Origin of the sequence: Nocardiopsis sp. ATB16-24 (genome assembly GCF_030271535.1) — a bacterium.
GTDB lineage: Bacteria > Actinomycetota > Actinomycetes > Streptosporangiales > Streptosporangiaceae > Nocardiopsis.
The window spans coordinates 55787-107275 of the sequence record NZ_JASCXJ010000020.1 but is presented as its reverse complement, the minus strand read 5'-3'; the positions used below and the strand labels follow the sequence as shown (position 1 = coordinate 107275).

Sequence of the window (51489 nt, the reverse complement as noted above, 5' to 3'; positions counted from 1 at the left end):
CCGGGGTTGCGTAACCCGGTTTAGAAGATCATCGGTAAGCCGTGTGCGGGAAAACCGCACGCACGGATTGAAAGGGGGATGAGGAAACGGGCCCGGGAACGGGTACCGCGCCTCTGACTACCAATGATCGATGTTCGGCGGCTACAGCTCCTCCAGGCACTCGACCGTCACCGCACGGTCGCGGCGACCGCGGAGGCGCTCCACGTCACCCCGTCCGCGGTCTCCCAGCAGCTGTCGGCTCTGGTCAAGGAGGCGGGGGTGCCGCTCGTGGAGCGCAACGGCCGTCGTTTCCTGCTCACCGGCGCCGCGCGCGTGCTGCTCAAGCGGGCTCCCGTGATCTTCGCGGAGATGGAACGGGCCGCCGCCGACCTCGCCGAGTACGCCGAGGGCGACCGTGGTGTCATCCGGGTCGGCTCCTTCGCCACCGGTATCAGCGACCTCATCGCCCCGGCCCTGGCACGCCTGCGCGTCAGCCACCCCGGCTGGTCCTTCGAGGTCGTCCAGGCCGAGCCCGAGGAGAGCCCGGAGATGCTCCGCTCGGGCGACCTGGACGTGGCCCTGACCATGTCCACCGGGCACCTGCCTCCCAAGGGCGACCCCGACTTTCGCACCGACTCGGTGATGGTCGAACTGTTCGACGTGATCCTGCCCTACCAGCACCCGCTGGCCGCGCGGAGCAGCCTCCATCTGGCCGAGGACCTCTCCGACCAGGACTGGATCCTCTCCGCGCCCGGCACGGCCTGGCACGAGTGCGTGTCCGGCGCGGCGCACCAGGCGGGCTTCCAGCCGCGCGTGGCGCACACGGTGGACGACTTCAGCGCCGTGTTCGCCCTGGTCCAGGCGGGTCTGGGGATCGCCCTGATGCCGCGCCTGGCCTGGACGGGGCTGAACACCGCCCAGGTGGTGGTGCGCGGGGTGCGCGAGAGCGCGCGGCGGCACATCATCGCCCTCTCCCGCGCCGGCGCCACACCCGAGCCGTTGCTCACCGCCGTCCGAGAGGCGGCCAGGAAGGTCCCGGTCCCGTCCGTGGGCCCCTTCGCCATCGCCGGCTGACGGGCGGGTCGGTCAACCGGCCTCCGGCAGGGGCGGCACCTCGTCCAACACGTCCTGAGCGGACCGGTGCAGGTACCGGGCCACGACCTGGATCGGCCGCCACGCCCAACCTCCGGTACGCCCCGCCAGGTACACCCGCCGGACCCCGCCCAGCTCTCCCAAGGGCGCGTGCGCGACCCCGCGCCTGGTCACCGCCGACAGGCGGGGCACCACGCCCACCCCCATGCCGTCGGCGGCCAACTGCTCGACCAGCTCCAGGTTGTCGATGCGGTGGACGATGCGCGGGGTGAAGCCCGCGTCGGCGCACATGCGCCGCACGAGCGCCTCCTCGTCCCCCCGGTAGGGGCTGGCCGTCCACGCGGCGTCGGCCAGCTCCCGCAGCCTTCTCCGGGTCAGGGTACGGCTGTCGGCGCTCTGGGAGGGCTGGGCGAGCAGCAGCCCCTCGCTCCCGATGGGGTGCACCTTCAGAGTCCCCGGAAAAGTCCGGGGGAGAAGGCTGTACTGGTACACCACTCCGAGATCGGCCCCTCCGTCCTGGAGCAGGTCAAGGGCGTCCTCGGACTCGTACTCGGTCAGGTGGACCCCGATACCCGGATGATCGCGCCGCAGACGACGCAGGGCGGGCAGGACCAGGGGCGCGGCCGTGGTGTACATCACCAGGTCGACGCGGCCCACGGGCTCGCCCTCGCCGCTGAACTCCGCCCGTGCCGCCTCGACCCGGGCCAGGATCTCCACCGCGTGCTCGGCCAGTCGGCGCCCGGCCGGAGTCAGGCGTACCCGCCGTCCGTCGGGCACGAGCAGTGGCGCGCCGGCCTCGCGCTCCAGGACCGCGAAGTGTTTGGAGACCGCTGAGGTGCTCATGCCCGTGACCTCGGACACGGCCGCCATCGTGCCCAGGCGTTCCAGTTCGACCAGCAGCCGCAGTCGGGTGAAATCCATCCACCAAAACTACATGGTCCATCAACCAAAGCTCCGTGGACAGAAACTAAATGGAGAGATCCAATGGTCGGGTGATCCGCTTTCCCTCTCCCTCGCTGCGCCGTGCCCGTTTCGGGGTGCCGGCTCCCCTCATGCTGCTCATCGGCATGTTCACCCTGCACACCGGCAGCGCCCTGGCCGTCACCGCCTTCGCCCAGGCCGCACCGGCCACCGTCACCTGGCTCCGGTTGAGCTGGGCGGCGGTGCTGTTGCTGGCGCTGGGCGGACGTTCCCTGTGGCGGTCCGTGCGCGCCGCGACGCGGCGTGAGCTGGGGGCGGTGGTGATCCTGGGCACAGCCAGTGCCGGGATGATGCTGTTCTATTCCGAGGCCACGGCGCGGATCGAGCTCGGTACGGCCACCTCCATCGAGTTCCTCGGCACCCTGGTGGTGGCGGTGGCGGCCATGCGGCGCCGGCGCGAACTCGTGTGGATCATCGCCGCCGTGGCCGGTGTGCTCTGCCTGACCCGGCCCTGGCAGGGCGAACTCGACCTGACGGGGATCGCCTTCGCCCTGGCCGGGGCGGTCTGCGTCGTGGGCTACATCGTGTTGACCCAGAAGGTGGGGGCCGGTTTCGGCGCCGTGCACGGCCTGGCCCTGACCATGACCGTCGGCGCCCTGATCAGTGCTCCCTTGGGCGCCCCCGCCGTGTTCGCGGCCCCCGACCCGGACCTGATCCTGTTCACCCTGCTCATCGCGCTGCTCTTTCCGATGGTGCCGTTCCTGCTGGAGATGGTGGCGTTGCAGCGGATGAGCCGTACCGCCTACAGCACCTTCTCCAGCCTGGAACCGGCGGTCGCCCTGGTCATGGGTCTGGTCGTCATCGGGCAGGCGCCCGCCGCCGTGCAGGTGGTGGGCATGGCGCTGGTGGTGGTGGCGGGCGTGGGAGCGGCGCGGGGCGATCGCAGCGACCGGCCGGCCGTGCCACGGAGTCCCGTACGGCCCCAGGAGGTCGAAGGACCTTCCTCTCCCGGGGTCGCAAGGGCCTCGGCGGACCAGGCCGCCTGAACCGCTCCGGACCCGAAGACGCGCGCACGTCGGACGCACACGCGTGCTCGGGGAGGGGGAGGAGGGTCAGGCGCCGTCGGGGGTCCGGAGCGTCTCACCCGAGGCGATCTCGCCAAGCGCCCGCACGTGTTCGGCGAAGGCCGTCCGCCCCTCCTTGGTCAACGCCAGGGAGGTACGCGCGCGCCGTCCCACCGTGATCTTGTGGACGCGCACGTAACCGGCCTTCTCCAGCACCGTGACCTGCTTGGACAGGGCGGAGTCGGTGATCTCCACGGTGTCGCGCACGAAGCGGAACTCGGCGCTCTCCACCGCGGCGAGCGCCGCGACGATGGAGAACCGGACCGGGGCGTGGATCACCTCGTCCAGTCTGTCGCGCGGATGGTTCATGCCGAGTTCCTGCTGCGACGCAGGGACAGGTAGCCCGTCACCAGCAACGGCAGCGCGGTCACCACCGCACCCGGGACCCACCAGGACGGGTCCTGGGGAAAGTGCCTCGTGCCGAGGAGGAGCACCAGGCCGTAGGCCAGGCCCCAGACGCCCATCCCCACCCCGTGCAGTCGGCCGAAGCCCCGGGGGACGACCGCACGGGTGACCGCCCAGGTGATGAGCACCGCCAGGAACACCCAGAACAGCCCCATCGCCAAGCCCATGGCCCACGGTGTCGGATACAGCCCGATCGTCAGGGTCAGGAGGCAGCTGGCCGCCCCGAAGGCGAGCCCGAAGCCCATGTACCACCCGCCGCCGGAGCGTGCCCGGGACTCCACCTTCCGAGCCAGGGCCAGCGCTTCCCGTGCCTCGTTCTGCCGCATGTCGCTCTCCGTTCGTTCAAACGATTGCAAGAGTGGCACTTACTTTCCAATTTGGCAAGTGAGTGTCGAGCGTGCATGAGGAGAGGGTGAAGGGAGGAGCCACGCCCACGCCGTCCTGCCACCGACGGTCTCGACGTGCGCCGAGATGCACTACCTTGGTGCGAATCATGGCCGCGAAAACTGATCTCGAACTCCTGCGCGCCTACGAGCCCATCCTCATGTGCACCAAGGGAGAGCTGTTCTTCCCCACCAACGTGGACTCCTACGTGCGCAATTGCAGTCTGTGGATCGAGGAACCGGGCGGACGTGAAAGCGTCCTCGTCCCCGCAGGAGAACTCACCCTGGACCGCCTCGCCCGCGCGGAGGAGGAATGGCCCGGGCGCCACAAGCATCTGCGCTTCGTCCAGGAGGAGACCCTCCTGGAGGAGGCACGGCGCTACAAGGGCATGGCCCGCACCGTCATCCCCAAGAGCGGGCGCCTGGCCGCCGTCGGCGTCCTGGGCAGGGTCCTGGACATCCTCATGAAGCTGTCCCTGCTCATCCGCGGCGCGGTCCCCGGCGGTGTCACCTTCGCGGCGGTGACCCGCTACCGTGAGCGTGTCGACAACGGCGGGGCCACCTACTACGGCCGGGTCGTCCGCGAGGGCGGCTACGTCATCCTCCAGTACTGGTTCTTCTACGCCATGAACGACTGGCGGACCATCTACGGAGGGGTCAACGACCACGAGGCCGACTGGGAACGCGTCACCGTCTACCTCGTGGAGGACCCCGACGGCACCACCCGACCGGCCTGGATCGGCGCCTCCTCGCACGAGTACCACGGCGACGACCTGCGCCGCAGCTGGAACGACCCCGACCTGCGGCGAGAGGGCACCCACCCCGTCGTCTACGTCGGCGCGGGTTCCCACTCCCACCAGATGCTGCCCGGCGACTACCTCATCCAGGTCGACCCCGCGTTCCTGCGACGCCCCCTCCGCGCCTGGAGACGGCTCACCCACCGCATCTTCCGCGCCGACAGCGCCCTGAACCGGCACGGCATCGGCGTCCCCTTCGTCGACTACGCGCGCGGTGACGGCATCCGCCTGGGTCCGGGCGGCGACCGCGAATGGCACGCCGTCCTCATCGACGAAGAGACCCCGTGGATCAAGGGCTTCCGCGGTCTGTGGGGGCGCGACACCGGTGACTTCTTCGACGGCGAGCGCGCCCCCAGCGGCCCCCGCTACGAACGCGACGGCACCATCCGACGCTCCTGGACCGACCCGCTGGCCTGGGTGGGTCTCCAGAAGGTCGCCCCCACCGAGGCCGCGGCACGAGCCGAACTGCGTGCCCACGTCACGACCCTCGAAGAGCGCCTACACGCCCTGGACGCCGACATCCTGAGCCGTCGGGACCACCTGCGCCGCCTCGACTCGGCCCGCATGGTCCTCAACCGCGAGGCCCACTCCCGACCGCGCGCCCGCGAGTACGAGGAACGCATCGCCGTCCTGGAGATGGAACTGGCCGAGGTCTACGAAGAACGGACGCTGGCCGCCGACGAGCACGAGACCCACACCCGGGCCCTGGCCGACGACACGCCCCTGGTGCCCTCGCCCACCGAACACCTGAAGGCACCGCACCTGCCTTACTCCTCCGGAGCACAGCGTTCCACCCGCTTCCTGCACCTGTGGGTGGCGCTGAGCACCCCTCTGTTGCTGCTCTCGCTCGCCCTTCCGCTGTTCCTGCTGGACGGCCAGGAGACCTTCTACGCGATGATCGGCGTGGTCCTCGCCTTCGCCGCCGTCGACTCCATCGCCCGCCGCAGATTCGTCCAATACCTCGTCGGGCTGGCGGTCCTGGCCGTGGTGCTCGGCCTGCTGGTGGGGGTCGTGACCGCCTTCATCGTCAACTGGCGCATCGCCATCACCGTGCCCATCGCCGTGGTCGTGGTGCTGCTGCTCGTGGTGAACATCCGCGACCTGCTGCGTCGCTGACCGGCTTCCACCACGACCGTCCCGACGGGCACGATGGGGGCATGAACGAAGCGCTGTTCACCGGTCCGCCCGTGGAGGTGGCCCCCGGCGCCGTCCACCTGCCGGGGCGACTGGACGAGCCGACCCAGGTGGACCTGGTCCGACGCTGCCGTGACTGGGCCCGCGGGCCCGCCGGAATGCGCAGGCACACCATGCCGAGAGGCGGGACGATGAGCGTTCGCATGGTGAGCCTGGGGTGGCACTGGCGGCCCTACTCCTACTCACGGACCCTGCCCGACGGCACACCCGTGCGACCCTTCCCCGTACTGCTCGGCGACCTGGCCGCACGCGCGGTACGGGACGCCTATGGCACCCCGCCCTCCGATGACGCCGACCCCTACGACGTGGCACTGGTCAACTTCTACGACACCCGGGCGCGCATGGGCATGCACCAGGACCGCGACGAGCTCTCCGGTGAGCCCGTGGTCTCGCTCAGCCTCGGCGACACCTGCGTGTTCCGCTTCGGAAACACCCGCACCCGCACCCGCCCCTACACCGACGTCGAGTTGCGCAGCGGCGACCTGTTCGTCTTCGGAGGCCCCTCCCGCATGGCCTACCACGGTGTTCCCCGCATCCGACCAGGAACGGCGCCGCGGGCCCTGGGGTTGGAGGGGCGGCTCAACATCACCATCCGCGCCTCCGGGCTGGGGAACTGACCCGCTACCGGACTCGCGACCTCGGCGTGTCAGCGCGCACGTGTCCACCCACCGCGCGAGGATCGGCCATGCCCCACCAGAGCGGGCCCCGCCGCTCGGACGGCGGCGGAAGCCGAGCCCCGGAGGACAGATCACATGCCCGACTCCTCGCCCGAACGCCTCATGGCACTGGGCCACCGCCAAGCCGAGCCCTCCGAACAGGGCCGGCCCGGACGGGTGCGCTGCGTCCTGTACCGCGATGGACGTCGGGAGGGGGAGGTCGCCACCGTCGCCGAGGCCCGGCGCGCGGTCGAGGAGGCCCCGGGTTCCCTGACCTGGATCAGCATGTCCATGCCCGACCACGAACAGATCTTCGAGGCCGCCCGCGTCTTCGACCTGCCCGAACTGGCGGTGGAGGACGCCATCGTCGCCCACCAACGCCCCAAGGCCGAGGCCTACGGGGGAGTGCTCTTCCTGGTCCTGCGGCCCGCCCGTTACGACGAGGAACGCGAGAGCGTGGACGTGGGGGAGGTCCACGTCTTCGTCGGGCACGACTTCGTGATCACCATCGGCCACACCGACCAGGTCGACTTCGAGGACGTGCGCGCACTGGTGGAAGCCGACCCCGACACCCTGGCCCACGGCGTCCTCTCCGTGGTGTACACGATCCTGGACCGGGTCGTGGACGCCTACGCCCCCGTGATCGCGGGGATACAACAGGACATCGACGAAGTGGAGGGCCAGGTCTTCGCGAGGGACCCCAAGGCCTCCCCACGCATCTACCGCCTGGCCCGAGAGGTCATCGCCCTGGCGCGCGCCGTCGACCCGTTGGAGGTGGTGCTGGAGGCCCTCATGGAACCGCTGACCAAGGACACCGGGCCCCCCGGCCAGACCGGAGCGGGCTCGCCGGCCGTCTCCGCGGCCCGGCCCTTCCACATCCCCGAACACCAGCGCACCGCTCTGCACCACCGACTGCGTGACGTGGCGGACCACGCCGCCGCCGTGCACGAGCGACTCGACGGTTCCCGACAGCTGTTGCAGAACATCATGGCGCTCAACAGCGCACTCGTCGACCAGGCCCAGAACGAGGCGATGAAGAAGGTCTCCTCCTGGGGCGGCATCCTGATCGTGCCCACCCTCATCGTCTCCGTGTACGCGGTGGACATCGAACCCCAACCCGGGTTCCACTGGGTGTTCAGCTGGACGGTGGTCCTGGCCACACTGGTGCTGTCGTCACTGTGCCTCTACCTTCTGTTCCGGTACAAAGGCTGGCTCTGAAGACCCCCACCGGAGGTGACGATGGCAGAAGGATCCGCCGAGCGCGAAGTACTGCGGCTCATGACCGGCCCCTGGGTGTCCCGGGCGGTGGCCACCGCGATCGAACTGGGCCTGCTCGACCGTCTGGCCGAGGGCTCCGCCGACACCGACACCCTGGCCGCCGACCTGGAGCTGCGCCCCGACCGCCTGGAACGCCTGCTGCGTCTGTTGGCGTCGGTCGGCGTGGTCGAACGGGACGGGGGCGCCTATCGACCCACCGACGTCGGGGACGTCCTACGGCGCGGACACCCCTCGGGCATGGCCGAACTGGCACTGCTCTACGACAGCGACATGTTCACCGCCGCGTGGACACGTCTGGCCGACACGGTGCGCACCGGTGTCACCGCCTTCGAGGCCGCCCACGGCACCGACGTGTTCACCCATCTGACGAGGAACCCCGAGGACGCCGCGCTCTACACGGCGGGCATCGCCGCGGGAGGACGGTTCTGCGCCGTGATCCCCCACGTGCACGACTTCACCGGAGCCCACAGGATCGTCGACCTCGGTGGAGGTGACGGGTCGCTCCTCGCCGCCGTCCTGGAGAGCGCACCCCAGGCCCACGGGATACTGGTGGAACGCCCGCCCGCGCTGGCCGCGGCCGAGCTCCGCCTCGGTCCGCTCCTCGCCACCGGGCGGTGCGAGCTGGTGGAGGGGGACTTCCTCCGAGGCGTCCCCCACGGGGCCGACGTCTACCTGCTCAGCAGGGTCCTGCACAACTGGTCCGACCAGGACGCGCGCACGGTGCTGCGCCACTGCCGTGAGGCGATGCCCCCCGACGGGCGGGTGCTCATCGCCGAACGCGTCCTGCCCGACGAGGACCCGCCCTGGCTCTCGACCTTCCTCGACGCGCACATGATGGTGATGACCACCGGCGCGGAGCGCACCGAGGACGAGTACGAGAAGCTGCTGCGGTCGGCGGGCCTTTCCACCCGCCACATCCTCGACCTGCCCCTGGAGATGCGGCTTCTCGTGGCCGGCCCGTGCACGTGAGGTCTCGACCCGGGCGGGCCCGAAGGAGACGGGACCCCAGGGGAGCGGTCCACGCTTCGGCTAAGAGGCGAGGAGACGGCGGATCTCCCGCATCTCGCGGCGGGCGGTGACGGGGTGCTCCTCGGCGGCACGCAGCCTCTCGCCCCACTCCTGCGCGGCCTGGGCCGCCTCCCGGGCCAGGCGCCGGCTCCGCTCCTCCAGGTCGGCCCTGGCCGCGGCCCGTTCACGCCGGTCGAACAGCAAGGCCACCCCCGCACCCGCGACGGCGGCCAGGCACAGGAACCAGGCGAAGCCGTTGGCCGAGGCCAGCGCCACCACCAGCAGCACTCCCGAGGCGATCAGCAGACCCCACATGTAGCTTCTCGCCGGACCCTGGAGGACGGCGCCGCGCGTGCGCAACCGCTCCTCGGCCTGTTGCAGGTCCTCGGTCCGGAGGCCGTCGGAGGTGACCGTGACCCGCACCCCTTGCAGGGTGACCGCGGTGGAGTCCTCCACCGGAACGGACGCCTCCTCCACCAGCCTCTCGGCGCTCTCCAGCACGGCGGACCGTAGCAGGACCAGGGCGAAGGTGCGGCGGTGCGTCGGGGCATCCTGGCCGGTCAGGTCCTCGCCGAGCAGTGCGCCGACACTGCCCACGGTGTCGTCCCACCGCGGCTGCGCCCCGCCCTCGCCGCCGTTCTCGATGATCGCGCGCAAGGCGACCGCACGCTCGATGAGCGGCGCCTCCTCCGCGCTGCCCTCCTCCACGAGCATGCGCAGGGCCCGGCTCAGGAACTCCGCGCTGGCCCGGTCGGGGGCCAGCACCTCCTGGGAGGCGTCCTCGCCGCCCAAGGCGGCGATGAGGGAGACGCTCTCCCGCAGCCCGGTGATGCGCCGAGCGGCGGCGGCGCGCTGGGCGATCCCCTGGGGATCGGCGCTCCTGGACCGCGTCGGGCGGGAGGAGGCGGGGACCGCGTGCGTGAACAGGCCGTCCACCATCGGCGCTCGCACCCCCTGTCGGTCCCAGTGCCGGAGGGTGGCCAGCAGGAGGTGCTCGCGTGCGTCCTCGCCGAAGGAGCCGTCGGCCGTCAACAACCACAGGGCGCGCCGGCCGCGGCTCACCTCCTCGGAAGGGGCCGGAAGGTGGGGGAGCAGGGCGGCCGTCGCGCTCTCGCCCATGGCCCGGGCGTACTCCGCGCGGGTCAGCGCGGTGGCCAGCGCCGCGAAGTGGCGCGCGCGGTCGGAGTCGCGCCGTGCGGCCTCGTCGAAGCGGGCACGGGCGGTGCCCACGTCGTCGGACAGCAGCGCGTGCAGGCCGCGTGCGGCCGGGACGAGCCAGTAGTCGGGGACGTCGCGCAGTTCGAGGTCGGGCAGGGGGACGCCGTCGAGCATCTGCAAGGTGCGACGGCGGGCGATGGCGGCGTCGTCGAACATCGCCAGGGTGGCACGGATGTCGCTGAGTTCGATGAAGGCGTCCAGGGATGCCGAGACACGGTCCAGCCGCTGTTCGAGGGTGCCGCGCAGGCGCGACAGTTCCGAGCGCATCCTGCCGCGCTCGTAGGAGATCTGGTGCCGGGCCGAGTCCAGGCTCTCCTCGAGCTCCCGGATCCTCCGGTTCTGCGAGTAGTCGGTCCAGCTGCTCATGGGTTCCCTTCTCACACCGCGCGGGGGAAGGCGCCGCGCACTGCGCAGTGTGACGGCGAAAGCGCCTCTCCGGTTCCCGGCCCCGGCACCCTCACCGTGAGAGGAGGGGTGTCGAAAGGACGGGACCCGGACACCGACCAGGGCGCTCGTTCCCTCAGGGGCTCTGGTGTCGCGGGTCACGCCCGCCTATGATTGGGAGCGCTCCCACGAAAGGATGGACATGGAAGAGCCGACCCTGCCCGCCGGTTTCCTCTTCGGCACCGCCACCGCCGCCTACCAGGTGGAAGGAGGCGTGCGCGAGGGCGGACGCGGTCCCTCCATCTGGGACACCTACTGCCGCACCCCCGGGCGCGTCGCACGGGGCGAGACCGGTGACGTCGCCTGCGACCACTACCACCGCTACGGTGAGGACGTCGCGCTGCTCGCCGATCTGGGCGTGGACCTGTACCGCTTCTCCGTGGCCTGGCCCCGCGTCCAGCCCACGGGCAAGGGGCGTCCCAACCCCGAAGGGCTGGCCTTCTACGACCGTCTCGTGGACACCGTCCTCGCCGCCGGAATCGAACCCGTCCTGACCCTCTACCACTGGGACCTGCCTCAGGCGTTGGAGGACGTGGGCGGCTGGCGCGTGCGCGACACCGCCCACCGCTTCGCCGAGTACTCTCGTGTCGTCGCCGACCGCCTGGGCGACCGGGTGGGCAGGTGGATCACCCTCAACGAACCCTTCTGCACGTCCTTCGTCGGCCACGCCGTGGGCAGGCACGCCCCCGGCACCCGGGAGGGAACCCCCGCGTTGGCCGCCGCACACCACCTGTTGCTGGCGCACGGCATGGCCACCGGTGAACTGCGCGCGGCCGACGCGGGAGAGGTCGGCATCACCCTCAACCCCGACCACCTGCTGCCCGCCACCGACTCCGAGGCCGACCGCGCCGCCGTGGAACGGGCCCGCACACTGCACAACCGCGTGTGGTTCGACCCCCTGTTCACCGGCGCCTACCCCGACAACGAGGACGAGGTCTGGGGCGAACTCGCCGACGGCTCCTACCGTGTCGAGGGGGACCTGGAGATCATCGGCCGCCCCCTGGACTTCCTGGGGATCAACTACTACCGGCCCCTCGTGGTGCGCGACGCCCCCCACCGGGAACCCGACCCGGCCCGGCGCACCGCGGTGGACATCCGCACCGAGCAGGTGCCCTTCGCGGGCGTCAGACACACCACCATGGGCTGGCCGGTCGTTCCCGACACCTTCACCGACCTGCTCGTCGACCTCGACCGGCGCTACCCCGACCTGCCGCCCATCCTCATCACCGAGAACGGCTCGGCCGAGGACGACCGGCCCGACGAGAGCGGTCGTGTACACGACACCGACCGCATCGCTTACCTGCGCGACCATCTGAACGCGCTGTCCCGGGCCATCGACGCCGGAGTGGACGTGCGCGGTTACTTCGTCTGGTCGCTGTTGGACAACTTCGAGTGGGCGTTCGGTTACGACCGCCGTTTCGGGCTGGTGCGCGTCGACTACGAACTCCTGGAACGACACCCCAAGGACAGCTACCACTGGTACCGCGACTTCCTGGCCTCGCACCGTGCGCGCAGGGTCGACGAACTCGCCGACCGGGGGTGAGGAAGGGCCCCGTACGATCTTTGAACACGGTCGTCGGAGGCGGTGAGGACCGCCTCCGACGCCCCCCGACCTCAGGCCCGCTGACGCGCCACGCCGCCGAACGCGCCCACGACCGCGCCGAGCGCGAACATCGACGCCTCGTCCTCGTCCATGTGCACGATGCCCGCGGGAACGTGGACCCGGTAGGGCTTGGCCTCACGGGGAAGGATGTCCAGGCCGTCGATGATCCCCTGTCCCTCCAGCATCAAGAGGGCCTCCTCGACCCTCCCGGTACGGTCACCACGAGACCAGATCGACATACACCAAACCTCACTACGGCCGGGGCTGGAGGAGGGCCGTACGGAAGACGGGGCCACTCCCGGAGGAAGTGGCCCGCTGTCGTCCGGGCCGGAGGGCCCTGCGCGCCCCGGTGCCCCTTTCCGGTGTGCGCGGGGTGTAACCAGTGATATCACCGTGGGGCGGGGGAGGGGACGGAATCGACCCCAGGACGGAGTGGCCGGAACCGGCCACGGGAAGGGGAACACGAAGACCGTACAGGCCCGGACACGTGCCCCCGGCACGGATGCCGTCGCCTGTGGTCACGTGGGACGAAGTCGGTCTTCGTCGAGCCGACGATCGACGCCCGAGCCCGTTCGGGAGGCAGCGCCTTACCGGGGGAGAGGTATGGCTCTGGGTGCCCGATGATGTTCGAAGGGTTGTCCGGGAAGGGTGTGTCGTTGGATCCTGGCGAGGCCTACCGGACCGGCGGGACTGGATGAAGGCGTGTGAACGACCGGAGGAGGAAACCTTCCCCGGGGCCCGTGCAAGTACGAAGCCCTCGGAGTCTCCTCTCGGACATCGCGCGCCCGAGGCGGTCACGCCAACGAGCCCCGACCCTCTCCCGCGAAACCGAGTTGAAGGTCGACCGGGCCGCGAGGCACGCCTGTCGTGCCGAGCGGCCCGAGTCGGCCCTGCCATGGCGGGGCCGAGGACGCGGGACGACCCCGATCGCCTGTCGGGCGCATCGGGGCATGAGATCGGTGGTGAGGGTGTACCGGTGCGACGACCGGGAAGGCGCACCCCGTTCCCGCCCTCGTCGAAGCTCGGGAATCTCGCACCACGCCGGCGACGTTCATGGGCGATCCACTGTTCGTGAACGAGGACCATGACCACCCGGTGTGGGCGTCGGACGGTGCCCGACGGGTGCGTCCGTGCGGACGCACCCGTCACGGATCAGCGCTGGGGAGACTTGATGACCGCCGCGAGGATCCCGACGGCGAGCATCATCGTCAGCCCCACGACCATCATCACGGCGGCAGCGGTTCCGACCATGGTGTTTCCTTCGCACTCGTTGTTCCCGGGCACCGCGCCGGGCGCCCGTCGCGCCGGTGTCGCCCGGGGACCGGGAGCGACGCGTACCTCGGTGATCACCCTATCGGTGCCCCGACCGGACGGCGTGCCGGGTGCCCGCCGAAACGGAGTGGTCGCCGACACACCGCGCCGCCTCCCCGTTGCGGGGCTCACCCCTGTTCCCAGGTCCGCCGGTAGGTCCGCACCAGCCAGTCGTCGGCCCAGGCCGTGTCGGGCTCCTCGGGAAGGTCGGAGGTTTCACGCAGCGAGACCAGCCGCTGTTCCAGCTCACGTGCCCGCTCCAGGGCCTCGGTACGGCTGTGCTCACCGCGCCGGAGTTCCCGCAGCCAGGTGCGGTCGGGTTCGGGCATGGGCAGGGTCAGCCGTCCGGTCTCCAGCAGTTCCACGCCCTGCATGCCCAGACGGACCATGTGGTAGGCGAACTTGGTGTCGAACCCGTACTTTTCGACGAGTTCGGGCCGGTTGGTGTGTCGGCCGCCGCGGGCCCCCTCCATACGGTCGCGTTGCGCGCGCAGGTAGCCGAGGAAACGTTCGCCCGCTCTGCGCGAGACCAGACGATGGGACTGGGCACGCAGGTCGTGGCCGGCGGGGGTGGCGGAGACGATCTCCTCCTCCGGTACGAACAGGGGCAGCAGGACGGTGGGGTTGCCCTCCAGGGCCAACCGCGTCCACTTACGCAGCGAGTAGACGGTCAGGTCCAGATCTCCGGGTCCCGAACGGGAGTGCTCGGGCCGGGTGCGATGGACGTACTGCTCGAAGGAACGCAGCCCGATCACGTACTCGGGCGGTTCGACGCAGATGCCCATCTCGTCGCGGTCGTTTCGGCCCTGGACGGTGACGCCGTGGACACCGGAGCCGACCTGGCAGCGCAGGATGGTCCCCCTCTCCGCGATCCGCGCGAATTCGGGGCCGGAGTGCTTCAATCGGAGCTCCTGTCCGTAGAGGGGCCGTCGAGGACACCGCTGGGCAACCTATCCGGTGTCCGCCCCCGCCGACGAGTGGTTTTCCGGCCAGGCCGTTCCTCGGATCGGGGGCGGTCCGCCGGTCACGCGGTGGGTGTCCGCGGCCACGCGGAGCCCCTGGTCTCGGTGGCCTCGCCCGGTCGGCCGGAGGACAGGTGTCCGTACCGGTCCAGGGCCATCGTTGCGGCGCCGCGCCCGGGAAACGCTCGGTGACGGGATCTGGTGGTCCGTGCCGCCCCCTTGTCGGTGGGCGGGCCTAACATCACGCCATGACCACCATGTCCCAGTTGCGCAAGGCGGCGCTCGCCCTTCCGGAGACCGAGGAGGGCACCCGCTCCGACAGGGTCGTGTTCTCGGTGCGCGGTAAGGAGTTCGCCTCGGCCACGAAGGACGGCTGGGTGAGGCTGTGCCTGCCCGAGCCCGAGATCGAGAAGGCGGAGGCCGCGCATTCGTCGGGGGAGCGGCTCACACGGGCGGGCGCGACCACGGGTTTCGGCGTGCCGTTGGCCGACCTCAACGGCAAGGACCTCAACGCCCTGGTCCGGGCGGCGTGGTCCTGCCGTGCGCCGAGACGGTCGGCCGAGGCCCTCTCCGCCGTGGACGCGGGCGTCAGGCCGGCCGACTGCGACCTTCCGAGCGCCATCGGCGGGCCCGCCACCCGCGCCCTGCTCGGTGTGGGGCTGACCACCCTCGCGCAGGTCTCCGGCCGCACCCGCAAGGAACTGCTGGACCTGCACGGTGTGGGTCCCAGGGCGGTGCGCGTCCTGGCCGAGTCCCTGGAACGCGAGGGCATGTCCCTGCGCGACGACGTGTCCTGAAAGACCCCACGCCCCTCGTGCCCGCCTCCGCCCGGGAGCGGGGCGGGGTTCCTCCGCCGGTGTCCGAGGGATCACAGGAAGACCGGCACGTCCTCGTGGGTCCACAGTCGCTCCGACGGCGACATCTGCTTCTTCAGGCGGGTGCGCCGACGCGTGTGGTCGGTCATGGCCGCCGTGACCGCGTCGCCGAGCCTGTCCAGATCCTCGGGCACCTCCACCCGGGTGAGGAGGCCGTGCTCGGGGCGCAGCAGGAGCAGGTCGCCCTCGGGCCCGCACCCCAGCAGCTTGAGGTGTTTGAGCGGCCGGTAGGCCTTGTCGGAGGCGGGAAGCATGGTGAGCGGCGTTCCGTTCGAGGACCACACGTACAGACCGGACCTGTTGAGGTGGAAGATCCTGCCGTGGGCGGGGTCGGCGGCGACGGCCTCGTTCTCTCCCGGATGCGGGGAGCGGTCGTCGGTCCCGGGGCCGTCGAGCCGGCCCACCAGGGCGCCGGTGTCGTCGACCAGGGTGTAGGCGTACGCGCTGTGCCTGTTCGGTCGCCAGTCGTCGAAGACCGGAACGACGAAGAGGTCGTCCGCCACCACCGCGTAGGCCTCCAGGTACGGCCGGAAGGTCTTGGCCCGGACCTGTCGGCCCAGTTCCGACCATCGGGCGCGTGCCGCGGCCACGATGCCGGGGGAGGGGCGGTTGCCCCTGCCGGCGGGGGTGCCGTGGTGACGGGTGTAGGGGGTGAGGGGGCTTCCGTCCTCGGAGTCGGAGGGGATGGGGCGGGTCTCCTCGAAGGTGTGCAGGCAGGCGAAGACCTCGATCGTGGGCCTGTGTTCGGGGGTCGGAGCGTCCTCGGACAGGCCGAGGAGGTTGGGTCTGCCCGAGGACGACCGCCCCATGAACTCCGACACCACGCACAGCAGGCGGCCCGAGGGGGTCGTGCGGATCGCGGTGGCGGCGGATCGCGGTGGCGAACGAGGTCTCCAGATGCGCCGCGACGTCCAGCTCGTACCCGTAGGGTCCGCTCGGGTACTCACCCTGCCATGACCCCAGGAGGGTGGTCAGGTTCGCGTCGACCAGGAACGTCCTGTTCTGCTCGGAGGACAACGCCAGGGTGCCGTTGGGTAGAACGCACAGGTCGCTCACGTACGGGCGGACGCCGGAGGAGGACTTCCGGCCCTGGTGTTCGGTTCTTCGTCCGAGCACCGCGCAGGCGGAGAGCGTGCCGTCGGGGCGGTGGCGCGAGACCAGCTGGATCCAGGACATGTGCGTCCCACCCGCGGAGTGCTGGACGAGGTGGGAGAGGAGGTAGTGATCTCCGGAGGGGGAGAAGTCCGCGGCGAGGTGACGGAAGGCGGAGTAGCCGTCGGGGGCGTTCGCCCCGGGGAGGAGAAGAGAGCGAGGGAGGGTGAGCGGGTGGGTCGAAGGCATGGACGACACCATGTCAGGGCGATGCGACATCCCGGTCGGCCAGGGACCCGCACATGACACGGCCGCCGCGGAGTCCTTCCACCCGCCCCGCGGCGGCCGTGTCTCGACCGTGCGCCGTCACTCCCTGGGGCGCTGGTCGATGATGCGGCGGAACTTGCCCACCGAGCGTTCGATCTGCGCGGGATCGACCACGTCCACGGTGACGCTCACGCCGACCTTGTCCTTGACCTTGGCCGTGATCTCCTCGCACAGGGCCGCGCGCCTGTCGGTGGTGCAGTCGGGGGCGGCCTCGATGCGCACCGCCATGCGGTCCAGGCGGCCCTCCTTGGTCAACACCAGCTGGAAGTGCGGGGCGAGCCCGTCCACGCCCAGGACGATCTCCTCGATCTGGGTGGGGAAGACGTTGACCCCACGCAGGATGATCATGTCGTCGCTACGACCGGTGACCTTGTCCATGCGGCGCATGGGGCGGGCGGTGCCCGGACGCAGCGTGGTCAGATCACGGGTGCGGTAGCGGATGACGGGCATGGCCTGTTTGGTCAGCGTGGTGAAGACCAGTTCGCCGTTGGTGCCGTCGGGCAGCACCTCATGGGTGAGGGGGTCGAGGACCTCGGGGTAGAAGTGGTCCTCCCAGACGTGCAGACCGTCCTTGGTCTCCACGCATTCGTTGGCCACGCCCGGCCCCATCACCTCCGACAGTCCGTAGATGTCCACGGCGTGGAGGTCGAAGCGCTCCTCGATCTCCAGCCGCATCTTCTCCGTCCAGGGCTCGGCGCCGAAGACGCCGACCTTGAGCGAGGTCGAACGCGGGTCGATTCCCTGATTCTCGAACTCGTCCAGAAGGGTCAACATGTAGCTGGGGGTGACCATGATGATGTCGGGTTCGAAGTCCTGGATGAGCTGGACCTGCTTGGCCGTCTGCCCGCCGGAGGCGGGGATGACCGTGCAGCCCAGTCTCTCGGCGCCGTAGTGGGCGCCCAGACCCCCGGTGAAGAGGCCGTAGCCGTAGGAGACGTGCACCTTGTGGCCGGGGCGTCCGCCCGAGGCTCGGATGGAGCGGGCCACGACCTGGGCCCAGGTGTCGATGTCCTCGCGTGTGTAGCCCACGACGGTGGGGCGGCCCGTGGTGCCGCTGGAGGCGTGGATACGGCTGACCTGCTCCTGGGGCACGGCGAACATGCCGAAGGGATAGCTCTCGCGCAGGTCTTCCTTGGTGGTGTGCGGGAAGTGCCGCAGGTCCTCCAGTTCCCTGAGGTCCTCGGGTCGCACTCCGGCCTCGTCGAACTTGCGGCGGTACAGGGGCACGTTGGCGTAGGCGTGCTCCAGTGTCCAGCGAAGACGCTGGAGTTGCAGGGCGCGCAGTTCGTCGACACTCATGCGCTCGGCCGCGTCCAGGAGGTCCGGTGCGGGCGCCTGTCCCAAGCGGGTGGCGCCGGCCGCCGGGCGCGCGGTGGTGTCGTGGCTTGCCATGGGCCTCTCCGTGTACTGTGCGCGAGACCCGCCGGGCAGGGCGCCGGGGTGGGTGGGGCGGGTGTGCGCGAATGGTGTCGGCACGGTCCGTCACGGGGCGGACCGACTTGCTTACTGACCGAACGTTCGGTTACTAATGCATTAATGCAGTCTCCGGGCAGCCCTGTCAAGGAGAATCATCGATGAGTTCACAACGGACGGTGACCTCGATCACCGTCTCTATCATGGGAGGCCGCACGTGAGCGAGGTCTACGTGGTCGACGGGGTGCGAACCCCCCAGGGCCGCTACGGAGGTGCGTTGGCGGCGGTGCGCCCCGACGACCTGGCGGCCACTGCCGTGGCCGAGGCCGTCCGTCGTTCGGGGGTGCCCGGCGAGGCGGTCGACGAGGTCGTCCTCGGGGCGGCCAACCAGGCCGGCGAGGACAACCGCAACGTGGCCCGTATGGCGGTGCTGCTGGCCGGACTCGACGTGAGCGTTCCCGGCTACACCGTCAACCGGCTGTGCGCCAGTGGCCTGACCGCGGTGGCCTCTGCGGCCCACGCCATCCGTGCGGGCGAGGCCGACGTGGTGGTCGCCGGAGGCGTGGAGTCCATGACCCGGGCTCCCTGGGTGATGGCCAAGCCCGGGACACCGTGGGCCAAACCGGGAGAGGTCGCCGACACCTCCCTGGGCTGGCGCTTCACCAACCCGCGTTTTTCCAAGGCCGACGCCGAGGCCCCCGCGGACGCCTCGCCCGAGGAGTTGCGCTACACCCTGTCCATGGGCGAGACGGCCGAGGAGGTCGCGCGACTGGAGGGGCTCACACGCGCGGAGTGCGACGCCTTCGCCCTGGCCAGCCACCAGCGCGCCGTCGCCGCGGCCGAGGCCGGTCGTTTCGACGCCGAGATCGTCCCGGTCACCGTGCACGGACGCAAGGGTCGAACGCACGAGGTCACCGCCGACGAGGGCCCGCGCCCCGACTCGTCCATGGAGACTCTGGCCGGGCTGCGCCCGGTCTTCCGCGAAGGCGGGATCGTCACCGCGGGCAACTCCTCCTCCCTGTCCGACGGGGCCTCGGCCCTGGTCCTGGCCGGCGCCGACGCCGTACGTCGCTACGGCCTGAAGCCTCGCGCACGCGTGGTCGCCTCCGCCTCGGCCGGTGTGGCGCCCCAGATCATGGGTCTTGGGCCGGTGCCGGCCACCCGCAAGGTCCTGGACCGTGTCGGGTGGGACCTGGACAGTGTCGGCGCCGTGGAGCTCAACGAGGCCTTCGCGGCCCAGTCGCTGGGGGTGATGCGCCGGCTCAAGCTGGACGGGGACCGTGTCAACGCCGACGGTGGCGCCATCGCCCTGGGGCATCCCCTGGGCAGTTCCGGTGCGCGCATCCTGGTCACCCTGATCAATCGCATGGAGCGTGAGGAGGCCGCCCGAGGCCTGGCCACCCTGTGCGTGGGCGTGGGTCAAGGGGTCGCGCTCGTGGTGGAACGCCCGTGAAAGAGGACCAGGACTTCACCATGAACGAGACCCAGGACTTCACCACGCTGAGGGTCGACCGACGTGAGGACCGCGTGGTGGTCGAACTGCATCGGCCCGAGGCCCGCAACGCCATCAACGGACGGATGATCGCCGAACTGCATCGGGTGTGCGAGATCGTCGAGACCGACCCCAGGCCGCTGCTGCTCACCGGACACGGAAACGTGTTCGCGGGCGGTGCCGACATCTCCGAACTGCGCGAGCGCGGACGGGAGGAGGCGCTGGCCGGGATCAACAGCCGACTGTTCGAGCGACTGCACCGTCTACAGGTGCCCACGGTGGCGGCCGTGGACGGCTACGCGTTGGGCGGTGGCGCCGAGCTGTCCTACGCCTGCGACATCCGCATCGCCACCCCCTCCGCCGTCTTCGCCCAGCCCGAACCGGGACTGGGCATCATCGCCGGAGCCGGCGCGTGCTGGCGCCTGCGCGAACTGGTCGGAGCCTCGGTGGCCAAACAGGTGCTGCTGGGCGGCTACCGCCTGGACGCCGAGGCCGCTCTGCGTCACGGCCTGGTCGCCGAGATCGTACCCGCCGAGGAGTTGCGCGAACGCGCCCACGCCCTGGTGGACCGTATGGCCGCGTCCTCGGCCCTGGCTCTGCGTCTGACCAAGATGGTCCTGGACGCCGAGGGGTCGCATCCCCTGGCGGACGACCTGACGCAGGCGGTGCTGTTCGAAAGCGCCGACAAGCACGAGCGTATGACCCGTTTCCTGGAGAGGAAGAAGCGTTGAGCCCCACTGAACAGGGTGTCCCCTCCACCGTCGCCGTGGTCGGTGGCGGCACCATGGGCGCCGGAATCGTCCAGCAGTTCCTGACCCGCGGGGCGGAGGTGGTGCTGGTCGAGGCCACCGGTGAGGCGGCCGAGGCGGGCCGTGCCCGTGTGGCGACCGGACTGGACAAGGCCCGGCAACGGGGCAAGATCGACGCCGAACCCGACACCTACCTGGCGCGGCTGCGCACGGTCACCACCCCCTCCGACATCCCCGTCGACGCGGGGCTGGTCGTGGAAGCCGTGCCCGAAAAGCCCGAGTTGAAGATCGCGGTGCTCACCGCGGCGGAGGCCGCGGTGGGAGAGGAGACCGTGCTGGCCTCCAACACCAGTTCGCTGTCGATCACCGAACTGGCCGCCGTGCTCAAGCACCCTCGGCGCTTCCTGGGCATGCACTTCTTCAACCCCGTGCCCGCCTCCAAGCTGGTGGAGGTCGTGGTGGCCCCCCAGACCGCGGACGGGGTCGTGGAGTCGGTGCGCGGCTGGGTCAAGGCCCTGGGCAAGACCGAGGTGGTGGTCAAGGACGCCCCCGGGTTCGCCACGAGCCGCCTGGGCGTCATGCTCGGCCTGGAGGCCATCCGCATGGTGGAGGAGGGAGTGGCCTCGCCCGCCGACATCGACACCGCCATGGAATTGGGCTACCGCCATCCCATGGGACCCCTGCGCCTGACCGACCTGGTGGGTCTGGACGTGCGTTTGGCCATCGCCGAGTACCTGGCCTCCGAACTCGGAGACCGGTTCGCCCCGCCGGAACTGCTGCGTCGTATGGTCGCGGAGGGAAGGCTCGGGCGCAAGAGCGGCCAGGGTTTCCACACCTGGGACGAGGGAGAGAAGCGTTGAGCGAGGACACGGCCACCGGGCGGGAGCCCAAGGCGGCGGAGTTCGAGGAGACCGAGGGGCTGGCCACGGTGCGGCTGAACACGCCCGCGTTGGACCGTCGGGCCAAGGAGGAGCTGCTGGCGGCGCTGCGTTCGGCGGTGCGGTCCAGCACCGCTCGCGCGGTGCTGTTCCTGGGTTCGGCCAAGGCCTTCTGTGTGGGGCAGGACCTGGCGGAGCACGCCCGGACCCTGGAGGAGCGACCCCGGGACGCGCTGGACACCGTGCGCGAGCACTACAACCCCATCGTGCTGGCACTGGAGGAGATCCGGGTTCCGGTCGTGGTGGGCATCGGCGGCGCCTGCGTGGGCGCGGGGCTGGGGCTGGCGATGGCCGGTGACGTACGGGTCGCCGCACGGCGGGCCAAGTTCGGCACCGCCTTCACCGGTGTCGGCCTGGCCTCGGACTCGGGGCTGGCCTACCGCCTGGTGACCTGCCTGGGGCAGGCGCGGGCCATGGAGCTGATGCTGCTGGGCACCGTCTTCGACGCCGACCGCGCACTGGAACTGGGCCTGGTCACCGAGGTCGTGGACGACGACGTCTGGCAGGAACGCGCCCGTGAGGTCGCCCTCCGGCTCGCCTCCGGACCCACCGGCGCCTTCGTGGCGGCCAAGCGCGAGGTGCGTTCGGCGGCCGTCGGCGGACGGGAGTTGGCCGAACTGTTGGAGGAGGAGGCCGAGGCGCAGAACCGGTTGGGGCGCACGGCCGACCACGTCGGAGCCGTCCGCGCCTTCCTCAACAAGGAGAAGCCGACCTTCACCGGCGACTGAGCTGGTACTTCCCCCGCCCGGTGGACTTGCCCGAGCGGGGGATTCCGGGGATACTAATTACTGACCGAACGTTCGGTTATGAATGGGGAGATGCCAATGACGACGCACACGGCCTCGGCGCCCCCCGGCGCCCCCGCCGACCTCCAGGCCGAGTTCGACGCCAGGATCGCCGCCGACCAGCGCATCGAGCCACGTGACTGGATGCCCGAGGGCTACCGCAAGACGCTGGTACGCCAGGTCTCCCAGCACGCGCACTCGGAGATCATCGGTATGCAGCCCGAGGGCGACTGGATCGCCTCGGCGCCCAGCCTGCGTCGCAAGGCCATCCTGCTGGCCAAGGTCCAGGACGAGGCGGGCCACGGTCTGTACCTGTACGCGGCCGCCGAGACCCTGGGCGTGGACCGCGCCGACCTGACCCGGCGACTCATCGAGGGACGACAGAAGTACTCCTCGATCTTCAACTACCCCTCGTTGACCTTCGCCGACGTCGGCGTGATCGGCTGGCTGGTCGACGGTGCCGCCATCTGTAACCAGGTCCCGTTGTGCCGTAGCTCCTTCGGTCCCTACGCCCGCGCCATGGTGCGCATCTGCAAGGAGGAGTCCTTCCACCAACGCCAGGGCTACGAACTGCTCATGCGCATGATGGAGGGCACCGAGGAACAGCGCCGGATGGTCCAGGACGCCGTGGACCGCTGGTGGTGGCCCTCCCTGATGATGTTCGGTCCGCCCGACGCCGAGTCGCCCAACACCCAGCAGTCCATGGCCTGGCGCATCAAGCGCGACACCAACGACGACCTGCGCCAGAAGTTCGTCGACATGACCGTCCCCCAGGCCGAACGGCTCGGCGTCACCCTGCCCGACCCCGAACTGACCTGGAACGACGAACGCGGCCACTACGACTTCGGTGAGCCCGACTGGGACGAGTTCAAGCGGGTCATCTCCGGCTCGGGACCCAAGAACGCCGAACGCATCCAGCGGCGTCGGGCCGCACACGAGAAGGGCGAGTGGGTCCGTGAGGCCGCCACCGCCTACGCCGACAAGCACAGCGCCAGGAAGGCCGCGGCATGAGCAACGACACCAACGGCACCACCTCCGGAGCGGCCCGTCCCGAGTGGCCCCTGTACGAGGTCTTCGTACGCGGCAAGCGCGGCCTCAACCACGTCCACGTGGGGTCCCTGCACGCCGCCGACGACCACATGGCGCTGCACAACGCCCGCAACCTCTACACCCGCCGTAACGAGGGCGTGAGCATCTGGGTGGTGCGCGCCGAGCACATCGCCGCCTCCAGCCCCGACGAGAAGGACCCCTATTTCGCGCCCAGCGGCGACAAGGTCTACCGCCACCCGACCTTCTACCCCATCCCCGAGGACGTTCCGCACATCTAGGGCGTCTTCCGCGGAGACCGCCCGCCGCAGGGTGCGGCGGGACACGGATCCGCCGCATACGCCCAGGGCGAGGGAACAGCGCGAACACGAGGCCAAAGGAAACAACCAATGAGCGGCGACCACATCTATTCGGCCCTGAGCGAGGAGCACGGCGGCGACGCCCGCTGGGCCTTCGGAACCGGCTTCACCGACGCCCTCGCCGGGGTGGACACCACCGTGCCCGAGGGGGTGGACGGCGACGACCTGGCGCTGTACTGCCAGATGCTGGGCGACGACGCGCTGGTACAGGCACAAAGGCTCACCGACTGGGTCACCGACGCGCCGGAACTGGAGGAGGAGGTCGCGCTGGCCAACATCGCCCTGGACCTGATCGGCCAGGCCCGTCTGCTGCTGGCCCGCGCGGGACAGGCCGACGGCTCCGGCCGCGACGAGGACGCCTTCGCCTACTGGCGCGGTCCGGAGGAGTTCCGCAACGTCCACTTGGCGGAGGCGCCCCGGGGCGACTTCGCGCGTGCGATCCTCACCCTGCTGGTGCTCTCCAGCGCACGCCTGGCCGTGTTCTCCCGTCTGTCCTCCAGCAAGGACCCCGTGCTCGCCGCCGTCGCGGCCAAGGCCGTCAACGAACTGGCCTACCACCGCGAGTACGCGGTCTCCTGGGCCCTGCGCCTGGGAGATGGGACCCCCTATTCCCACGAGCGCATGGTCGCCGCCGTCGCCGACGTGTGGCCGTTGACCGGAGAGCTTTTCGCCACCCATCCCGTGGAGGCACGTATGGCCGCCCAGGGGGTGGGCGTGGACCCCGCCGAGGTGGGTCAGGAGGTGCACCGGGTCCTGACCGAGGTCCTGACCGCCGCCACCCTGGACGCTCCCGCGTCCTTCCCCGAACCGGTCGTGGCCGGACGTCAGGGCACGCACACCGCCGAGCTGGCCCCTTTGCTCAGAGAGATGCAGAAGGTGGCCCGAGAGCACCCGGAGGCGACATGGTGACCACCACCCGACAAGAGCAGCACGAACGCGTCTGGAGGGCCGCTGCCGCGGTCACCGACCCCGAACTGCCCATGCTCACCCTGGCGGACCTGGGCATCCTGCGCCGGGTGGAGATCGGGGACGAGGGCACCGCGAGGGTGTGGATCACCCCCACCTACTCCGGCTGCCCCGCCCTGGCCGAGATGCGCGCGGACGTGGACCGCGCCGTGCGCGCCGCGGGGTTCGACCAGGTGCGGGTGCACACCGAACTGTCCCCGCCCTGGAGCACCGACTGGATCACCGACGAGGGCAGGCGCAAACTCCTGGAGAACGGCATCTCCCCTCCCGGCGCGGCCCCCAAACGTGCGGACGGGCCCGTCCCGCTGACCCTGCTGCCCACCCGTACCGTCCCGCGCTGCCCCCAGTGCGGCTCCGGACAGACCGAGGAACTGTCCCGCTTCGGCGCGACGTCCTGCAAGTCACTGCACCGGTGCCAGTCCTGTCTCGAACCGTTCGAGCACGTCAAGGAGATCTGACCGTGACAACATCCGTCACCGACGCCCCCGGAACCGTGCGCCGCCGGGGCGCGTTCCACCGGCTGCGCGTGGCCGCCGTCGAGCGCCTGTGCGATGACGCCGTCGCCGTCACCTTCGACGTCCCCGCCCCTTTGGCCGAGGAGTTCGCCTTCGCCCCCGGGCAGTCGCTGACCCTGCGTCGTGAGGTGGACGGGGTCCAGGAACGGCGCAGTTACTCGATCTGCGCCCCCGTGGGCGAGGCGCCCCGTGTGGGCGTGCGCCTGGTCTCGGGCGGACTCTTCTCCGGCTGGCTCGTCAACGAGGTCGCGCCGGGCGACGAGATCGAGGTGGGTGTCCCCACCGGCCGGTTCACCCCCGACCTGGACACCGCGGCCCGCCACGTGATGATCGCCGCCGGCTCGGGGATCACCCCGGTGCTGTCCATGGCCTCCTCCCTGCTGCGCCGTACCGACTCCCACGTCACCCTCCTGTACGGCAACCGCCGCAGCGACACGGTGATGTTCGCCGACGAGATCGCCGACCTCAAGGACGCCTTCGGTCCCCGTTTCGAGCTGGTGCACGTGCTCTCGCGTGAACCCCGGGAGGTCGAACTGTTCACCGGACGGCTGGACGGCGCCAAGCTGGAACGGCTCCTGGACACGATCGTGGCCGCGGACGCGGTGGACCACTGGTGGTTGTGCGGGCCCTATGGCATGGTCACCGACGCCCAGAAGGTGCTGGCCGACCGGGGCGTGCCCGGCGACAGGGTGCATCAGGAGTTGTTCTTCGTGGAGGGTGACGAACCGCCTCCCCAGACCCGACACGAGGACCCCGAGGTGGAGGGGCCCTCCAGCGAGGTCACCGTCGTACTGGACGGGCGCAGCACCACCCTGACCCTGCCCCGGGGGGTCCCGGTGCTGGACGCGGCCCAGCGCTACCGTCCCGACCTGCCCTTCGCCTGCAAGGGCGGGGTGTGCGGCACCTGTCGGGTCAAGGTGTGCGACGGCGAGGTACGGATGCGGCGCAACTACGCGCTCACCGACGCCGAGGTCGAGGAGGGCTACGCCCTGTCCTGCCAGGCACTGCCCCAGACCGACGCCGTGACCGTGGACTTCGACTCATGAGCGCGCGCAACGAGACCGCCTGGCGGATGTTCGAGGCCGACAGGGCCTCCAAGAACCTGGGGATGCGCCTGTTGGAGGCCGGTGACGGGCTGGCCGTGGTGGAGATGACCGTGGGTCCCTTGATGGTCAACGGGCACGGCATCGCCCACGGCGGGTTCGTGTTCACCCTGGCCGACACCGCCTTCGCGTGCGCGTGCAACGTGGACGGCGGAGGAGTGACCGTGGCCTCCGGAGCCGACGTGACATTCGTGGCCTCCGCGCGTGAGGGCGACGTACTGGTGGCCACCGCACGGGAGAGGGTGTCGTTCGGTCGTAGCGGGCTGTACGACGTCACGGTGCGCCGAGGCGAGGAGGTCATCGCCGAATTCCGCGGACGCAGCCGGACCCTCCCCCGAAGGGACTGAGGGGGAAGGGGTCGCAGTGGGGCCGTATGCCGGCATCCGGCATACGGCCCCGTCCGTGAGCAGGGGACCGAGGCTTCCTTCGCGGGACACGCCGACGCCATGGACGTCGGGGAGAGTGGATTCCGTCTTTTGCGTCCTCGTCCGCTCCGGAAAGGCGGAACAGAGGATCCTCGGGGAGAAAGGTCGACCGAAACCGATACTGGTGTGACGGGCGAGGTTATTTCCTCTTCATGGGAAACGGGCTCTCGACGTGCGGATACGTGACGCCAGGGCCCGGACATGGCTGTGGCCCGCGTCCCCCAACGCGGGCCACAGCGGGCGCGGCCAGTGTGCACTGAGTGCGGTCCGGCCGCTGGGAGGGCGGATGTAGCGTCTGAATACGCGACGGAAACCCCCATTACCGTCGCGAGCGCGTACATCCGCGCATGGATTGTGGTGAAGGTCCTCCGGAGCCCCGTTCAAGGGAGCGGGTCGTCGGATTCGGGGTCGGGGTCGGGGCGCTTCATCCGGAACAACGCTTCGTGTATCTGAGGTGTTCCCACTGGCCGAACCGATTTTCGGATCGTCCGGTAAAAAGCAGGTGCGGATTGTGCCCGCTCTTCCTCAGCTCCTGGCCACGTCCTACCCAAGGAGGTGGCCCCCATGCCCCAGGCCCTCACCCTGGGGCGCCCCACCGGCCCCGCCGAGCCGACGCTGGTCAGGGCCTCCGGCCGGCGGGAGTGGCCGCCGCGCCTGCCCGAACGGCTCCTCTTCCCCGTCCTCGACGAGGACCACGCCACGCGCATCGCCCCTGAGCGGAATGAGTGGAGCCTGCTCCGCGACGGAGAGGGGCATGTCACACGTTCGGGGTCGACGCCGGCTTCGCCTCGCGTTACCCGTCCGACGGGCGGGTGGACGCACGATCCTGGAGCCGTGGGCGCCGGCCGAGGAGCCGGGTGGGTTCAGCGCCCATCCGTGCGGGCCGATCGAGCTGGTGCGCTCCTACCTTCCCGAGCACCCCGAGGGGGTCGTCCCCTGAGCGAGGGGGCCGAGGCCGGGTGCGAGGGTGCGACGCCTCCGGACCGTTCACGCCTGTGGTTCGGACCTGCGGAGCAGGTCCGGATCGACCTCGGCCAGAACGGCCATGACCTCGCCGAGGGCGTCGGCGAGCAGCACGGGTTCGCGGTCGGAGCGCTCACGGTCCTGGTGGGGAGGGCGCCGTCGGGGTTCGAGGGTGAGGGACATGAGGCCGCGGGCGCGTGGGTCGGGGTGCGCGCCCTCCTCCTTCACGTGTGTTCGCATGCTCGGCGGGACGGTCCCGGTGACGCCCGGTGAGCGGCGGCACGCCGGTTTTTCCAGCAATACCAGGCGCGTGTGACATTCGGAGGACACGGAGAGTGCCTGTGGATGAACTCCGCCTCTTCGAGCGTCACACCGAGGGAGAGGAATACCGGTGCCGACGGAGGCGTTCCCAGTGGTAGTTTAGTAGGAAACTATTTCTGTGGAAGCAAAACAGGGGAGTGGGCCATGCAGTTCGGAATCTTCTCGGTGAGTGACGTGACCACCGACCCCACGACCGGCCGGACACCGACCGAGGCCGAGCGCATCAAGGCGATGGTCGCCATCGCGCTCAAGGCCGAGGAAGTGGGCCTGGACGTCTTCGCCACCGGCGAGCACCACAACCCGCCGTTCGTCGCCTCCTCTCCGACCACCATGCTCGGATACGTCGCCGCCAAGACCGAGAAGCTCATCCTGTCCACCGCCACCACCCTGATCACCACCAACGATCCGGTCAAGATCGCCGAGGACTTCGCCGTCCTGCAACACCTGGCCGACGGCCGGGTGGACCTGATGATGGGTCGCGGCAACACCGGTCCCGTCTACCCCTGGTTCGGACAGGACATCCGTCAGGGCATCCCTTTGGCGCTGGAGAACTACAACCTGCTGCACCGGCTCTGGCGCGAGGACGTGGTCGACTGGGAGGGCAGGTTCCGTACCCCGTTGCAGGGTTTCACCGCCACCCCGCGACCCCTGGACGGCGTGCCGCCCTTCGTCTGGCACGGCTCCATCCGCAGTCCCGAGATCGCCGAGCAGGCCGCCTACTACGGTGACGGGTTCTTCCACAACAACATCTTCTGGCCCGCGACGCACACCAGGAAGCTGATCTCCCTGTACCGTCGCCGCTTCGAGCACTACGGTCACGGCAAGGCGGAGGAGGCCATCGTCGGACTGGGCGGCCAGGTGTTCATGCGCAAGAACTCCCAGGACGCGGTCCGTGAGTTCCGCCCCTACTTCGACAACGCCCCGGTCTACGGTGGAGGACCCTCCTTGGAGGAGTTCACCCGGGAGACCCCGCTGACCGTGGGCAGCCCGCAGCAGGTCATCGACCGCACGCTGTCCTTCCGTGACACCTTCGGCCACTACCAGCGCCAGCTCTTCCTCATGGACCACGCGGGCCTTCCGCTCAAGACCGTCCTGGAGCAGCTGGACATCCTGGGCGAGGAGGTCGTGCCGGTGTTGCGCAAGGAGTTCGCCTCCGGTCGGCCCGCCCACATCCCCGACGCGCCCACCCACGCCTCGCTGGTGGCGGCCCGGCAGAAGGAGCGGGACCGGGCGCGCGCCCAGGCGTGAGCGTCCGCCCGGCGACGCCCCCGTGCCCCGAGCGGCGACGCGCTCGGGGCCGCGCCTTCCACGTCGTTCACCCGGCTCCGCGGGACTTCCTGAGGGAGCGGTCAGTCGGCGGACCTCTGCGCCGCCTGGTAGAACATGGCGATGGTCACCGCACCGGGATCCGGGCTGCCCAGAGCCGCCTCTCCCACGTAACTGGTGCGTCCCCGCCGACCGAGCAGGTCACTGGTGTGCCGGGCGCCCTCGTGGGCGGCCCGAGCCGCCGCCCGCAGCCCCTCCCTCAGCTCCGAGCCCGACTCCACCGCCTCGCGCAGCGCCCGATCCGCCGGGGCGATGGCGTCGACCATGGTGCGGTCGCCCTCCTGGGCCGACCCCAGGCGGGTCACCGTCGCCAGCCCGTTCGCGGTGGCCTCGGCCAGCATCTCCTGGGTGAACGCCTCGGTGACCATGCCCACCTTGCCGAACTCGCGGAACCACATGCCGAACAGCGGTCCACTGGTGCCGCCACTGTGGGCGAGGAAGGTCTCGCTCATGATCTGGAAGAGGATCCCGGCCGTGGCCACGTCGGCGTCGGCCATGGCCTCGCGCGAGCGGCGCAGCGCGCTGACCATGTTCGTTCCGAAATCACCGTCACCGCTGCGGCGATCCAGGTCGGTGAGATGGTCCACCTCCTCCTCGACCGTGTCGATGAAGCCGTGGACCCACCGCTGGACGTGGACGGGACTGAGCTGGTCTGTCATGCCGATGCTCCTGAGGTGTGGTGGGCGGGGCCTTACCAGGTGAGCGCGGGGGTGGACACGGGCGCGTCCCACAACCGCAGGATCTCCTCGTCGGCGCGCACCAGGGTCACCGAACAGCCGGCCATGTCCAAAGAGGTGACGTAGGAGCCCACGAGGCGGCGGGCGACATCGATCCCCGAGCCTTCGAGGAACCCTCGCACCTGGCCGAACACGCCGTACAGCTCCAGGTCGGAGGTGGCTCCCAAGCCGTTGACGATGGCGATCACCTGCTCTCCGCGCCTCAGCTCCAGGGCCTCGACCAGGGGTGAGACCATCTGGGGGACGAGTTCGCGGGCGGGCGCGAAGGCCCGGCGCTCCCGGGCCCGTTCACCGTGGATGCCCACGCCGAACTCGACCTCGTCCGCGGGCAGGTCGAAGGAGGGGCGCGACTCCCCCGGGTGGGCGCCCGCCGCCAGTGCCACGGACAGGGTGCGTCCGCCGGCGGCGACCCTGCGACCGAGCGCGGCCAGTGACGCCAGATCCGCGCCGAGCTCGGCGGCGGCACCGCAGACCTTCTCCACCGCCAGGACCGCAGCCGTGCCGCGACGGCCCGGACCGTCGCCATCGCCGGTGTCGGTGGCCAGGTCGTCGTCGACCAGGACGACCTCACTGGACACCCCTTCCTCGGCCAGCAGTTCTCCGGCGATACGGAAGTTGAGCACGTCGCCGGTGTAGTTCTTGACCACGTGCAGCACCCCCCGGCCGGTGTCGGTGGCCAGGGAGGCGGCCCTGATCTGCACCGCGGTGGGGGAGGCGAAGACGGCCCCCGGCACGGCGGCGTCGAGCATGCCGGTGCCCACGAAACCCACGTGCAGGGGTTCGTGTCCCGAGCCGCCGCCGGAGACGACCGCGACCTTGTCGGGGGAGTGGCGGGCACGTACGACGTAGGTCGGTTCGCCGTGCAGGCGCACGTGGTGGGGCCAGGCCGCGGCGAACCCCTCCAATGCCTCGGGCACGACGTCTTGCGGATCGTTCAAGAACTGGCGTCTCAAGGCGGGCTCCAAGGTACGGCTGCGGTGTTCTCGGCGATTGCCACGGTCCTACCCGCGAGTGGCCCGGCGTTCACCCCGGAAGACGGATCGACTCCGGTTCCGACTTTCTGACCATGGTCGATCACTGTGAGTTTCGGCGATGGTGGTGGTCAAGACCTGACCGGGTGTCGCCGGGGGAGGGCGGAGACCGTGGAGGCGGCTCGCAGGCCTCGTCCTCGACATGGGCCGGCGGAGCGGGGCCGGCGGGAAGGGAAGCGACGCCGCACGGGCCCGGCCGGGGACGAGGACGCCGTCCCCACGGAGGTCGCGGGGACGGCGTCCGGAAGGACCGGCAGGCCGGGTCAGCCGCCCAGGCCCGACATCAGTTCGGAGAAGGGGACGGGTTCCTCGTAGGGGTCCGGCGTGCTCGGGACGCTCTGGCCGACCAGGGCCGCCAACTGGCTCGCCGCTCGATCGATGCGCGCCGACAGTTCCCGGCCACCGCTCTCGCCCGTGCCCCAGTCCTCCGAGGCCGCGTACACGCCGGTCGGCGCGACGACCGAGCGGGTGTGGGCGAACATGGGTCGCAGGGCGTGCTCCAGGACCAGGGAGTGCCGCGGGCTGCCGCCGGTGGCACCGATCAGCACCGGTTTGCCGTCCAGGTCCTCGGGCTCGACCACGTCGAAGAAGGACTTGAACAGACCGCTGTAGGAGGCGTTGAACACCGGCGTGACCGCGATGACGCCGTCGGCGTGGGCGAGGTCCTCAAGGACCGAGCGCAGTTCGCCGGTGGGCACCCGGGTCGTCATGGCGTTGACGATGTCGTGCGCCATCTCGCGCAGTTCCACGGTGCGGGTGTTCACCTCGTCTCCGCGTTCCGTCAGCGACCGCCGCGCCGCGGAGGTCAACCGGTCGGCGAGCAGACGCGTCGAGGAGGGCGTGCTCATCCCGGCCGAGACGGTCACCAGTGTGCGGGTCGCCATCTATCCCCCTAGCGAAAAGCTTCCTGAGAAGTAGTTAAAAGCCATCAGCGTAAACCTCGCGTGGGCAGGGGCTATTCCCGCGAGGTTCCCGGCCCCTCTGCGCGGAGGGAAGGTCCGAAGCCGGCTGGGGGTGTTTACATGTGAACTTCAGGTGGTTATTCTCATGGGAGCGCTCCCGAATGAGGTAGGTCACACCAGGTGTCGCGCAGTGAGTGCGTGCCACCCTCCGCCCCCCGTCCATCCCCCGTCGAGTCACCAGGGCCTTCTGCTTCTGGGAGCGATCCCAGAACGCCGATCCCCCTCGTCGTGGCCACTCGCCCCGGAGGTCGACGTGTCCCGTGCGCCGCCATGTCCCCCCGCATCCCTCCCGTGTCGTGTGTCATTCGAGCGCCGATGTGACCGGTGCTCCGCTCCGTGGCCGCCGCCTGCTCCCCGAGAGAACGGACGGGGTCTGCCGCGCCTACCTGGGAAAGCGCTTCCCCGGGGCCTGGAGGACCTTTCTCCGGTGCGGTGTCCGCGGCCTTCCCGTGCACCATGAACCGTCGTGGGTTTATCGGAATTTTCCGGAACTTAACGACTGGTAACCCCACGTACACCCATTGTCTTCGGATGTCGTCGGTGTTAACTTCGGCCCACACCGAATGGGAGCGCTCCCGAAACGTGTGCCGACACGCGCACGCCTGTTCCGTTCGTACCGAGACCACACGCAAGGACCGACCCGGGTCCTGAAGATCCGAGTGACAGCGCCGTCACCCGACTCCTCCACACCACCCGCACTCCCTCCCCGACCCCCGGTGGGTGCTCCCGCGCTCCTGGACGGTGGGGGGAGGAGAACCCGTCCAGGGAGGACACGTGATCACCCCCCACCCCGATCCGCGCCGTCCACGCCGGCGTAGATCAGTCTCCGCGTTCTTCGGGGCGGCACTCCTGGCCGCCCTCCTTCCCGCCGGTCCCGCGCAGGCGGCGCCGCTCTGCACGGTCGACTACACGCTCAACGACTGGGGCTCGGGCTTCACCGCCGACGTCACCGTCACCAACCATGGGGAGTCCCTCCCCAGTTGGACGCTGGGCTGGGAGTTCTCGGGCGACCAGCGGATCACCAACGGCTGGAACGCCGACGTCTCCCAGAGCGGTGCCTCCGTGACCGCGAGGGCTCCGGCCTGGGCGTCCGCGCTCGGCTCAGGCCAGAGCGCGACCTTCGGCTTCCAGGCCACCTACAGCGGCGGCAACTCCGTGCCCACCACGTTCACCCTCAACGGACGCGACTGCGCGGGCGAGGACGGGCCCTCCGAGCCCGACGAGGCCTTCCTTGTCGTGGACCCCGTCTCGGTCGTCCTGGAGCCCGGCGGCGAAGCCTCCTTCGACGTCGCGTTGTCGCAGGCGCCCGAGGAGGACGTCTCGGTCGGTGTGGAGCGCACCTCCGGAAGCGACACGCTCTCCGTGACCTCCGGGGGCTCGCTCTCCTTCGGCGAGGAGGACTGGGACGAGGCCCGGTCGGTGACCATCGCCTCCACGGGCGACGGCTCGGCAGAGCCCGCCCGGGCCGAGTTCACCGTCTCCGCCGAGGGCTATGACCCCGTGGTCGTCACCGCACGGGAGAGGGGGGTGGCCTCCAACGAGTACGAGGAGGAGTTCCTCGCCCAGTACGAGAAGATCAAGGACCCCGCCAGCGGGTACTTCCGCGAGGTCGACGGCCTGCTCGTGCCCTACCACTCGGTGGAGACCCTGATCGTGGAGGCGCCCGACCACGGGCACGCCACCACCTCCGAGGCCTACAGCTACTACCTGTGGCTGGAGGCGACCTACGGCAGGATCACCGGGGACTGGGAGCCCTTCAACGAGTCGTGGGAGTCGATGGAGACCTTCATCATCCCGGGCACGGCCGACCAGCCCACCAACGCCTCCTACGACCCTTCCGACCCTGCCACCTACATCCCCGAGTCACTGGACCCCAGCGACTACCCGATGCCGCTGACCCCCGACGTCCAGGTCGGTCAGGACCCGTTGGCGAACGAGCTCAGCAGCACCTACGGCACCGACGAGATCTACGGCATGCACTGGCTGCTGGACGTGGACAACACCTACGGATACGGCTTTTGCGGTGACGGCAGCGACGACCTGCCCGCCTACATCAACACCTTCCAACGCGGCTCCAACGAGTCCGTCTGGGAGACCGTCCCGCACCCCTCCTGCGAGACCTTCGCGCACGGCGGTGACAACGGATTCCTCGACCTGTTCACCGACGACGAGAACTACTCCGAGCAGTGGCGTTACACCAACGCGCCCGACGCCGACGCGCGCGCCGTCCAGGTGGCCTACCTCGCGCACGAGTGGGCCTCCGAGCAGGGCAACGAGGGAGCCATCGCCCAGAGCGTGTCCAACGCGGCGAAGATGGGCGACTACCTGCGCTACGCCATGTTCGACAAGTACTTCAAGGAGATCGGCGAATGCGTGGGCGCCGAGTCCTGCTCACCCGGATCGGGCAAGAACTCCGCGCACTACCTCATGTCCTGGTACTACTCCTGGGGCGGGGCGCTGGAAAGCGCCGAATACCCCTGGGCCTGGCGCATCGGCGGATCCTCCGCCCACCAGGGATACCAGAACGTGATGGCGGCCTACGCGCTGTCGCAGACGGACGCCTTGCGGCCGCAGTCTCCCACCGGAACCGAGGACTGGGCCACCAGCCTCGACCGGCAACTGGAGTTCCTCCAGTGGTTGCAGTCCTCCGACGGAGCCATCGCCGGCGGTGCGACCAACAGCTGGGAGGGCACCTACGCCCAGCCGCCCGCGGGCACGTCGACCTTCTACGGCCTGTACTACGACGAGAAGCCGGTCTGGCACGACCCGCCCTCCAACCGCTGGTTCGGATTCCAGATCTGGGACATCGAGCGGGTGGCCGAGTACTACCGCATCACCGGTGACGAGCGCGCCGGGGACATCCTGGACGACTGGGTGCCCTGGGCCATCGACAACACCACCGTCGGAGAGAACGGCGAGTTCGCCATCCCCGCCGACATGGAGTGGAGCGGCCAGCCCGACACCTGGACGGGCGAGCCCACCGGCAACCCCGGACTGAGCGTCGAGGTCGTCTCGCACAACCAGGACGTCGGTATCGCCGCCGGTCTGGCCAAGACCCTCATGCACTACTCCGCCGCCAGCGGTGACACCGAGTCGCGTGAGGTGGCGGAGGGGCTGCTGGAGGCACTGCTGGTCCACCAGGACGACCTGGGCGTGGCCATCCCCGAGGAGCGGGCCGACTACGCGCGCTTCGACGACCCCTTCGACTCCCCCGACGGAGGCCTCTACGTCCCGCAGGGATGGAGCGGCCAGATGCCCAACGGGGACCCGATCGACTCCGACTCCACCTTCCTGTCGATCCGCTCCTTCTACGAGGACGACCCGAACTGGTCGCAGGTCCAGGCCTACCTCGACGGTGGCCCGGTGCCCGAGTTCACCTACCACCGGTTCTGGGCGCAGGTCGACGTGGCCACGGCCCTCGCCACCCATGGCGAGTTGTTCGGCGACGACTCCTAGCGGTCCTTCGCCGTGAAGGGGGCGGGCGCTCCCACCAGCGTCCGCCCCACCCCCACACCGAAGAAAGGAACACCATGTCGATGACCAAGGGGCGAAGACACCTTGGGCACAGGACCGTGGGCGCGGTCGCCCTCGCCCTCGCCCTCGTCACGGGCGGCTTCCTGGCCGACACCCACGTACGGGGCGCCACCCCGGTGTCGGCCGAGGAGGCGGCGCAGGCACAGCAGGCCACCCTGCGTGAACTGGCCGACCAGCGGGGCGTGCGCATGGGGACCGCGATCGCGTCCCACCACCTGAACCAGTCGGACTACGCGCGGACCGCCGCCGCCGAGTTCAACTCCATCACCCACGAGAACGACCTCAAGTGGGAGACGGTCCAGCCTCAGCAGGGGCAGTTCAACTGGACCAACGCCGACCGGATCGTGGAGTTCGCCGAACAGAACGACCAGATGATCCACGGTCACACGCTGGTGTGGCACAGCCAGCTCCCATCCTGGGTGGCCGACGGCAACTTCACCCCCGACCAGTTGCGGGGCGTCATGCGGGACCACATCAACACCACGATGGGGCGCTACCGCGGACAGATCGACACCTGGGACGTGGTCAACGAGCCGATCGGCGACGACGCCCGGTTCCGTGACTCGGTCTTCCACCGCACGCTCGGGGTGGACTTCATCGCCGAGTCCTTCCGGATGGCGAGGGCGGCCGACCCCAACGCCAGGTTGTTCATCAACGACTACAACATCGACGGGATCAACGCCAAGAGCAACGCCTACTACGACCTGGTCAGGGACCTGCTGGCCCAAGGCGTGCCGATCGACGGCATCGGCATGCAGGGGCACCTGATCTCCGGGCAGCTGCCCTCCGACATCCAGCAGAACATCCAGCGTTTCGCCGACCTGGGCTTGGAGGTGATGATCACCGAGCTGGACATCCGCATCCAGATGCCCGCCACCCAGCAGAAGCTGGAACAGCAGGCGAGGGACTACGAGACCGTGGCCAACGCCTGCTACGCGGTCAGCGGATGCTCGGGCGTGATCGTGTGGGGCGTCACCGACGCCTACTCCTGGGTCCCCGACCACTTCAGCGGGGAGGGCGCCGCGCTGCCCATCGACGAGAACTACCAGCCCAAGCCCGCCTACTGGGCGCTGCACGAGGTGCTGGGCGGCGATGGAGGTCCTGTGGACCCGCCGCCGACCGAGGAGCCGACGGACCCGCCGACGGATCCGCCCGTGGGTGACTGTGAGGCCTCCTACCAGGTGGTGGGGGAGTGGAACGACGGTTTCCAGGCGGAGGTGACCGTCACCGCGGGGTCGAACCTGACGGGTTGGACGGTGACGTGGAGTTTCACCGGTGGTGAGGGTGTCTCCCATGCCTGGAACGCCTCGGTGAGCAGTAGCGGCTCGAACATCACCGCGACCAACGTCGCCCACAACGGGACGTTGTCCTCGGGGCAGTCGACCACGTTCGGTTTCGTGGGCACCCACAACGGAACCGTCGGCACACCTCAGCTGACGTGCGCGAGCTCCTGATCCACGGCTGACCCGACTGAGGAGAGGGCGATGTCCGCCACGTAGACGTGTCCACCCCGGAACAGGCCACGCCTGCGACATGACCGGGTGCCGGGGAACGGTGCTCGCCTCCCCGGCACCCACCTCACCACCACGAGAACGGTGGATCCCTGTCAACCGACGACGTCGTCGCCCTTCCGTCTGGAGTTCCGTGATGGCCAAACGCCTACTGATCGCCCTGGGGTCGGTTCTGACCCTGGTGGCGGCGCTCTTCGTGCACACCCTGCCCGCCCACGCCGATACAGGCTTCCGCGTCAGTGACGGACGCCTGGTCGACGCCGCCGGGAACGACTTCGTCATCCGCGGCGTCAGCCACCCGCACGCCTGGTACACCCACCGGACCGGAGCCTTCGCCGACATCAAGTCCCTGGGCGCCAACACCGTCCGCGTCGTCCTCAGCAGCGGTGACCGGTGGCAGGAGAACGGTGTCGGCGACGTGGCCGACGTCGTCTCCGAGTGCAAGGCCAACCGGCTGATCTGCATGCTGGAGGTGCACGACACCACCGGCTACGGAGAGGAGTCCGAGGCCGTCTCCCTGGACCGGGCCGTGGACTACTGGCTGCGGGTGCAGGACGCCGTGAAGGGCGAGGAGGACCACATCCTCGTCAACATCGGCAACGAGCCCTACGGCAACGACGCGTCGGTCAACCAGGGCTGGGCCGACGACACCGGCGCGGCGATCGGCCGCCTGCGCGACGCGGGCTTCGACCACACCCTGGTGGTCGACGCGCCCAACTGGGGCCAGGACTGGCAGGGCATCATGCGTGACAACGCCCGGTCCGTGTTCGACTCCGACCCGCATCGCAACACGGTGTTCTCCATCCACATGTACGGGGTCTACCAGCAGGAGGCCACGATCGTCTCCTACCTGGAGTCCTTCGTCGACGCGGGACTGCCGCTGGTGATCGGCGAGTTCGGCCACGACCACTCCGACGGCAACCCCGATGAGGACGCCATCATGGCCCACAGCGAACGCCTCGGACTGGGCTACATCGGATGGTCCTGGAGCGGTAACGGCAGCCCCGTCGAGTATCTGGACATGGTCGAGAACTTCGACGTCGACGCCCTCACCCCCTGGGGCGAGCGCATCTTCCACGGACCCGACGGCATCGCCTCCACCGCGGTGGAGGCCCCGATCTACGGCGGTGGCGAAGGCCCCGTCGACCCGCCGACGGAGGAGCCCACGGACCCGCCGACGGATCCGCCCGCGGGGGACTGTGAGGCCTCCTACCAGGTGGTGGGGGAGTGGAACGACGGTTTCCAGGCGGAGGTGACCGTCACCGCGGGGTCGAACCTGACGGGGTGGACGGTGACGTGGAGTTTCACCGGTGGTGAGGGTGTCTCCCATGCCTGGAACGCGTCGGTGAGCAGTAGTGGGTCCAACGTCACCGCGACCGACGCCGGCTACAACGGGACGCTCTCCTCGGGGCAGTCGACCACGTTCGGTTTCGTCGGCACCCACAACGGCACCGTCGGCACACCCTCACTCTCCTGCACCGCCTGACCCCGAGGGGGCCGTAGCCCCCGTGCAAGACCCCCGGCCGCACCCCCCGGTACGGCCGGGACCCCCACACAGAACAGAGAGGAGTGGCCCCCATGAGGCCACGCGACGCCATCGCCATGACAGTGGCGCTCGGCGGACTCGCCATAGGCACGGCCATCGTCGCCATGCCGGACACGGCCGAGGCCCACGGCGCCTTCACCTACCCCGCCAGCCGTACCTACGCCTGCTTCCAGGACGCCACCGGAGGCAGCAGCGGCGGAGCCCTGCAACCCGTCAACGACGCCTGCGCCGACGCGTTGGCCCAGGGCGGGGACTACGCGTTCTGGAACTGGTTCGGCAACCTGATCAGCAACTCCGACGGACGTCACCAGGAGTTCGTGGCCGACGGTGAGCTGTGCGGCCCCACCAACGGCTTCTCGGCGTTCAACGCGGTGCGCGACGACTGGCCCACCACCCACCTGCCCGCGGGGCAGACGGTGGAGTTCCACCACAACGCCTGGGCCCCGCACCCGGGCACCTTCTTCACCTACGTCACCAAGGACGGGTTCGACCCGGGCAGCGACGCCTTGACCTGGGACGACCTGGAGTTGATCGACGAGGTGACCGATCCGCCGCTGCGCAGCGGCGGGGTGGCCGGCGCCGAGTACTACTGGGACGTGGACCTGCCGAACAAGCAGGGCCAGCACATCATCTATGTGGTCTGGGAGCGTTCGGACAGCCCCGAGGCCTTCTACAACTGCTCCGACGTCGTCTTCGGCGGCGGCTCCGGGCCCGGCCCGGACCCCGAGCCCGACCCGACGCCCGACCCGACCCCGGACCCGACACCCGACCCGACCCCCGAGCCCACGGACCCGCCGGAGGGCGAGTACTGCACCGCCGAGTACACCGTGCTCAACGAGTGGACGAACGGCTTCCAGGCGGAGGTCGAGGTGACCGCCGGTGAGGACGGGGTCGACGGCTGGATGGTGGACTGGGTGTTCGCCAACCGCCAGGAGATCAGCAGTTCCTGGAACGCCTCACTGGTCAACCACGGAGCCCACTTCGAGGCGACCAACGTCGGTCACAACGGTCGGCTCGCCCCAGGGGAGTCCACCAGCTTCGGGTTCACCGCCACACACCAAGGGGTGAACATCGATCCGGTGGTCGCCTGCCAGGAGTCGTGACCGCAAGGTGAGACGCTCCTGAGCGGGTGACACCCCTCCCGGGAACCGTACCCCCCGCCAGGGGCCGCACCGGCCCGCGCGGTTCCCGACGCCACGGCGCCACGGTGCCGAACACTGTTCGGTACCGTGGCGCCCATGGACACCCAGGACATCTACACCCGCTGCATGGACCGCATGCTCTCCCTCGCCGAAGGGCTGAGCGCGGAGCAGCTCGCCACCCCCGTTCCCGCCCTGCCCGAGTGGAACGTCCGACAGACCTACGCCCACCTGGCCGGAATCTGCGCGGACGTGGCCACGGAACGCCTCACCCCTCCCGCCGACGACGCCGCCACCGCCCGCCAAGTGGCCGAGCGCGCCCACATGGACATCACCCGGATCTGTGCGGACTGGCGAAAGGACCTCCCGGCACTGTTGCGGGTCCTGTCCACCCGTACACAGGCCCGTTACTTCCTGCCCACACTGGACCTGTGGCACCACGAGAACGACGTACGCGGTGCCCTGGGCATGGAGGCCCAGACCGAGGACTCCGACCGGTTGGCCGCCTTCACCGTGGGAGGGCTCGCCCGCTTCTGGTCCCCCGAACTGCCCGGTGTGCGCGTGACGGCCACGGACACCGGCCAGGAGTGGACCCTCGGTGACGGTACGGGCCCCAAGGCCCTGGAATGGTCCGCCACCGCCTTCGAACTGGCACGGGCCGCTACCGGACGCCGGAGCCTGGAGCAGATGCGCGCCATGAGGTGGAGCGGTGATCCCTCCGCCGTGGTGGAACACCTGGCGACGCTCCCGATCCCCCAGGTGGACCTGAGGATCTGAACCGTCGCGGTCGGCGGCGGGCGTCCCGTGGGCACGTTCGGACCGCTTCCGCCGCCCCGCCCCACCGTGGGCGGCTCCGCTCGGAACGTCGTGTGCGAAGGTGCCCACCGGGCATACCCGTCGCATGGAACTGATCACCGCCGACGACGTCCGTGCCGCGGAGACCCGTCTCCAGGGGCAGATCGTGCGCACCCCCCTGACCGCCGGACCGCCCGACGGGCCCTCCTTCCTGGTCAAACCGGAGAGCCTCCAACCCACCGGCGCCTTCAAGCTCCGCGGCGCCGCCAACGCCGTCGCCCTGCTCAACCCCGCCCAGCGCAGGAGCGGTGTGGTGACCCATTCCTCGGGCAACCACGGTCAGGCCCTGGCCTACGCCGCGGCCCGCAACGGTGTCCCCTGCACGGTCGTCGTCCCCGAGGGCTCTCCCAAGGTCAAGGTCGACCGCATCCGTGCCTTCGGCGCCCGTGTCGTCATCGTGCCCGCCGAGCGGCGCGAGGAGGCGGCCCGCGAGCTGGAGGAGAGCGAGTTGCTCGCCTGGGTCCCGCCCTTCGACGACCCCCACGTCATCGCGGGTCAGGGGACCGTGGGTCTGGAGATCCTGGAGCAGTCACCCGAGGTCACGACCATCGTCGTGCCCGTGGGCGGCGGTGGACTGGCCTCGGGCGTGGCCACGGCGGCCCGAACCGTCCATCCCCACAGGGTCCGGGTGGTGGGAGTCGAGCCGGAACTGGCCGCCGACGCGGTCGAGAGCCTGCGCACCGGACGTCTCGTGACCTGGTCGCCCGAACGCACCGGGCGCACCCTGGCCGACGGCGTACGGGTCTGCCTGTCCGAGCGCACCTTCGCCCACCTGCGGGCCCGTCTGGACGAGATCGTCACCGTGACGGAGGAGGAGATCGCCCACGCCGTCGCCCGTCTCGCCCACGGGGCCCGCCTGGTCGCCGAACCCAGCGGGGCCCTGGCTGCCGCCGCCGTCCTCGCCGGACGCGTGACCACCGTCCCCGGTCGCCCGGAGGCGACGGTCGCGGTCGTCTCGGGAGGGAACGTGGACCCCGAACTGTTCGTCCGCATGGTGAGGTGAACGGGCACGAGCCGCGCAGACCCTCGTCAGCGGTCCCGACCCTCGGGTCCCTGGGAGTGCGGGCGGTGCGAGGAGGAGGCGCGAGAGGCGCGGTCCTCCCGACGACGCAGCACCATGTCGGACAGGGCCGCCGCCCCGAAGACGACGATGACCGCGGAGACGATCACCACGGTCCACAGCGCGGTGCCGAAGGAATCGGGATCGATCATCTGGCGCTCCGAAGAGGTGCGTGGGGTATGCCGACACGACAACCGTAATAGGCGTTAACTTCCGAACCCACTGTTCGCGGTGTGAACCGCGCCATAACAGACCCCTGCCCGTGGACGAGAAGACGAAGCCTCGCCCTCTCCCAGGCCACCTGATCGACGAAGGCCCGGGTCGGCGCCACGACGCCTTCCCGGGCCCGCGTACGGATCAGCGATCCGTCACAGGATCGAACCGGGGGAGTAGGCGGCGGCCTCGGGGTGGGCGGCCGTGACCTCCTCGACCCTGGCCACCACGGTCGCCACCTGCTCGGCGGCGGCCCCGGTGAAGGTGATCCGGTCGGCCAGCAGTGCGTCCAGTTCGGCGCGGTCCAGGGGAAAACGTTCGTCCTCGGCCAGACGCTCCAGCAGCCGGTTGCCCACACCCTCCTGACGCATGGCCAAGGCCGCGCCCACGGCGTGCTCCTTGATCAGCTCGTGGGCGGTCTCACGCCCCACGCCGGCGCGCACGGCGGCCATCAGCATCTTGGTCGTGGCCAGGAACGGCAGGTAGCGGTCCAACTCCGCGGAGACGACCGCGGGAAAGGCACCGAACTCGTCCAGGACCGTCAACATCGTCTCGACCAGACCGTCGAAGGCGAAGAACGCGTCCGGCAGCGCCACCCGACGCACCACCGAACACGAAACATCGCCCTCGTTCCACTGGTCCCCGGCCAGTTCGCCGGCCATCGACGCGTAACCGCGAAGGACCACGGCCAACCCGTTGACCCGCTCGCACGAGCGCGTGTTCATCTTGTGCGGCATCGCCGAGGAACCCACCTGTCCCTCGGCGAACCCCTCGGTGACCAGTTCGTGCCCCGCCATCAACCGGATGGTCTTGGCCAGGGAGGAGGGGCCCGCGGCCAACTGCACCAACGTGGTCAGCACCTCGAAGTCCAGTGAACGCGGGTAGACCTGGCCCACGCTGGTGAACCGCCGATCGAAGCCCAGGTGCTCGGCCACCTCGTTCTCCAGCGCGGCCAGCCTCCGCTCGTCGCCCAGCAGGTCCAGCATGTCCTGGGCGGTGCCCACCGGGCCCTTGATCCCGCGCAGCGGGTAGCGGGCGATCAGCTCCTCCAGCCGCCCGTGGGCGACCAGCATCTCGTCGGCGATCGAGGCGAAACGCTTGCCCAGGGTGGTGGCCTGGGCGGCAACGTTGTGCGAACGTCCCGCCATCACGGTCCCGCCGTACTCGGCCGCGAGCCTCCCCAACCGTGCCAACAGCGCCACCACACGGTCGCGCACCAGCAGCAGGCTGTCGCGCACCTGCATCTGTTCGACGTTCTCGGTCAGGTCGCGCGAGGTCATGCCCTTGTGGACGTGCTCGTGGCCGGCGAGGGCGTTGAACTCCTCGATGCGGGCCTTGACGTCGTGGCGGGTGATCCGCTCACGCTCGGCGATCGAGGCCGGATCCACCTGTTCCAGGACCTTCTCGTAGTCCTCGACCACACCGGCGGGCACGTCCACGCCCAGACGGGCCTGGGCCCGCAACACGGCCAGCCACAGCCGCCGCTCGGCGACCACCTTGTACTCGGGGGACCACAGCCGGGTCAGCTCCGCGGACGCGTAGCGAGCAGCCAGGACATCGGGGATCAGCGGTTTCGCACTCACGTCGTCCCACCCTATCGCCCTGAACTGCGAAGGGCGCCCGCAGGCTCACTCACCGAAGGCGCCTCGAAGGTGGGGAGGACCCCACCACCGACCGGGTGGCCCGGCCGATTCTCCCGCGTCCCGGACCCGCCCACCGTGAGGGCATGGACACCGTAGAAGCGTTTCCCCAGGCCGGGGGACCCCCACCCCCGACATCCCGTGAAGGGTCTTCGGGGCACCCGCCCCAGGACCCCCGGACAGGTCGCGAACCCTCGTCGGAGCCTTGCTCGCCCCGTACTACCTGTTGACGGCGTGGCCGTGGCGGGCCCTGGCCCACAACGCCAACACCATGGTCATCGGCCTGGCCCTGACGGTGGTGGTCCTGCCGCTCTCCCTTCCCTGGATCATGTCCGTGGGAAACCCCGTCAGCGGACCGTGGCGAGAACAGTCCCCCCTGCCCATGGCGGCGGCGTTCACGGTCGGACTCGTACTCGTCGCGGTCGGCACCCCGCTCATCGCGCTGACCCTGGGGGCGTTGGAACGCCGACGTCTCCTCCTCGTCACGCGCGGACCACTCCCCAGCGGTCACCACCCCCCCACCGCCAGGGCTGTGGGGCTGGATCCGCACCCGCTACACCGAGGCGGTCACCTGGAGGGAGATCGCCTACACGGTGCTGCTGGTGCCCGTCTTCCTCGTGGTCTCCGAGGCCCTCACCAACGTCCACAAGCACACCGAGGCCCCCGGCGTGACCGTGCGCGCCGACACCCTCCCCGGCCCACAAGGAAGGCCCGACGCCCTCGTGGTGGAGGTCACCGACCACGGTCCCGGCGGAGCGGACCCCGCCCGCGGCACGGGACTCACCGGACTCCAGGACCGGGTCGCGGTGATGGGCGGCACAACGGAGCTCTCCAGCCCCGAGGGCGGACCGACCCGAATCCGAGTGGAGCTGCCGTACGGACCGATTCCTCCGACACCGTTGACGTGAACCCGGGCGGGTCCGACCCGGTCCCCACCGTGCCGGCCGAGGACGGCGTCCTGCTCAGGGAGGGCCTGGTCGGGATCCTGGAACGCTTCGGATTCGCCGTGGTGGCCTCGGTCGGCGACGGCGAGGCGCTTGTGGAGGCGGTCGCCGAGCACGGGCCGCGACTGGTGGTCACCGACATCCGCATGCCCCCGACCTCACCGACGAGGGGTTGCGCGCCGCCGTGCGGCTGCGCCGTGACCACCCGGGACTGGCGGTGGTGGCGCTCAGCCAGTACGTCGAGCTGAGCTACGCCACCGACCTGCTCGACTCCGCTGATGGTCGAGGCGTGGGCTACCTGCTCGAACAGAGGGTGGGAGACGTCCGCGAGTTCGCGTCCGTGTTGCGCCAAGTGGCGGAGGGCGCCACCTTCGTCGATCCCGAGGTGGTCCGCCGGCTCCTGCGCCGCCGGGCCGATCCGCTCAGACGTCTGACCCCCCGTGAGCGTGAGGTGCTCGCCCTGATGGCCGAGGGACACTCCAACGGGGCGATCTCCCGCCGGCTCGTGGTCGGCGACGCCGCGGTCGGCGAGCACGTGGGCAACATCCTGGCCAAGCTCGACCTGCCGCCGGACGAAGGGGGCACCGCCGCGTCCGCGCGGTCCTGGCCTACCTACGCGACCGTGCCGTCTGAGAACGGAGACGGGGCACGCACCCGCGCGGCGACGGGTCCGCGTCCCTTGGCACGCGGACCCGTCGCCGCCTCGACGTGGATGCTCAGTACTCGTTGGGCGCGCGCCAGTCGATCAGTTCCACGGTCTCCTCGCCCACGACCCAGGCGTCGTGTCCCGGCGGAACGAAGAAGACCTCGCCCGCCCGGATCTCACGTTCGGTCCCGTCCTCCATACGGCAGTGCAGGCTGCCCGAGACCAGGTAGGCGCAGTGGGTCCTCATGCACAGGTCCGTCCCCATGGAGGCGGACAGGTGCTCGGTCCAGCGCCATCCGGGCCGCAGGATCATGCGCATGACCCCCTGACCCCCGATGCGGAGGACGTCGATGCGTCCCTTCTCGAACTCCTCGCTCTTGGCGGGCTCGTCGAACCCGGACACCTGGAGGGTGTTCTGTGCCTCCTCGTCCCAGGCCTGCACCATGGACTGGTGTGCGATACGACCGTCCCTCAGGTCCAGCATGGTCATGTTCATGACCTTGTTCCCCGCGGGGTAGGTGCACTGCTCGGTGTAGGCGAAGCGCGTTCCGTCGGACACCGACCGGATCACCTCATGGGTCATGTCGCGGGAGAAGATCTCCCGTAGGACGGCGCCGATCTCGTCCCTGCCGTGCAGAACCGTCGGTGCGCTGGGCGGGGTGCGCTGGTCGAACACCTCCAGTTCGGCGTCGTCGCTGTACTGGGCCATCACGGTGTCGATGTCGGCCGCCTCCACCGCACGGGTGTAGCGGGCGATGTCGAAGGGCGCGTGGGCCTGTGTCGGGATGGACATCTCTCGGCTCCTTCCTGCCCGGAGCCGTCCTCGGTACGGGCGGCCTCATCCTCCAGCCTGCTCCTCCCTCCTTCCCCGATTCGCTCAAAGGCCGGTCATGGATCACCTTGCCGTGGGCCCCTTCGCGGTCGGTGCGGCCGGACGTAGGGTGGGAGCGGAGTCCGACACGCGATGCGATCCCCTCGCAGACCACGGGAGGTCCGGGTGCAGCCGACCGTCGCCGCCCCTGAGAGCGTCACCTGGAAGATCCACCTGGACCGGTCGATGTGGGTGGCGGGGGTGCGCGCCCTGATGCTCCAGGCACTGCATCCGGTGGCCATGCAGGGCGTGTGGCAGCGTTCGGACTTTCGTTCCGACCCCACCGGACGGCTGATGCGCACCGCGCACTTCGTGGCCGTCACCACCTACGGCAGCCCCGCGGAGGCCGACGCCCTCGGTGAACGGGTCCGACGGGTGCACCGTCGTCTCTCCTTCACCGATCCGGCCACGGGCGACCGTCACCGCGTGGATCGGCGTGACCTGCTGGTGTGGGTGCACTGCGCCGAGATCTCCTCCTACCTGGAGACCGCCCACCGTGCGGGGGTGGCGCTGACCGTGGGGGAGAGGGACCGCTACGTCGACGAGCAGTCGCACACCGCCACCTACGTGGGCCTGTCGCGCCAGGACGTGCCGCGCGACGTCGCCGGGCTGCGCCGGTACCTGACCTCGGTGCGGCCCTCCCTGCGAGTGACGCCCGAGGCACGCCAGGCGGTGCGGTTCCTGCTGTGGCCCAAGGTGCCCGACCACCTGTCCTGGCTGGCCCCGCTCAAACCACTGTGGTTCCCGGTGGGCGCCCTGGCCTACGCCACCCTGCCCGCGTGGGCGCGTCGCGCCTACGGAGTCCTGCCCCAGGTGCCCGACGCGGCGGCCACGGCCTCGCTGCGGGCACTGCGCACCGCCCTGAACCGGGTACCCGAGCGGTACTACAACCTCGTCTTCGACGAGGCCACCGTACGCAGCGCACAGGAGGCCCGCCGGCGCCTGCTGGAGGCGGGGTACTCGATCGAGAACGGGTCCGGGGCCATGCGCGCCCGCACCCTCTTCCAAACGCCCTCCACGCGGTTCGCGCACGCCCCCGCGTCTGTCGCGGGGAAGGCGGGCGGCCCCGACGGAAGTGCGGGTAGCGTGGAGAGCACCCACAGGTAAGGGGGCTTTCGTTGAAGCGCCGCGTGCGCCAGTACGGCCTCGTCATGGGAACCTGCCTGATCCTGTTCGCGGGCTCCCTGCCCGTCTACTACCTGTTCGGTACCGGATGGGCGGTGGCCATGTGCGCGGTGGCCGCGCTCCTGCCTCCCGTCGCGGTCACCCTGGGCACCCTCGGCGATCCCAGGGACCCGCAGGACCGCGACAACCGGTACGGACCCAACGCCGACTGAGAGGGTCTCGCGCGAAGAGCCGCGGAACGCGGCGCACCCGCGTGGTGCGTTCGACGATGCGAGGCGTAGTATTCCCGCGGAATCGGGCACCGAACGACGGTCGGTCCGGGGCGACGCACAGGCGGGGAGACACGGTGACGCACACCGGGGCGCAGGACAGGACGGACACACGGACCGACGACGTCCGCATGCTGCGCGTACACCACGACGACCCCAGGGTGGCGGGACTGCTCGCCGGACTACTGGAGGAGTACACCAAGCGCTACGGCGCCGAGGGCGCGGCCGACGAGATGGCGCGCTACCCGGTGAGTGAGTTCACCGCCCCCCACGGAAGGATCGTGCTGGCCGAACTCGACGGGGAGATCGTCGCGGGAGGAGCCGTGCGTCCCTACAAGAAGGACCGCGCGGCCATGGTCGAGACCGCGGAGTTCAAGCGGATCTGGACCTCGGGCCGACACCGTCGCCGCGGCCTGGCCCGCAAGGTGATGACCGCGCTGGAGGAGGCCGCACGCGACCTCGGCTACAGCAAGGTCCTTCTGTTCACCGGCCCGTCACAGCCCGAGGCGGTGGCCCTGTACGAGCGGATCGGCTACCGACCGGTCGACCCCGCCGACATCGACGAACTCCCCTATGCGTCCGCCATCCCCTTCGCCCACGACCTTCGCTGAGAGGCCTCACCGACACCACATCGACCTCCGAGACGTTATGGGGGTGGCTATGGCCGTGTGACGGTCCCTTGTTCGACGTTGCCCGTACGATGGAGGGCCGAGGCCGCCATCGGCGGTCGCGCCGACGAACGTGATGAGGAGAGCACGACGTGAGCGAGCAGCAGCGCCCCCAGGACGAGACGAACGCCCCCGTGTTCAGTCCACGCAAGAACGGGCAGGCGCAGACCGTCTCCGCCGAGCTCGCCGCCTGGATGACCACCGGCTGGGCCGACACCGAGCGGCGGGACCTGAAGCCCATCGAGCAGGCCGAGCACACCGCACGCCGGCGCGCCGCGATCAGCGCGGCCTTCCCGGGAGAGCGTCTGGTGATCCCGGCGGGAAGGCTCCTCACCCGCTCCAACGACACCGAGTACCCCTTCCGGGCCGCCACGAACTACGCCTACCTCACCGGTGACACCTCCGACGGCGGATGCCTGGTGTTCACCCCCAACGGCGAGGGCCACGACGTCGTCCTCTACCTCAAGCCCCGCTCCAACCGTGACAACGGCGAGTTCTGGCTGGGTGCCTACGGCGAGCTGTGGACCGGCCGCCGCAACAGCCTCGCGGAGGCGGCCGACCTGCTCGGTGTGGACACCGCCGACGTGACCACCCTGACCGACGCGCTGCGCTCGGGCGGGGCCCCCGTTCGCCTCGTGCGCGGCCACGACGCCGGGATCGACGCCCTGGTCGACGAGCTGCGCGCCGACACCGACGAGGAGTCGCGTACCGAGTCCGCCCGGCTCGACGAGGAACTGGCCGTCACCCTGGCCGACCACCGCCTGGTCAAGGACGAGTGGGAGATCGCCCAGCTTCAGCTGGCCGTGGACGCCACCGTGCGCGGCTTCAACGACGTCGTCAAGGCGCTTCCGCAGGCCAAGGACACCTCCGAGCGCTACGTCGAGGGCACGTTCTTCCTACGCGCCCGGGTGGAGGGCAACGACGTCGGCTACGGCACCATCGCCGCCTCGGGCCCCAACGCCACCACCCTGCACTGGACCCGCAACGACGGGCCCGTCCGTGAGGGCGACCTGCTGCTGCTGGACGCGGGCGTGGAGACCACCACCCTGTACACCGCCGACGTCACGCGCACCATGCCGGTGTCGGGCACCTTCACCGACGTCCAGCGCAGGGTCTACGACCTGGTCTACGCCGCGCAGGAGGCCGGTATCGCCGCCGTGGCCCCGGGGCGGCCCTTCACGGACTACCACGAGGCCGCCCAGAGGGTGCTGGCCGAGGGGCTGATCGCGTGGGGCCTGCTGGAGGGCCCTCTCGACCGTGTCCTGGAACTGGGCCTACAGCGCCGCTACAGCCTGCACGGCACCGGACACATGCTCGGCATGGACGTGCACGACTGCGCGGTGTCCCGCCAGGAGGTGCACCTGTACGGCGAACTGAAGCCGGGCATGGTCCTGACGGTCGAGCCGGGCCTGTACTTCCAGCCCGACGACCTCACCGTCCCCGAGGAGCTGCGCGGCATCGGCGTGCGCATCGAGGACGACGTGCTGGTCACCGAGGACGGCAACCGCGTGATGTCGGAGGGCCTGCCGCGCACCTCCGCCGACGTGGAGGCCTGGCTGGCCGAACACCTGCCGCGCTGACCCTTCTCAAAGGAGCGACACGGGGCCGCCCCGGGGCGGCCCCGTCGCCATGCGCGGGGGAGGGGGACGGACGGTGGAGGTGACACGGTCGTGGGACGGCTTCGAGAGGTGGACCGGGCTGTCCACCAGGAACGGAGTCCTGCTGGCCCAGGGGCACGTGGGCGAGGAGGCCGGATACGCGGGTCGTGCGCGCGCCTTCGACGCGGCCACGCTGGAACCTCTCGGCCCCGCCTTCGACGTGGAGGGAGCGGCCTGCCTGGCCTCGCCGGTCGGGCTCCGATCCGCACCCGTGGTGGTTCACGCGGTGCCCGGGGCGCTGATGCTCCTGGACCCCCGCACGGGCTCCCCTCTCAGGCGGGTTCCTTTGCGGGGAAGGGAGGGGTGGCGTGGGGATCCCACCGGCTTGGTGGTGGGCGCCGTCGGTGGCAGGTCCACGGTGTTCGTCCTGGACGAGGAGCCGGGGAACGAACACGCGTGGTGGGCCGTGGACCTCGACACGGGTGCCGCCGTGCCCGGTCTGGGTGATGGCTTCCGGGCCCACCATCTGACACGGGAGAGACTGGTCCTGGCCGGTGGGTATCTGATCGTTCCCGTGCAGCGGGTCCGCGTCGACGACTTCCTCATGGACGAGGTGGAGGACGCCTGCCGGCGCGTGTACCGGTCGTCGGACGGGCGGCGGATCGCCGAGATCGAGTGCGACGGCGGGGAGGAGACCGTGGCCGCGGTCGTCGGAGGCCGGCCCCTGATGGTCGTGTCGGGGAGGGTGTACGCCCTCCCCGGACTGGAACCGGTGGCCGGCCTGGGACGCGTCCCAGGCCGTACCGTGAGCGACCTGACCGAGTGGGCGGGGCTCCCCGTCGCGGTGTTCGCCCAGGAGGGCGGCGGTCACCTCACCGGGGGCGATCGCCCCTTCCGTCTGTTCTTCCGCTTCCTGGACGGGCCGGACCGGCCGACCGTCGAGATCCCCTGGACCGGAGCCCACGGGCTGCACGACATGGTCGCGACCGCCGACGGAACCGTCGTCGTCTCCACCGTCGAGGGCGTGCACGCGCTGCGCGTGGACCTGTGAGGACCCCCGGAAAGCCCCGGCGGGTCGTCGCCGTCGCCACGGCGTGAGCCGTCCGTTCGGACGACGGGTGCCCATGGCAGGGGGCCGCGCCTTCGCCGTGGCGACGTTTCGCCCGACCGGATCCGGATAACCGGACAGCAGGGGCCGTGGACGATCGGCCCGGGAGAAGGGGGAAGGGACATGGGGACGACGGCATCGGGCGCGGTCCGCGCCGCACTGCTGGGCCTGGCCACGGGGTCGCGTGGCACGCTGGGGAGCGCCCCGCTGTGGGCCTCCTCCGGGGGCGGTAAGCGCGCGCTCATGGCGCTGGCCTACCTGGGCGAGTTCTCCGGGGACAAGGCTCCGGGCATCCCCAGCAGACTGGCCTGGCCGATGCTGACGAGCAGAATCCTCAGCGCGGGCACCGGCGGAGCCCTCCTCGCCCGAGCCTTGGGCGCACCGGTCGTTCCCGCCACCGTGGTCGCGGCTGCCGTCGCCCCTCTGGGCGCCGCAGCGGGTGTGAAGTGGCGCGGTTACTGGAGCGACGGAGGCCGCCCCGCATGGGTCGGCGGCCTCATCGAGGACGCCTGCGCGCTCACCCTGGCCAGGGCGGCCTGCCGGGGGTCGGCGTCCGCCGCCCGCGACTGAGGGGCGCCCGCTCCCGAACGGGAGGCTATGTCCCACAACACCCCGATCTGGGGAACGAGTAGGGGGCCGGGGACGTTGGATCTGCTCGTAGAGGTTCGCGTGCCCCCGGGCGAACCTGTCGGAAAACCATGATCAGAGGACACCTGTGACAGGGCAGCCCACCCCCACCACGACCGACGGCGGTTCGGTCCCGCAGCACGACGGAGACGGCGCCCGCGCCCCTCGCCTCCTCATCCCGCTACTGCTGGTCTCGGCCTTTATCGTGATCTTGAACGAGACGATCATGGGCGTGGCCCTGCCGCAGCTCAACCGGGACCTGGGCATCTCCGTCTCCACCGGTCAGTGGCTGACCTCGGCCTTCATGCTCGTCATGGCGGTGGTGATCCCGGCC

51 protein-coding genes and 1 pseudogene (1 of these 52 running past the window's edge) are annotated in these 51489 nt (G+C 70.3%); 36 read left to right on the top strand and 16 right to left on the bottom strand.

The window, feature by feature from the left end; genetic code table 11:
- Positions 1–123 precede the first annotated feature (123 nt).
- The gene (locus PFX91_RS19380; RefSeq protein ID WP_285733899.1) at positions 124–1053 is read left to right on the top strand and encodes a LysR family transcriptional regulator; all 930 of its coding nucleotides are present in this window, start codon (positions 124–126) and stop codon (positions 1051–1053) included.
- Positions 1054–1065: 12 nt separating this feature from the next.
- Here PFX91_RS19380 and PFX91_RS19375 read toward each other — a convergent pair whose 3' ends face one another.
- Complete coding sequence (locus PFX91_RS19375) at positions 1066–1992, bottom strand: LysR family transcriptional regulator (RefSeq protein WP_285733897.1); 927 nt, start codon at positions 1990–1992, stop codon at positions 1066–1068.
- 50 nt (positions 1993–2042) lie between these two features.
- On the opposite strand from PFX91_RS19375, the gene PFX91_RS19370 reads away from it, so the two are divergent.
- Positions 2043–3038 carry an EamA family transporter gene (locus PFX91_RS19370; RefSeq protein ID WP_285733895.1) on the top strand — a complete coding sequence of 332 codons (996 nt, stop codon included), beginning with the start codon at positions 2043–2045 and terminating at the stop codon, positions 3036–3038.
- 66 nt (positions 3039–3104) lie between these two features.
- Here PFX91_RS19370 and PFX91_RS19365 read toward each other — a convergent pair whose 3' ends face one another.
- The gene (locus PFX91_RS19365; protein WP_285733894.1) at positions 3105–3425 is read right to left on the bottom strand and encodes a winged helix-turn-helix domain-containing protein; all 321 of its coding nucleotides are present in this window, start codon (positions 3423–3425) and stop codon (positions 3105–3107) included.
- Entirely contained in the window at positions 3422–3847 is a 426-nt protein-coding gene (locus PFX91_RS19360; protein ID WP_285733892.1) for a hypothetical protein, read from the bottom strand. Before PFX91_RS19360 ends, PFX91_RS19365 begins: the two co-directional genes overlap by 4 nt.
- 167 nt (positions 3848–4014) lie before the next feature.
- Here PFX91_RS19360 and PFX91_RS19355 point away from each other — a divergent pair, with 167 nt between their 5' ends.
- The 4 genes from PFX91_RS19355 to PFX91_RS19340 all read left to right on the top strand — a co-directional run bounded on the left by PFX91_RS19355 (position 4015) and on the right by PFX91_RS19340 (position 8798).
- Complete coding sequence (locus PFX91_RS19355; RefSeq protein ID WP_285733890.1) at positions 4015–5817, top strand: NPP1 family protein; 1803 nt, start codon at positions 4015–4017, stop codon at positions 5815–5817.
- Positions 5818–5858: 41 nt separating this feature from the next.
- Positions 5859–6512 carry an alpha-ketoglutarate-dependent dioxygenase AlkB family protein gene (locus tag PFX91_RS19350; RefSeq protein ID WP_285733889.1) on the top strand — a complete coding sequence of 218 codons (654 nt, stop codon included), beginning with the start codon at positions 5859–5861 and terminating at the stop codon, positions 6510–6512.
- 135 nt (positions 6513–6647) lie between these two features.
- Positions 6648–7769 carry a magnesium and cobalt transport protein CorA gene (locus tag PFX91_RS19345; RefSeq protein ID WP_285733888.1) on the top strand — a complete coding sequence of 374 codons (1122 nt, stop codon included), beginning with the start codon at positions 6648–6650 and terminating at the stop codon, positions 7767–7769.
- 21 nt (positions 7770–7790) lie between these two features.
- A complete protein-coding gene (locus tag PFX91_RS19340) occupies positions 7791–8798 on the top strand; it encodes a methyltransferase (protein WP_285733887.1) in 1008 nt (335 codons plus the stop codon).
- A 60-nt stretch (positions 8799–8858) separates the two neighbouring features.
- Here PFX91_RS19340 and PFX91_RS19335 read toward each other — a convergent pair whose 3' ends face one another.
- Entirely contained in the window at positions 8859–10421 is a 1563-nt protein-coding gene (locus PFX91_RS19335) for a hypothetical protein (protein WP_285733886.1), read from the bottom strand.
- A gap of 220 nt (positions 10422–10641) precedes the next feature.
- Between PFX91_RS19335 and PFX91_RS19330 the strand changes: the two genes are divergently transcribed.
- Positions 10642–12042: a GH1 family beta-glucosidase gene (locus PFX91_RS19330; RefSeq protein ID WP_285733885.1), complete on the top strand. Its 1401-nt coding sequence runs from the start codon at positions 10642–10644 to the stop codon at positions 12040–12042.
- A 71-nt stretch (positions 12043–12113) separates the two neighbouring features.
- Here the strand turns inward: PFX91_RS19330 and PFX91_RS19325 are convergent, their stop codons facing one another.
- Positions 12114–12341 carry a hypothetical protein gene (locus PFX91_RS19325; protein WP_285733883.1) on the bottom strand — a complete coding sequence of 76 codons (228 nt, stop codon included), beginning with the start codon at positions 12339–12341 and terminating at the stop codon, positions 12114–12116.
- 1200 nt (positions 12342–13541) lie between these two features.
- A complete protein-coding gene (locus PFX91_RS19320; RefSeq protein ID WP_285733881.1) occupies positions 13542–14315 on the bottom strand; it encodes a nucleotidyltransferase domain-containing protein in 774 nt (257 codons plus the stop codon).
- 308 nt (positions 14316–14623) lie between these two features.
- Between PFX91_RS19320 and PFX91_RS19315 the strand changes: the two genes are divergently transcribed.
- Positions 14624–15172, top strand: a complete 549-nt coding sequence (locus PFX91_RS19315; protein ID WP_285733879.1) for a helix-hairpin-helix domain-containing protein — start codon at positions 14624–14626, stop codon at positions 15170–15172.
- Between the two features lie 71 nt (positions 15173–15243).
- Here the strand turns inward: PFX91_RS19315 and PFX91_RS19310 are convergent, their stop codons facing one another.
- The gene (locus PFX91_RS19310) at positions 15244–16059 is read right to left on the bottom strand and encodes a hypothetical protein (protein WP_285733877.1); all 816 of its coding nucleotides are present in this window, start codon (positions 16057–16059) and stop codon (positions 15244–15246) included.
- Between PFX91_RS19310 and PFX91_RS19305 the strand changes: the two genes are divergently transcribed.
- Positions 16058–16207, top strand: coding sequence for a hypothetical protein (locus PFX91_RS19305; protein ID WP_285733874.1), 150 nt, complete (start codon positions 16058–16060; stop codon positions 16205–16207). The two genes, PFX91_RS19310 and PFX91_RS19305, sit on opposite strands and share 2 nt — an antisense overlap.
- Before the next feature lie 501 nt (positions 16208–16708).
- On the opposite strand, the gene paaK is transcribed toward PFX91_RS19305, so the two are convergent.
- Entirely contained in the window at positions 16709–18061 is a 1353-nt protein-coding gene (gene paaK / locus PFX91_RS19300) for a phenylacetate--CoA ligase PaaK (RefSeq protein WP_285733872.1), read from the bottom strand.
- Between the two features lie 238 nt (positions 18062–18299).
- Here paaK and PFX91_RS19295 point away from each other — a divergent pair, with 238 nt between their 5' ends.
- The 11 genes from PFX91_RS19295 (at position 18300) to PFX91_RS23190 (ending at position 27401) form a co-directional block, all read left to right on the top strand.
- Positions 18300–19535: a thiolase family protein gene (locus PFX91_RS19295; protein WP_285733870.1), complete on the top strand. Its 1236-nt coding sequence runs from the start codon at positions 18300–18302 to the stop codon at positions 19533–19535.
- A gap of 20 nt (positions 19536–19555) precedes the next feature.
- On the top strand, positions 19556–20305 hold the full coding sequence (locus PFX91_RS19290; protein WP_285733913.1) for an enoyl-CoA hydratase/isomerase family protein: 750 nt from the start codon (positions 19556–19558) through the stop codon (positions 20303–20305).
- A complete protein-coding gene (locus PFX91_RS19285; protein WP_285733868.1) occupies positions 20302–21183 on the top strand; it encodes a 3-hydroxyacyl-CoA dehydrogenase family protein in 882 nt (293 codons plus the stop codon). The genes PFX91_RS19290 and PFX91_RS19285 overlap by 4 nt, the downstream gene beginning before the upstream one ends.
- Positions 21180–21989 (top strand): enoyl-CoA hydratase/isomerase family protein, encoded by an 810-nt coding sequence (locus tag PFX91_RS19280; protein WP_285733866.1) that lies wholly within the window; start codon positions 21180–21182, stop codon positions 21987–21989. Before PFX91_RS19285 ends, PFX91_RS19280 begins: the two co-directional genes overlap by 4 nt.
- 96 nt (positions 21990–22085) lie before the next feature.
- Entirely contained in the window at positions 22086–23057 is a 972-nt protein-coding gene (gene paaA, locus PFX91_RS19275) for a 1,2-phenylacetyl-CoA epoxidase subunit PaaA (RefSeq protein WP_285733864.1), read from the top strand.
- Positions 23054–23374 (top strand): 1,2-phenylacetyl-CoA epoxidase subunit PaaB, encoded by a 321-nt coding sequence (paaB, locus tag PFX91_RS19270; protein WP_285733862.1) that lies wholly within the window; start codon positions 23054–23056, stop codon positions 23372–23374. Before paaA ends, paaB begins: the two co-directional genes overlap by 4 nt.
- A gap of 108 nt (positions 23375–23482) precedes the next feature.
- On the top strand, positions 23483–24361 hold the full coding sequence (paaC, locus tag PFX91_RS19265; RefSeq protein ID WP_285733860.1) for a 1,2-phenylacetyl-CoA epoxidase subunit PaaC: 879 nt from the start codon (positions 23483–23485) through the stop codon (positions 24359–24361).
- Entirely contained in the window at positions 24355–24876 is a 522-nt protein-coding gene (gene paaD / locus PFX91_RS19260; RefSeq protein ID WP_285733858.1) for a 1,2-phenylacetyl-CoA epoxidase subunit PaaD, read from the top strand. Before paaC ends, paaD begins: the two co-directional genes overlap by 7 nt.
- A 2-nt stretch (positions 24877–24878) precedes the next feature.
- Positions 24879–25979 carry a 1,2-phenylacetyl-CoA epoxidase subunit PaaE gene (gene paaE / locus PFX91_RS19255; protein ID WP_285733856.1) on the top strand — a complete coding sequence of 367 codons (1101 nt, stop codon included), beginning with the start codon at positions 24879–24881 and terminating at the stop codon, positions 25977–25979.
- Positions 25976–26383 (top strand): hydroxyphenylacetyl-CoA thioesterase PaaI, encoded by a 408-nt coding sequence (gene paaI, locus PFX91_RS19250; RefSeq protein ID WP_285733854.1) that lies wholly within the window; start codon positions 25976–25978, stop codon positions 26381–26383. Before paaE ends, paaI begins: the two co-directional genes overlap by 4 nt.
- Before the next feature lie 832 nt (positions 26384–27215).
- Positions 27216–27401 (top strand): hypothetical protein, encoded by a 186-nt coding sequence (locus tag PFX91_RS23190; RefSeq protein WP_352231707.1) that lies wholly within the window; start codon positions 27216–27218, stop codon positions 27399–27401.
- A 47-nt stretch (positions 27402–27448) separates the two neighbouring features.
- On the opposite strand, the gene PFX91_RS19240 is transcribed toward PFX91_RS23190, so the two are convergent.
- Positions 27449–27664 (bottom strand): hypothetical protein, encoded by a 216-nt coding sequence (locus tag PFX91_RS19240; protein ID WP_285733853.1) that lies wholly within the window; start codon positions 27662–27664, stop codon positions 27449–27451.
- 225 nt (positions 27665–27889) lie between these two features.
- On the opposite strand from PFX91_RS19240, the gene PFX91_RS19235 reads away from it, so the two are divergent.
- On the top strand, positions 27890–28993 hold the full coding sequence (locus tag PFX91_RS19235) for an LLM class flavin-dependent oxidoreductase (protein WP_285733851.1): 1104 nt from the start codon (positions 27890–27892) through the stop codon (positions 28991–28993).
- Between the two features lie 101 nt (positions 28994–29094).
- Here PFX91_RS19235 and dhaL read toward each other — a convergent pair whose 3' ends face one another.
- The 3 genes from dhaL to PFX91_RS19220 all read right to left on the bottom strand — a co-directional run bounded on the left by dhaL (position 29095) and on the right by PFX91_RS19220 (position 31723).
- Positions 29095–29730 carry a dihydroxyacetone kinase subunit DhaL gene (dhaL, locus tag PFX91_RS19230; protein ID WP_285733849.1) on the bottom strand — a complete coding sequence of 212 codons (636 nt, stop codon included), beginning with the start codon at positions 29728–29730 and terminating at the stop codon, positions 29095–29097.
- Between the two features lie 32 nt (positions 29731–29762).
- Positions 29763–30761: a dihydroxyacetone kinase subunit DhaK gene (locus PFX91_RS19225; protein WP_285733847.1), complete on the bottom strand. Its 999-nt coding sequence runs from the start codon at positions 30759–30761 to the stop codon at positions 29763–29765.
- 341 nt (positions 30762–31102) lie between these two features.
- A complete protein-coding gene (locus PFX91_RS19220; protein WP_285733845.1) occupies positions 31103–31723 on the bottom strand; it encodes an FMN reductase in 621 nt (206 codons plus the stop codon).
- A gap of 852 nt (positions 31724–32575) precedes the next feature.
- On the opposite strand from PFX91_RS19220, the gene PFX91_RS19215 reads away from it, so the two are divergent.
- The 6 genes from PFX91_RS19215 (at position 32576) to PFX91_RS19190 (ending at position 41389) form a co-directional block, all read left to right on the top strand.
- Positions 32576–35257 carry a glycoside hydrolase family 48 protein gene (locus PFX91_RS19215; RefSeq protein WP_285733842.1) on the top strand — a complete coding sequence of 894 codons (2682 nt, stop codon included), beginning with the start codon at positions 32576–32578 and terminating at the stop codon, positions 35255–35257.
- 74 nt (positions 35258–35331) lie between these two features.
- The gene (locus tag PFX91_RS19210; protein ID WP_285733839.1) at positions 35332–36789 is read left to right on the top strand and encodes an endo-1,4-beta-xylanase; all 1458 of its coding nucleotides are present in this window, start codon (positions 35332–35334) and stop codon (positions 36787–36789) included.
- Positions 36790–36982: 193 nt separating this feature from the next.
- Complete coding sequence (locus PFX91_RS19205; RefSeq protein ID WP_285733837.1) at positions 36983–38332, top strand: cellulase family glycosylhydrolase; 1350 nt, start codon at positions 36983–36985, stop codon at positions 38330–38332.
- Between the two features lie 92 nt (positions 38333–38424).
- Positions 38425–39495 carry a lytic polysaccharide monooxygenase gene (locus PFX91_RS19200; protein WP_285733835.1) on the top strand — a complete coding sequence of 357 codons (1071 nt, stop codon included), beginning with the start codon at positions 38425–38427 and terminating at the stop codon, positions 39493–39495.
- 135 nt (positions 39496–39630) lie between these two features.
- Complete coding sequence (locus tag PFX91_RS19195; RefSeq protein WP_285733833.1) at positions 39631–40308, top strand: maleylpyruvate isomerase N-terminal domain-containing protein; 678 nt, start codon at positions 39631–39633, stop codon at positions 40306–40308.
- A gap of 124 nt (positions 40309–40432) precedes the next feature.
- Entirely contained in the window at positions 40433–41389 is a 957-nt protein-coding gene (locus tag PFX91_RS19190; RefSeq protein WP_285733831.1) for a threonine ammonia-lyase, read from the top strand.
- Between the two features lie 26 nt (positions 41390–41415).
- On the opposite strand, the gene PFX91_RS19185 is transcribed toward PFX91_RS19190, so the two are convergent.
- From PFX91_RS19185 to PFX91_RS23185, 3 genes are all read right to left on the bottom strand, one after another.
- A complete protein-coding gene (locus PFX91_RS19185; RefSeq protein ID WP_285733829.1) occupies positions 41416–41598 on the bottom strand; it encodes a hypothetical protein in 183 nt (60 codons plus the stop codon).
- 216 nt (positions 41599–41814) lie between these two features.
- Entirely contained in the window at positions 41815–43242 is a 1428-nt protein-coding gene (gene purB, locus PFX91_RS19180) for an adenylosuccinate lyase (RefSeq protein WP_285733827.1), read from the bottom strand.
- 276 nt (positions 43243–43518) lie between these two features.
- Positions 43519–43785, bottom strand: a complete 267-nt coding sequence (locus tag PFX91_RS23185; protein WP_352231706.1) for a hypothetical protein — start codon at positions 43783–43785, stop codon at positions 43519–43521.
- Positions 43786–43892: 107 nt separating this feature from the next.
- Between PFX91_RS23185 and PFX91_RS23180 the strand changes: the two genes are divergently transcribed.
- Positions 43893–44207 carry a sensor histidine kinase gene (locus PFX91_RS23180; protein ID WP_352231705.1) on the top strand — a complete coding sequence of 105 codons (315 nt, stop codon included), beginning with the start codon at positions 43893–43895 and terminating at the stop codon, positions 44205–44207.
- Positions 44204–44876, top strand: a pseudogene (locus tag PFX91_RS19170) (response regulator). The gene PFX91_RS23180 and the pseudogene PFX91_RS19170 overlap by 4 nt, the downstream one beginning before the upstream one ends.
- Positions 44877–44959: 83 nt before the next feature.
- On the opposite strand, the gene PFX91_RS19165 reads toward PFX91_RS19170, so the two are convergent.
- On the bottom strand, positions 44960–45682 hold the full coding sequence (locus PFX91_RS19165; RefSeq protein WP_285733825.1) for a nuclear transport factor 2 family protein: 723 nt from the start codon (positions 45680–45682) through the stop codon (positions 44960–44962).
- Positions 45683–45886: 204 nt separating this feature from the next.
- Between PFX91_RS19165 and PFX91_RS19160 the strand changes: the two genes are divergently transcribed.
- From PFX91_RS19160 to PFX91_RS19130, 7 genes are all read left to right on the top strand, one after another.
- Positions 45887–46867, top strand: a complete 981-nt coding sequence (locus PFX91_RS19160; RefSeq protein WP_285733824.1) for an oxygenase MpaB family protein — start codon at positions 45887–45889, stop codon at positions 46865–46867.
- A gap of 11 nt (positions 46868–46878) precedes the next feature.
- On the top strand, positions 46879–47097 hold the full coding sequence (locus tag PFX91_RS19155; RefSeq protein WP_285733822.1) for a DUF3099 domain-containing protein: 219 nt from the start codon (positions 46879–46881) through the stop codon (positions 47095–47097).
- A 188-nt stretch (positions 47098–47285) separates the two neighbouring features.
- A complete protein-coding gene (locus tag PFX91_RS19150; RefSeq protein WP_285733912.1) occupies positions 47286–47765 on the top strand; it encodes a GNAT family N-acetyltransferase in 480 nt (159 codons plus the stop codon).
- Positions 47766–47914: 149 nt separating this feature from the next.
- Complete coding sequence (locus tag PFX91_RS19145) at positions 47915–49402, top strand: aminopeptidase P family protein (protein ID WP_285733820.1); 1488 nt, start codon at positions 47915–47917, stop codon at positions 49400–49402.
- A gap of 73 nt (positions 49403–49475) precedes the next feature.
- Entirely contained in the window at positions 49476–50471 is a 996-nt protein-coding gene (locus PFX91_RS19140) for a hypothetical protein (protein ID WP_285733818.1), read from the top strand.
- Positions 50472–50651: 180 nt separating this feature from the next.
- The gene (locus PFX91_RS19135; protein ID WP_285733816.1) at positions 50652–51098 is read left to right on the top strand and encodes a hypothetical protein; all 447 of its coding nucleotides are present in this window, start codon (positions 50652–50654) and stop codon (positions 51096–51098) included.
- Between the two features lie 145 nt (positions 51099–51243).
- Positions 51244–51489, top strand: partial view of an MDR family MFS transporter gene (locus PFX91_RS19130; RefSeq protein WP_285733814.1) — the beginning only. It continues 1242 nt past the right edge of the window; only the first 246 of its 1488 coding nucleotides appear in the window; it begins with the start codon at positions 51244–51246; its stop codon lies beyond the right edge, outside the window.

Excerpts from the sequence above, each read along its gene's own strand:
- PFX91_RS19380 (WP_285733899.1), top strand. The coding sequence starts at position 124 with ATGATCGATGTTCGGCGGCTACAGCTCCTCCAGGCACTCGACCGTCAC.
- PFX91_RS19375 (WP_285733897.1), bottom strand. The coding sequence starts at position 1,992 with ATGGATTTCACCCGACTGCGGCTGCTGGTCGAACTGGAACGCCTGGGC.
- PFX91_RS19370 (WP_285733895.1), top strand. The coding sequence starts at position 2,043 with ATGGAGAGATCCAATGGTCGGGTGATCCGCTTTCCCTCTCCCTCGCTG.
- PFX91_RS19365 (WP_285733894.1), bottom strand. The coding sequence starts at position 3,425 with ATGAACCATCCGCGCGACAGACTGGACGAGGTGATCCACGCCCCGGTC.
- PFX91_RS19360 (WP_285733892.1), bottom strand. The coding sequence starts at position 3,847 with ATGCGGCAGAACGAGGCACGGGAAGCGCTGGCCCTGGCTCGGAAGGTG.
- PFX91_RS19355 (WP_285733890.1), top strand. The coding sequence starts at position 4,015 with ATGGCCGCGAAAACTGATCTCGAACTCCTGCGCGCCTACGAGCCCATC.
- PFX91_RS19350 (WP_285733889.1), top strand. The coding sequence starts at position 5,859 with ATGAACGAAGCGCTGTTCACCGGTCCGCCCGTGGAGGTGGCCCCCGGC.
- PFX91_RS19345 (WP_285733888.1), top strand. The coding sequence starts at position 6,648 with ATGCCCGACTCCTCGCCCGAACGCCTCATGGCACTGGGCCACCGCCAA.
- PFX91_RS19340 (WP_285733887.1), top strand. The coding sequence starts at position 7,791 with ATGGCAGAAGGATCCGCCGAGCGCGAAGTACTGCGGCTCATGACCGGC.
- PFX91_RS19335 (WP_285733886.1), bottom strand. The coding sequence starts at position 10,421 with ATGAGCAGCTGGACCGACTACTCGCAGAACCGGAGGATCCGGGAGCTC.
- PFX91_RS19330 (WP_285733885.1), top strand. The coding sequence starts at position 10,642 with ATGGAAGAGCCGACCCTGCCCGCCGGTTTCCTCTTCGGCACCGCCACC.
- PFX91_RS19325 (WP_285733883.1), bottom strand. The coding sequence starts at position 12,341 with ATGTCGATCTGGTCTCGTGGTGACCGTACCGGGAGGGTCGAGGAGGCC.
- PFX91_RS19315 (WP_285733879.1), top strand. The coding sequence starts at position 14,624 with ATGACCACCATGTCCCAGTTGCGCAAGGCGGCGCTCGCCCTTCCGGAG.
- PFX91_RS19305 (WP_285733874.1), top strand. The coding sequence starts at position 16,058 with ATGAACTCCGACACCACGCACAGCAGGCGGCCCGAGGGGGTCGTGCGG.
- PFX91_RS19310 (WP_285733877.1), bottom strand. The coding sequence starts at position 16,059 with ATGGGGCGGTCGTCCTCGGGCAGACCCAACCTCCTCGGCCTGTCCGAG.
- paaK (WP_285733872.1), bottom strand. The coding sequence starts at position 18,061 with ATGGCAAGCCACGACACCACCGCGCGCCCGGCGGCCGGCGCCACCCGC.
- PFX91_RS19290 (WP_285733913.1), top strand. The coding sequence starts at position 19,556 with ATGAACGAGACCCAGGACTTCACCACGCTGAGGGTCGACCGACGTGAG.
- paaA (WP_285733864.1), top strand. The coding sequence starts at position 22,086 with ATGACGACGCACACGGCCTCGGCGCCCCCCGGCGCCCCCGCCGACCTC.
- paaB (WP_285733862.1), top strand. The coding sequence starts at position 23,054 with ATGAGCAACGACACCAACGGCACCACCTCCGGAGCGGCCCGTCCCGAG.
- paaC (WP_285733860.1), top strand. The coding sequence starts at position 23,483 with ATGAGCGGCGACCACATCTATTCGGCCCTGAGCGAGGAGCACGGCGGC.
- paaD (WP_285733858.1), top strand. The coding sequence starts at position 24,355 with ATGGTGACCACCACCCGACAAGAGCAGCACGAACGCGTCTGGAGGGCC.
- paaI (WP_285733854.1), top strand. The coding sequence starts at position 25,976 with ATGAGCGCGCGCAACGAGACCGCCTGGCGGATGTTCGAGGCCGACAGG.
- PFX91_RS23190 (WP_352231707.1), top strand. The coding sequence starts at position 27,216 with ATGTCACACGTTCGGGGTCGACGCCGGCTTCGCCTCGCGTTACCCGTC.
- PFX91_RS19240 (WP_285733853.1), bottom strand. The coding sequence starts at position 27,664 with ATGCGAACACACGTGAAGGAGGAGGGCGCGCACCCCGACCCACGCGCC.
- PFX91_RS19235 (WP_285733851.1), top strand. The coding sequence starts at position 27,890 with ATGCAGTTCGGAATCTTCTCGGTGAGTGACGTGACCACCGACCCCACG.
- dhaL (WP_285733849.1), bottom strand. The coding sequence starts at position 29,730 with ATGACAGACCAGCTCAGTCCCGTCCACGTCCAGCGGTGGGTCCACGGC.
- PFX91_RS19220 (WP_285733845.1), bottom strand. The coding sequence starts at position 31,723 with ATGGCGACCCGCACACTGGTGACCGTCTCGGCCGGGATGAGCACGCCC.
- PFX91_RS19210 (WP_285733839.1), top strand. The coding sequence starts at position 35,332 with ATGTCGATGACCAAGGGGCGAAGACACCTTGGGCACAGGACCGTGGGC.
- PFX91_RS19205 (WP_285733837.1), top strand. The coding sequence starts at position 36,983 with ATGGCCAAACGCCTACTGATCGCCCTGGGGTCGGTTCTGACCCTGGTG.
- PFX91_RS19200 (WP_285733835.1), top strand. The coding sequence starts at position 38,425 with ATGAGGCCACGCGACGCCATCGCCATGACAGTGGCGCTCGGCGGACTC.
- PFX91_RS19195 (WP_285733833.1), top strand. The coding sequence starts at position 39,631 with ATGGACACCCAGGACATCTACACCCGCTGCATGGACCGCATGCTCTCC.
- PFX91_RS19190 (WP_285733831.1), top strand. The coding sequence starts at position 40,433 with ATGGAACTGATCACCGCCGACGACGTCCGTGCCGCGGAGACCCGTCTC.
- PFX91_RS19185 (WP_285733829.1), bottom strand. The coding sequence starts at position 41,598 with ATGATCGATCCCGATTCCTTCGGCACCGCGCTGTGGACCGTGGTGATC.
- PFX91_RS19165 (WP_285733825.1), bottom strand. The coding sequence starts at position 45,682 with ATGTCCATCCCGACACAGGCCCACGCGCCCTTCGACATCGCCCGCTAC.
- PFX91_RS19150 (WP_285733912.1), top strand. The coding sequence starts at position 47,286 with ATGCTGCGCGTACACCACGACGACCCCAGGGTGGCGGGACTGCTCGCC.
- PFX91_RS19135 (WP_285733816.1), top strand. The coding sequence starts at position 50,652 with ATGGGGACGACGGCATCGGGCGCGGTCCGCGCCGCACTGCTGGGCCTG.